The organism is Microvirga makkahensis, assembly GCF_009830105.1.
GTDB lineage: Bacteria > Pseudomonadota > Alphaproteobacteria > Rhizobiales > Beijerinckiaceae > Microvirga > Microvirga makkahensis.
In genome coordinates, this window is the sequence record NZ_WURB01000019.1 from 1 (window position 1) to 55,202 (window position 55,202).

Sequence of the window (55,202 nt, forward strand, 5' to 3'; positions counted from 1 at the left end):
GCCATAGCCCCCGTCCAGCGTGTCGTTGCCGGCCTCGCCATAGAGCCTGTCATGGCCCAAGCCCCCAGCGAGCGTGTCGTTGCCGGATCTGCCGTAAAGCCGGTCGCTGCCGGAGTTTCCGTAGAGCTTGTCGTGGCCCGCGTTGCCGGAGATCGTGTTGGCCAGCGAGTTGCCCTTCAGGGTCATTGAGGAGCTGCCGGCGGCGTCAAGCCGCTCCACGCAAGCGGCGAGCGTGTGGCTGGCCGTGGTGAAGACCCGGTCCGCCGTGCCGCCCGAGGATGTCTCCACCACCCGATCGCCCGCGGTGTTCACGTAATAGGTGTCGTTCCCCGTGCCGCCGGACATCCGGTCCGCTCCCGCGCCGCCCCACAGGATGTCGTTGCCGCCCCCGCCGTTGAGCGTGTCGTTGTGATAGCCGCCGTCGAGCCTGTCGGCGGCTGCGGTGCCGTTCCAGACGAGCCCCGTCGTGTGAGCGGGGCTCGAATAATGCTCGGTGATCGTCTGGTTGGCGGGCTTGTGCTGGGTCGTGTAATCCGTCCACGAGACGTTCGCTCCGCCCTCCTCGACGGGAGCCATCGGGTTCGCGAAGGAGTAGTAGCTCCAGAGGAAGGACCCGGCGAGCCAGCGGCCGCCGTAATTCTCCATCACCCTGTAAAGGGCCGTGTAGCAATCGACCTGCTCCTGCAGATCGACCGTGCCGCCGCTGCCGAAAACGCCGGGGTCCCTGTTCGCGCCGTCCATGCTGCGGAAGCCGACCTCGGTGAAGATCACCTTCTTGCCGTATCGCTCGGACAGCGCCTTGTAGTAATCGACGATGGACTTGCCTTCGAGCAGCGTGTCCCGGATCCAGGGGTTGAAATGCGGCCGCGTCCAGGCATCCACCATCTGGTCGATGGTCGGATTGTCTACCGTCGAGAGCGGGTAATAGGCGTCGACGCCGATGTAGTCGACCTTGTCCCAGAACCCGACGTCCTTCACCGTCCAGTACGTCGCCGCGTAGGTGACCTTGCCCGCGTACACGGATCGCACGGCGGCGATGATCTCCACCCATTTCTCCGTATAGGTCTTGCCGTCGCTGCAGACCTTGGTGGGATCGATCATGCTGTCCATTTCGGTGCCGACGCAGATCATCGGCGCGCCGGCCTCCTGCGCGACCCTGGCATATTCGACCATCATGGCCTTGTAGCTGTCGAACCAGGCCTTCGCGTCGGTGGGGGCGAGTTCGGCGCGCCACACGCGGTTCTCGGTTTCGAGATGGGGCTTGAGCACGACGTTCAGGCCCAGGGCCTTCGCCTGGAGAATGGTCTGCTTGACCTGCTCGAACGTGTCGCTCTCGTTGTCCCAAGGGTTGTCCGGGTCGCCGAGCCTCAATCCCACCGAGTTGCTGAATTTGTCAGTCTGGAAGAAGTTCGGGACGAGCGTGACGGTGCCGGCTCCCGTCGCCGCGATCTGGCCCATCGCCGCCTGGCCGCCGGGAGAAAGGGCCTGGCCTCCCCAATAGGACGGCTGGGTGATGCTCTCCCATTCGAAGATCTTACCTGTGCTCATGCGCGCGTCCCCCGATCCTGCCTTAGGGTGACAGCTGCGACGCAGCTTATCGACCGATAACCGGTATTTTATATCGTATCGATTAAGGGTTGTCGTTAGGCCGAACGGCCTAGTGGTCGAGCGTTGCCACTGAAGCGGCTTTCCGCCCGCCCATTGTCATCCCCGGGCTCGTCCCGGGGATCCCGATCATGTGAAGCGCGGCGCTGGTCCCGGCGGGATGGCCGGCCTGTCCCGGCCACGACACGGCATCCTCTCACCATGCGGACCCGGAGGGCCGCGCCAGCCTTCCCGGCGGATCCCTCATGCGGGACCGGAGGGTCAGATCTGGCGCACCGCTCCCTTGGCGGCGCTGGTGGCGAGCATGGCATAGGCTTTCAGCGCCGCGGACACTTTGCGCTTGCGGGGGGCGGCGGGCTTCCAGCCCTGGGCCTCCTGCTCAACGCGGCGGCGCTCCAGTTCCGCCTCGCCCACGGCGAGATGGATGCGGCGGTTGGGGATGTCGATCTCGATCCTGTCGCCGTCCCGCACGAGCCCGATGGTGCCGCCTTCCGCGGCTTCCGGCGAGACGTGTCCGATGGAGAGGCCCGAGGTGCCGCCCGAGAAGCGCCCGTCGGTGATGAGGGCGCAGGCTTTGCCGAGGCCCTTCGACTTCAGATAGCTCGTGGGATAGAGCATCTCCTGCATGCCGGGGCCGCCGCGCGGCCCCTCGTAGCGGATGACGACCACGTCGCCGGCCTTGACCTTGCCGTTGAGGATGCCGCTCACGGCATCGTCCTGGCTTTCGAAGACGATGGCGGGGCCGGAGAAGACCAGGATGCTCTCGTCCACACCCGCCGTCTTCACGATGCAGCCGTCGAGGGCGAGGTTGCCGGAGAGCACGGCGAGGCCGCCGTCCTTGGAGAAGGCGTGATCCGCATCGCGGATCACGCCGTCGGCGCGGTCCGTGTCCAGGCTGTCGTAGCGGCTCTCCTGGCTGAAGGCGACCTGCGTCGGCACGCCGCCGGGGGCGGCGCGGTAGAAGTCGTGCACGGTATGGCTGTTGGTGCGGCGCACGTCCCAGCGGTCGAGGGCGGCCTTCAGGCTCTCGGCATGGACCGTCGGCACGGAGGTGTCGAGCAGGCCCGCCCGGTCGAGCTCGCCGAGGATCGCCATGATGCCGCCGGCGCGGTGGACGTCCTCCATGTGCACGTTGGCCACCGCGGGCGCGACCTTGCAGAGCACCGGCACCCGACGCGACAGGCGGTCGATGTCGGCCATGGTGAAGGGCACTTCCGCCTCATAGGCGGCCGCAAGCAGGTGCAGCACCGTGTTGCTCGACCCGCCCATGGCGATGTCGAGGGTCATGGCGTTCTCGAAGGCCGTGAACGAAGCGATGGAGCGCGGCAGCACGCTCTCATCGTCCTGCTCGTAATAGCGGCGGGCGAGGTCGACGATCAGGTGGCCCGCTTCCACGAAGAGGCGGCGGCGGTCGGCATGGGTCGCCAGGGTCGAGCCGTTGCCCGGCAGCGAGAGGCCGAGCGCCTCGGTGAGGCAGTTCATGGAATTGGCTGTGAACATACCCGAGCACGAGCCGCAGGTCGGGCAGGCGGAGCGCTCGATCGCCTGGATGTCCTCGTCGGCCACGCTGTCGTCGGCGGCGGCCACCATGGCGTCCACGAGGTCGAGCTTCCTGGTCACGCCATGCAGCTGGACCTTGCCGGCTTCCATCGGGCCGCCGGAGACGAAGACCACGGGAATGTTCAGGCGCAAGGACGCCATCAGCATGCCGGGGGTGATCTTGTCGCAGTTGGAGATGCAGACCATGGCGTCGGCGCAATGGGCGTTGACCATGTATTCCACGGAATCGGCGATCAGCTCCCGCGAGGGCAGGGAGTAGAGCATGCCGTCGTGGCCCATGGCGATGCCGTCGTCCACCGCGATGGTGTTGAATTCCTTGGCGACGCCGCCCGCCTTTTCGATCTCCCGCGCGACGAGCTGGCCCAGGTCCTTCAGATGGACATGGCCCGGCACGAACTGGGTGAAGGAGTTCACCACGGCGATGATCGGCTTGCCGAAGTCGGAATCCTTCATGCCCGTGGCCCGCCAGAGGCCGCGGGCGCCCGCCATGTTGCGGCCGTGGGTGGTGGTGCGAGAGCGATAGGCTGGCATGGGGTGTACTCTGGTTCTCTCAATCCGTAGACCTGTCTTGTTCGGCCGAAATGGCGTCATATGCAAGCGCTTTTGCTGCCGCCTTTAGGCGCAGAACGCATGCCGGACCGGCGTTCCGGGCCCGGAACGCGTCCCCCCGCGCTCCGAATGCGCCGGTTCCAAGCTGAACCGCTCCGCCCGGACTGCGTTGTTCCTGTCAACGCCATCAGGATACGGCAGGATGACGCCATGGTGCCGAAGACCGACTGGGATGCCCCCGCACATCTGCAGTACGAGCCGATCATCGAAGCCAGGGGAAGCGCGCATCGCGACCCGAGCGACGTGACCGAGTTCAAGAACCTGCGCGAGGCGGTGCACTGGGCCATGAACAACGAGGCTCCGGCCGGCATGCATGCCGTGATCCGCACCTCCTCGGGGGCCGTGCTCGGCCCCGCCATGCTGGAGGAGATCTGGCTGAGCCTGCAGGGGCCCTGAGAAGGGTCTCAGATCCAGCCCAGGCTGAGCGCCCCGACAGCGAGATAGCGGCCCGTCTTGGCGAGGGTCACGAGCAGGACGAAGACGGGCAGCGGCTCGCGCAGCACGCCGGCCACGATGGTGAGCGGGTCGCCGATGACCGGCGTCCAGCTGAGCAGCAGGGTCCAGCGCCCATAGCGATGATACCATTCCTGCGCGCGGGCCATCTGCTCGCGCTTGACCGGGAACCAGCGCCGGTCTTCGAAGCGGCTGAAGGAGCGGCCCAGGAACCAGTTCACGATCGAGCCGAGAACATTGCCCACGCTCGCGATGAGGATGAGCAGCCACCATGGGTAATGCTCTGCCACCAGCATGCCGAAGAGCACGGCCTCCGACTGGAACGGAAAGATCGTGGCGGACAGAAACGCAGCGGCGAAGAGAGCGCCGTATTCGACGAGATGCGGCATGTGCGGTTCGGAGAAGCCGTTGCGGGTTCCCGGCCTTACCACGCCTGGCCGGGATGCCCAAACCTGGGTTCGAGCCGCGTGGGCGCACTTGTTGCGGCCATCCACGGCTGGGGAGACACGGCGGCTCGAAGACGAGGAGGGGACGAGGAGGGGAACCGGGGAAAGGGACGCGACGAGCGGCCAGGATCCCCGCCCGCTTGCGCGGGATGGCGGAAGTGCACTACCAACGGCCGCTCGCCTGCCTTTTGACAGGAAAACCTCTCGGGAGCACGCCTCTTGGAACAGTTCGACGTGGTGGTGATCGGCGCCGGCGCCGCCGGGATGATGTGCGCGGCCGAGGCTGGGAAGCGCGGGCGCTCCGTGCTGATCCTCGATCATGCCGCCAAGCCCGGCGAGAAGATCCGCATCTCGGGGGGAGGCCGCTGCAACTTCACGAACCTTCATGCGTCGCCCGCCAACTACATCTCGCAGAATCCGGGCTTCTGCATCTCGGCCCTTCGCCGCTACACTCAAGCCGACTTCACCGCCCTCGTGGAGCGCTACGGCATCGCCTATCACGAGAAGACGCTCGGCCAGCTGTTCTGCGACGGCTCCTCCCGGCAGATCGTGGATCTGCTCCTCGACGAGATGAAGCAGGCGGGCGTCGCGCTCCGCCTGCGGACATCCGTCACGCAGGTGGAGCGGAGGGGCGACGGCTTTTTCCTCACCCTCACGGACGGGACCGCGCAGTGCCGCTCCCTGGTCGTCGCGACGGGCGGCAAGTCCATTCCGAAGATGGGCGCCACCAGCTTCGGCTACGATCTCGCGCGCCAGTTCGGGCTGAACGTGGTCGAGACCCGCCCCGCCCTCGTTCCGCTCACGCTGGAGCCGACGATGCTCGAGCGGCTGGCGCCGCTCGCTGGCGTTTCCGTCGAGGCCGTGGTCGCGTGCGGGAAGACCAAGTTCGCTGAGGCGATGCTGTTCACCCATCGCGGCCTGAGCGGCCCGGCCATCCTGCAGATCTCGTCCTATTGGCGCGAGGGCGCGGAGATCGCGGTGTCCATGCTGCCGGGCGTGAACCTGTTCGAGGAGCTGCGCGCCGCCCGTGCCGCGAACGGCAGGCAGGCCCTGCAGACGGCGCTTTCCGCCTTCCTTCCGAAGCGCCTCGCGCAGCTGATCGCCGAGACGCAGAGGGGCCCCGCGAACCTCGCCGATTGCTCCGACAAGGTGCTGCGGCGCATCGACGAGGCGGTGAACCATTGGCGCTTCAAGCCGGCGGGCTCGGAAGGCTACCGCACCGCCGAGGTGACGCTGGGGGGCGTCGACACGCGCGAACTCGATTCCAGGACCATGGAGGCGAAATCCGTTCCCGGGCTCTACCTGATCGGCGAGGTGGTGGACGTGACCGGCTGGCTCGGCGGCTACAATTTTCAGTGGGCCTGGTCGTCGGGCTGGTGCGCGGGGCAGGCGGCCTGAGAGGCCGAGATCTTCCCCGTCATCGCCGGCCCCGTTCCGGCGATCCCGTCCGGATCGGCATCGGCATAGGTTCCGCTCGCGTCGGGGACGGCCGCAATGCCCTGCCGGAACAGGAGGCGCTCGGCCAGGGTGAAGGCGGTCCCGTCGGGGCGACGGCCGCCGTCACCCCGGCGGCCGCGCCCGAAAGCGGCGCCGTGGCCTTTCGAAGATCAGGCCACCGCCGCGTCCATCGTCCGCAGGCGTCGGACGAGTTCGTCCACCTCTTCCTGCGTCTGATAGAGGCCGAACCCGATCCGCAGGCGGTGGCCGCGCACGTCCGTGATCACGTGATGCCGTTTGAGATCGGCGTAGAGGCTTTGGGCTTCGGGGGTCTCGAAGGTGAGAAAGTTGCCGCGCCGCATCTCGTCCGGCGGCAGGACGAGGCGGGCCTCGGCGAGCAGGGGAATCTCCGCCACGTGGTGGAGGAAATGCTGCTGCAGCGCCACCGCATGCGCGTGGACGATGGCGGGCGTGATGCCCTCGCTTGCGAGCCAGCGCATCACCGCGTTGAAGCGGTAGAGGCCCGACGGATCGAAGGTCGCGCCCATGAAGCGCCAGCCGTCATTGCTGTAGCCGACCTGTCCCTGCCGCGCGCTCGAGAGATCGCCGAAGGCCGCGTACCAGCCGGTGTCGCGCGGGCGCAAGCCCCATCCCGGCGGGCAGTGCATGAAGCAGGCGCCTTCGCCCGCCATGGCGTATTTGTAGCCGCCCGCGACGTAGAAGGCGCGCTCGGCGACGGTGCTCAGGTCCGTCCCCCGCGCCATGAAGCCGTGATAACCGTCGATCACAGCCATGGCGCGCTCGCCCGCGGCGTCCACGAGCCGCCGCGCATCCGCGGCGAAGCCCGAGTTGAAGAAGACCTGGCTCACGAAGACGAGGTCGAATGCGTCGCCCGCGGCGGCGCAGAAGCGATCCTCGAAGCTCGCGAAGGGCTCCACCGGCACGCGGGTGACGATGGCGGCCCCGTCCTCTTCCAGGCGCGCGATCTGCCGGCTGAAGGAGTGGAATTCGCCGTCCGACGTCAGGAGGCGGAGCGGCTTGTCCGCAGGCAGGCAGGAGAGGAGGCGCCTGAGGAATTCGTGCGTGTTGGGCGCGACCGCGATCGTGCCCGGATCCGGCAGGGCGAGATGGCCCGCCACATGCGCGCGGAATTCCTCGAAGACGGGTCCGAGCACATGCTCCCATTTGTCGTCGACGAGGAGCGCGGCGTCGTCCCAGGCCTTGAGATGCGCCTCGCGGGTCACGTCCGGCCAGGGATGGTGGCTGTGCGCCGCGAAATGCAGCCGCTCCGGCGCGGCGTTGAGAAAGCGGGAGAAGTGGGAGCGCAGATCCAGCATGCGACGCCTCGCCGGTCAGAGCTTGCCGCGCACGGACCAGAGCTCCGGGAAGAAATACCGCTCCAGCGCCTTGCGCAGATAGGCGACGCCCGTGCTGCCGCCGGTACCGCGGCGCATGCCGATGATGCGCTCCACCGTTTTCATGTGGCGGAAGCGCCATTGCTGGAAGGAATCCTCCAGATCGACCAGCTCCTCGGCGAGCTCGTAGAGATCGAAATGCTCGCCCGAATGGCGGTAGATGTCCTCCCACGCCGCCTCTACGTCCGCGTGCGCGGCATAGGGCTGCGTCACGTCCCGGTTCAGCACCTCGTCGGGCACGCCGTAGCCGCGACGCGCCAGCAGGCGCAGCGCCTCGTCATAGAGGCTCGGCGCCCGATAGGCGGCGTCGAGCTGCGCCGCGATGTCGTCGCGATGCCGGTGCGGCGCCATCTTTCCCTCGTCCTTGGCCCCGAGCTTGAACTCCACGAGGCGGTACTGCCAGGACTGGAAGCCGGAGGAGCGGCCGAGCGCCGGCCTGAAGCTGAGATAATCGGACGGCGTCATGGTGGAGAGCACCGTCCAGGCCTGGATCAGCTGCTCCTGGATCCGGTTGATCCGCGCCGTGCATTTGAAGGCGGGCTGCAGCTCGTCGGCGCGCAGATGCGCGAGCGCCGTGTCGAGCTCCCGGTTCAGGAGCTTGAGCCACAGCTCCATCACCTGATGGATGGTGATGAAGAGGAGCTCGTCATGCTCCGCCGTCAGAGGTTTCTGGGAAGACAGAAGGGTGTCGAGCTGGAGATAATCCCCATAGCTCATGCTGTCCGTGAAATCGGTGTGAACTCCCTCTGTCCCGGCCGCCACGTCGTCCTCCCTTCGGCAATCCTGTTTTGCGTTCCTGATAGTCGCAGGATCAGGCAAGGGAAATAGGGCCGCGCAGAACGATGTCGCGGGGGCACAGGAATTTGCGTCCCGGCGATCCGCATCCACGGGAACCGCCGGTGGGAACACGTGGATCCCCGGCCCGAGGCCGGGGATGACAGGGAGAGGCGCGCGAAAAACCGGGTCCACATTTGCGCGCGATGCGCTAGGTTGCGGGCCGATTTGTCCCTCAATGGAGTTCTCCGCGCATGTCCGACACGCTTCCCGACCGCCTGTCCACCAACCCGAACAGCCCCTATTACAACGAGGAGATTCTGGCCAAGGGCGTGGGCATCCGCTTCAACGGCGCCGAGAAGACCAACGTGGACGAGTATTGCGTCAGCGAAGGCTGGGTCCGCGTGGTCGCCGGCAACGCCAAGGACCGCTTCGGGAACCCCATGACGATCAAGCTCAAGGGCAAGGTCGAGCCCTATCTCCAGAACGAGGCCTGATCCCGCCGCCCGGTCCGGGCGGCCCGTCCTCAAGGATTGTTGCCGCCGGAGCCCGGCCGGGGAGGGGCCTTGCCGACCCGTGCCGGGTCGGTGCCCTGAGGCGCATCCTCCGCGGGCTTCGCCTCGTCGGGCGCGATCAGCTCGTGGCTGACCGGCTCGCGCGGCGGCTTTCCGTCGTGCGGAGGGGCGCCCGTCACCAGGGTGCCGCCCATGTAGGAGGGTGGATCGCTGGCGGGGAAGGAATATTCCGAGCCTGCATCGACGAGGTCGTCTTCCGATTTCTTGGCTGTCACGAGCTGTCCTCGTTGTCGTGTGTCTCACGAGGCAATGAAGACGGGGCCCGGATGTTCGGAGGCCGCGTCAAAAAATCCGGAGAGGATCCGGCGGCAACGCCCGAAACTCTCCGGAATCCCGATCCCAGCGCATCGTGCGGAAACCGGGCGCACATTTCCGCACGCAACGATGCTCTAAGGAGAGGCCCTGCGGGGGCCGACGAGGCCGAACATGGCGCCCTGCGGATCGCTCGCGACGATGATATGAATCCCGCCAGGAACCTCGGCAGGCCCGTGGCAGACGGCGCCGCCGTTGGCGGATACGGCCCGCGCGGCGGCATCGATATCCTCCACGCCGAAATAGAAGGTCCAAGCCGGGGGAGGGGCGTTCTCCATCCGGTTCATCATCGCCCCGATGGCCTGGCCGCGATGCACGATGAACTGGTAATCGCCCATGGCGCCCATCGGCATCGCGTCGCCTTTCTGCCAGCCGAACAGCCCTGCGTAGAAGGCGAGCGCCGCTCCCTGATCGCTGGTGGAAAGCTCGTTCCAATGGCAATGGCCGGGCCTGGTCTGTTCAAAGGCCGTGCTCGTGGCGTCGATTGCGCCGCGCATCACGTAGAACACCACCCCCTGCGGGTCGGCCAGCATCGCGAACCGGCCGACGCCCGGGATGTCGGTTGGCGGCGTGTGCTGGACGCCGCCGGCGCGCACGATGTCGGCGACGATCGTGTCCACGTCGCGAACGGCGATGTAACCTAGCCAGCACGGGCGCATGCCCGCAGCCTCCGCGCCCGCCGGGAGGGACATGAAGCCGGCCACATCCGTCCCGTCGATTCCGAAGATCCTGTAGCCGTTGTCCGATCCCTCCGCTGGCCGGTCCTTCCAGCCGAGAACGGCACCGTAGAACCGGGCCGACGCGGCGGCATCCTTGGTCAAGAGCTCATACCAGATGAAGTCGCCATGCTGATTGGCCATGCGGCACCCCTTTCAGACGTCCAGGATCGGGGCGAAGCCGCCGAAGATCATCCGCTTGCCGTCGAAGGGCATCTCGTCGCCCATGGCCTTCATGCGCGGATCGGTCATGATCTTCTCGTTGGCGGCGTCGCGCACCTCCTTCGACGGATATTCGATCCAGCTGAACACCACGACCTCGTCGTCCTTGGCCTTCACGGCCAGGCGGAAATCGGTGAGCTTGCCGTTCGGCACGTCGTCGCCCCAGCATTCGACCATGCGGGTCGCGCCGAATTCCTTGAACAGCGGCGCGGCGGCCGCGGCGTGCTTGCGATAGACGTCCTTCTTGTCGGCCGGTACGGCGAGAACAAACCCATCCACATATGTCATCAGGTATCTCCCGGGTTCTCTCTGTTGTTGACATTTAGGTTGATATCAACATAATCGGATCATGTCAAACGACCGCGATGCTTCCTTCGATACAACCCTTTTCGTGCGGGATACCTGTCTCTGCCTCCATGCGCAGCGTGCCGCACGAACGCTCTCGCGGCTCTTCGACGAGGCGTTTCAGCCCCTTGGGCTCACCTCCGGACAATTCTCCCTGCTCAACGCCCTCAACCGTCCCAAGCCGCCCGCCATCGGGGCGGTCGCGCGATTACTGGCCATGGACCGGACGACGCTCACCGCAGCCCTGAAGCCGCTGGAGCGCGACGGCCTCGTGGCAATGAGCGTGGATCCGGACGACCGCCGCAGCCGCCTTCTGCACCTCACCGAGAAGGGACGGACCGCCCTGGCCTCGGCGGTGCCGGTCTGGCGCGACCTTCATGAGGCTGTCGAGGCGCATCTGTCCGGGCTCGAGCCGGACGATCTGCGCGGCGCGTTGAACAGCCTCGCCCGATCCAGGCCGGCCAAGGAAGGCCCCTAGAGCATCGGACACGAAAAGCGAACCTGCATTTCGGGGTCCCTCCAATGCCCCCTCTCTCGCGTGAGAGCATTTCCAGCCGCAGGACGCCGGCTTAGCGCCCGTGCGGCCATGACGGGAGGACGAATGTGATCGCCACCCGGCACGCCCCATGCCCCGACGACTGGACGCCGGATCGTTCCGCCCAAGATTCAGGACAAGCTTGCCGCCGAGGCGGCTCGTCCTCGAGAAAGGCTCGTCCCGCATGGCCTCACGCAGGACTCATAGACGGATCTCCGCCGCCGCCGCGGCCTGTCTGGCGGGCTCGCAGGCTCTGGCCCATGACTGGTATCCGGCCTGGTGCTGCAGCGATCGCGATTGCCGCGCGCTGATGGCCGCCGGGGGCGAAACCGTCAACGAGACGGCGGACGGGTATCGCCTCTGGGACGGCCGTCTGATCGGCCGGGAGAACGCCAGGCCGTCACCCGACCGGCACTTCCACCTATGCGAGGAGCCGACCACCCGGGCGATCATCTGCTTCTTCGCCCCGCGGGGGGAGTCATGAGAGCGGCCCGCCACATGGTGGTGCTGGGAGCGGCGCTTTTCGCCGTCTGGGCCGGGCCCTCACGGTCCGAGCCGCCCGCGAATCCCAATCGGGAAACCGCCGACCCGCCAGGCCTGCCCGCCATCGGCAAGTGGATGCTCACGGCGCAGGGCGTGCCGTCGGACTGGCTGGGGGAAATCTACCAGGGCAAGGTGCTGCGAGAGCCCATCAACGTGATCCTCATCGACGAGGCCGCCGCCAGCGGGCAGGATGCGGTCGCGCGGCTGCTCGCGGCGGCTGCGCGGGCGGGCTATCCCGTCCGCTTCGGGCATTCCACCGGCTATCAGGCGGTGATCGGCGGGGAACTCTACGCGCAGCTCCCGAAGGGCTGGGACGATGCCCTGTCCGACGAGGTGTTCGAGCTGAGCAACAATCACGGCCGGGTCTTCGGCCCCTACAGGATGGAGCGGTCTTACCTGTTCACGGGAGCCTTCAGCCGCGAGCGGGTCGACCCGTTCCGCTGGCCGGGGCACCGCTACGGGTCCTTCAATCAGGCGCGGGACGATTTCGCCGCGAGACTGGATCGCGGCACCGCCTACAAGGCGGCAGGCTTCGTCCAACTCGACAACAGCCTTTCCGACGATCCGGCGGTGACGACCGGAGACCACGACGGCAGGGCGGTCGTCCTGCGCGCGGGCCGATAGAGGGATGGCCGTTCCTCCCGTCAGGGCCGGCTTCGCCAGCCGAATTCGTTTCGAAATTGTCGTCCTGCCCGGCCTCGCGCCGGGCGTCCACGCCATGTTGGCGCTGCGGTTCCTGAAGACGCGGATGGCCGCATCAAGTGCGGCCATGACGCGGCGATCCCCGCCCTCAATCCCTCTACGCAACGGGCGGGCGCGCACTGCGCTTTCACGATGCGGACGCTCGGATCGCGGTTCCGGCGAGGAAGCCCGCGAAGGCCTTCGGGTCCACGTTGCCGCCGCTGATGATGATTCCGACGCGCTTGCCCTGGCAGGCCACGACGCCATGAAGGGCCGCCGCCGCCGCGAGGCAGCCGGTGGGTTCCACCACGATCTTCATGCGCTCGGCGAAGAAGCGCATGGTGTCCACCAGCATGTCGTCGCTCACCGTCACCATGTCGCTCACGAGAGCGCGGATGATCGGGAAGGTTTTCTGGCCGATATACGTGGTCTGTGCGCCGTCCGCGATGGTGACGGGCACGGGGATGCGCACGATGCTTCCTGAGCGGAAGGATTGCTGCGCGTCATTGCCGGCTTCGGGCTCCACCCCGTAGATCCGGCAGGCGGGGGAGAGCGCCTGGGCGGACAGCGCCGAGCCCGCCAGCAGCCCGCCTCCGCCGACGCAGACGAGCAGCATGTCGAGAGGGCCTACCTCCTCGATCAGCTCCTTCACGGCGGTGCCCTGGCCCGCGATCACGTCCTCGTGGTCGTAGGGCGGGATGAGCGTGAGGCCGCGCTCCGCGGAGAGCCTGCGGCAGATCTCCTCCCGGTCCTCCGTGTAGCGGTCGTACAGCACCACCTCGCCGCCATAGCCCTGGGTCGCGGCCATCTTCATGGCGGGCGCGTCCTTCGGCATGATGATCACGGCAGGCACGTTCTGAAGCCGGCCGGCATAAGCGATGGCCTGGGCATGATTGCCCGAGGAGAAGGTCACCACGCCGCGCCTCCGGGCGTCCTCCGTGAGCCGCGCAATGGCGTTGTAGGCTCCGCGGAACTTGAAGGCGCCGCTCCGCTGCAGGTTCTCCGCCTTGAAGAACAGCCTGGCGCCGGTGCGCTCGTCCGCTGTGCGGGAGGTGAACACCGGCGTGCGATGCGCGACGTCCGCGATGCGCCACGCCGCCGTGATCACGTCGTCGTAGGTGGGGAGAGTCGGGGAGGAGTGAGACGGGATCTGCGCGCTCATGGTCCGATCGCTGCTGAGGGAAGCAGGCTCCTCTTATCAATCCCGGAGGGTGCTTGTCACGCGCCGCGTCGGCTCAGTCTGCGTGAAACGGCGGCGGCCGGGGCTCCTGCTCGGAACGCACGTCCTCCTGCGCCGTTTCCCGCTGAGGCAATCTGGAGAGGAGGCTCCCATGGACCTGTGGCGGATGATCTTGTCGGAACACGCGAATATCGAAGAGCTCTGCCAGGAGGTGCTGGAGGCCTCGCCTCACGGCCCCAACAGCCGCGCCGAACTCTTTGCCGATCTGCAGGACGAACTGGAGCGCCATATCTCGGCCAAGCAGAACGTTCTCTATCCCGCCCTCGCCGAGGACGGGCGCACGGAAACCTATCTTCACGAACTCGACGACGAGCACAGGGACATCCGCCGCAGGCTCGACGCGCTCTCCGCCCAGCCGGACAAGAACACGCGCCAGTGGGCCCTCGACTTCAAGGAGCTCGTCGGCGTGATCCGCCATGCCTTCAGCCTGGAGGAGAACGGCGTCATGGTCGCGGCCCACGGGGTCATCTCCCGGCAGGAGGCGGAGACGCTGCGGCGCGCCTATGAGCGCGAGAAGATCGCTTCCTACGAGGCGTCCCGCTGGCACATGCCGCGGGCGATGATGCCGAGCCGCTACGGCATGCCGACGGGCATGACCTTCGGCATCCTGGCGGGGGCCCTCGCCATCGGCGGCGCGGCCCTGGCCTGGAGCATGTCGAAGACGGGGCAGACGCGGGCGAACCGCCCCCTGCGCCCCGCGCCGCGCCGGCCGCAGCCGCCGTTCCCCCTCGACAGCGGCGTGATCGACCGCTCCCTGAACCGCCGCGGCATGGAAGGCCGCGCCTCCTCCGGCCCTGTCGGGGTCTCGCGGGGCATGGGGGCATCCTCGGGGGCATCCTCGGGGATGGGCTCCTCTCAGGGAATGGGTTCGTCCCGGGGGACGGGGCAAGGGATGGGAGCCTCCCGTCCGATGGGGGCGTCCGCCTCTGCGGCCGGGAGAGCGGACCGGTCCCTGTCCGGCGACGCGGCGGCGACCGGCCCCGGCGCCGGTGCGGACGAGCATCGGTTCTCCTCGGCCAATCCGCCCCATGCGCCGTCCGGCCTCTCGACGCCCCTGCAGCCCGGCGGCACGGTGCCCGGCGGCAGCCCGGCCTCTTCGGTCGGCTCGGTGGGAACCGGCGGCGGCCAGACCGGGAACCGCGATATGGGCTCGCCGAAGACGGGCGGGTCATAAAGTCCGGGTCGCAGGATCGGGGCCTGCCGCGCTCGGCGGTGCGATGCCGAGGCAGCCGCTCCCGCGACCGGCTCGGGCGCCTTTCCCGGGAGGACGGTCAGGGCTCGCGGTCGCCGGCGGCGACGAACCTCCTCCAAAGGTTCCGCGCCCCACAATCCCGCTTCCGGAAGGGAGACGCCCATTGGCCGATGCCGCAAAGGCCGGAAGGCTCCTTCGCACGATGCGCTCAGGCCTCCTTCAGGTCCGTGCCCCAGCGGCGGTGCAGGAAGCGCTCCCAGGGCGAGAACAGCACGCGGTCGACGAAAAGGCCGATCGCCACGATCACGATCATGATGCCGATCACCTGCTCCATGGCGTTCAGCTCGCGCCCGTAATGGAGCAGGTGGCCGAGGCCGAAGCCGGTGAGGATCGTGACATAGATCTCCGCCGCCATCAGCGAGCGCCAGGCGAAGGCCCAGCCCTGCTTCATGCCGCTGACCAGGAAGGGCAGCGAGGCGGGCAGGATCACCCGCGTCCATGTGTGGAACCCCTCCGATCCCATGGTGCGCGCGGCGCGGGCATAGATCGGCGGAATGTTGCGCGCCCCGTGATCGGTGGCGATGATCACGGACCACACCGTGCCCATGATCACCACGAAGAGCATCGCGCCCTCCGTCTGCCCGAACCACACGAGCGCGAGCGGCACCCAGCACACGCTCGGCAGCGTCTGGAAGCCCAGCGCCAGCGCGCCGAGAGTGTCCTTGAGGAATTGCGACGTGCTGGTGAGGAGCCCGAGGGGCAGGCCGATGAGCACGCCGGCGGCGTAGCCGACGAGCAGGCGCTTGAGCGTCACCCAGGTGGATTCGATGAGCGTGCCGTCGAGGAGCGCCCCCCGGATGTATTCCGCGACGAGGACGGGCGAGGGCAGCAGCACCGCGGACCAGCGCCCGCTGCGGACCGCGAGCTCCCACGCGCCGGCGAGGCTCGCGAAGAAGAGAAAGGCAAGCGCCGCGCGCTTCATTCGGATGCCGCTCCGTTCGTGGTGCCCTTCAGCGCCGCCGCGATCCTGGAGGCATAGGAGGCGAGCTCCGGGCTGTTGATGTCGCGCGGGCGGGGCAGGGGAATGCCGAACACCTGCGCGATGCGTCCCGGCGAGGGCGACATGAGCACGATGCGGTCGCCCAGGCACACCGCCTCGCGCACGTTGTGCGTGACGAAGACGATGGTCTTGCGGCTCTCCCCCCAGATGCGCTGGATGTCGTCGTAGAGCTGATCGCGGGTCATAGCGTCGAGCGCGCCGAAAGGCTCGTCCATCAGCAGCACGTGCGGGTCGGGCGCGAGCGCCCGCGCGAGCGCCACGCGTTGCTTCATGCCGCCCGACAATTCGTGAATCGGCGCGTGCTTGAACGTCCCGAGGCCCACGAGATCCAGATACTCGTCCGCGATGCGGCGGCGTTCCCTGTTGGTGAGATCGGGCTTGAGCTTGAGGCCGAACATCACGTTGCCGAAGGCGTCGAGCCATGGGAACAGCGCCGATTCCTGGAACATCACGAGACGGTCCTGCCCCGGTCCCTCGACGGGCCTGCCGTCGGCGAGGACGCGCCCCCGGTCGGGCCTGGTGAGGCCCGCGACGATGTTCAGCAGGGTGGATTTTCCGCAGCCGCTGGGGCCGAGCAGGCAGACGAACTCGCCCTCGGCCACGCTCAGCGAAACATTGTCGAGCGCCTGCACCATGTTTCGCTGTGAGGTGAACCGTTTCGACACGCCCTCGATCACGAGTTTTGCGGGACGTATCCCGGACGAGGTGTGAGGAGCCGTCTCCATCAAGGCGCCTCGATCAGGCGGTCGAGCGCGGGCGTGCCGCGCAGGAAGCCGACGGCCTGCGCGCTCGCCGCGAAGGACTGGAACGCGGAGAGCGTCACGTCGGCCGTGATGTTCATGCGCGCCCAGGTGCGCGCGACGAGGCCGGGCTCCATGGCGAGCCGGAAGGACGCCTGCAGTTCCTCGCGGGCGAGGCGCTGCGCTTCGTCGGGGTTCTGCCTGATCCATTCGGTGAGCTCGCGATGCGCCGCAACGAAACGCCTGGCGAGATCGCGGTTCTGCGCGAGAAAATCCGCTCTCGAGACGAGAACGGTGGTGATCGCATCGCGCTCCTCCACCAGCACCTTGCCGCCGGCCTCGGCTTCGAGCCGCGAGACCCAGGGCTCCACGGTCCAGACCGCGTCGAGCTGCCTAGTCTTGAACAGCGAAAGCTGGTCGGGATTGCCGGTGGGCACGACCTGGGCGTCGCCGCCCGTCTGGGTGATGCGCAGGCCGCCCGCCGCCAGCCAGGCGCGGGCCGCCACGTCCTGCGTGTTGCCGAATTGCGGCGTCGCAATGCGTCTGCCCTTGAAGTCGGCGGGTTTGGTGAGCGTGGAATCCCCCTGCACCACGAGGGCGGAGCCGCCGTTCACGGCGCCCGCGATCACGCGAACCTCGCTCCCGCGGGAGCGCGCATAGGCGTTCAGCGCCGGGTTCGGGCCCACATAGGCGAGGTCGAGCGACCTCGCGAAGATCGCCTCCATGGCGCTCGGGCCCGCGTTGTAGGCATACCATTGGATCCTGACGCCGGGCCCGAGCCTCCCGGCGAACCATTGGCTGCCCTGACGCTCCATGGCGCGGGCGACGAGCGCCTGCACATGGGTGATGTTGGGAAAATGCCCGATCCGGAGAGCCGTCCGGTCCTGCGCGAGAGCGGGGGATGGCGCCGCCGGCAGCGACACGGCGAGTCCGAGACACAACAGCCATCCGCACCGCATCGCACCGGCCCTCCGCTGACCTGGGAAGGCTAGCGCATCGCGTGAAAAAGTAGACCTGGTTTTTCACCGCCGTGGCCTTTCGGGGCGCAAGGAACGACGCGCCAGCAGGAGAGGGGGGCGCCGGAAGGACCCGTCATCCCCGGCTCAGCTCCACGTCATTCCCGGGCCTGTCCCGGGGATTCCCGTCTTCTTTGCCACTGCGCTTCCAAAGACATGGATGGCCGCATCAAGTGCGGCCATCACGGGGGAGGGCACCGAGAGACTGAAGGATGGAGGGGATGGCGCCTCCCGCGTCATCGCCAGCCCCAAGGAGATCTCATGGCGCACAATGAAGATCCGGTGCTTCAGCTTCAAAGATGAACGTATTTCAATGCTATAACCTGAGTTTTCATTGCCACTGATCTGCCATATCGCAGGAATACTCAATGCTTGCTTCTGTTGCACAAGGGTTGAAACAGCGTGCGGGTGTCAACATGCGTATAGGCAATCTCTCCCAAGCGCCCATCCGGTCGCGCAATACGTTCGCATTTCAAATGATGCGGGTTTTCATCGTGGTGACCATTGCCGCGTCGGGCGCGATGGCTCTCTCCCTCTCGGTAGAGGATCGAAGCGCTTCGCCTGATCTCGCCGCCGCCGAAAAGCCGCACGAGGGCACGGTTGCGGGCGCGGAGCAGGCGCTCGAGCCGTCCGCTCAGGATACCTCGATGCAGGTTGCGGCGGCGGATCCGCTCATCGCCCCTCCCATGGATGGCGGCATTCCGTCGGCGGCCGCCCCGGAGGCGTCCGAGCCGGAGCCGTCCGAGCCGGAGCCGGTTCAGGCAGCCGCTCCCGCTCCGGCCGATCCGGGCAGCGAACCCGCCGCTGCGGCGACGGCGGACGCCGATGCGCCAGTGCCCGAGACGCAGCAGGCCGACGCCTCCGCATCGCCGCCTCCCGTCGACACGGAGATGACTGGCACCGTGACCGTTGCGAGCACATCGGGTGACCCCGAGACGGCGAGCGACCTCGTCGATCTCAACACCGCGTCCTTCGAGCAGCTCAACACCCTGCGCAATGCCGGTCCCATCGGCCGCGCCATCATCAGGCATCGTCCCTATGCCTCGGTGGAGGATCTCGTGAAGCGCAAGGTCCTCCGGCGCTCGGTCTACGAGCGGATCAAGGATCAGGTGACGGTGCGCTGAACGTTTCCGTCCCGGCCTCTCCGGACCCTTCCTCCGCCATGGCCGCACCTGCTGCGGCCATCCACGCCGCGGAGGCGCGGCGTGTCCGAAGCCGGAGATCGTTGCCCCAGAATATGGGCAGCGGCTCCGGCATGACGTGATGGCGATGCTTGCGGGATTGGCAGCAGGCGGGTGTCTGGCAGAAGCTGCAGCAGGTCCCGGGCGATCGGTTGGGCCGCCGCAATGCCATCGACTTCAGCCGGGCGTCTCTGGACAGTGCGGCTGTCGCGGCCAAAACGGGGGCGCCGCGACCGGCCCGAATCCGACCGACCGCGGCAAGGCAGGTTCGAAGCGCCATGTCCTCACGGACGCGAACGGTATCCCGCTCGCACCGAGGCTGACCGGCGCCCACGTGCATGACAGCGGCATGCTGGAGCCTCCCGTCGATGCAGTTCCCCCCATCCGGCAGAGTTGGGGACTCCCCGCGCAAGCGCCCTGGCAAGCTGCATGCGGACAAGGCTTGTGATCACCGCCGTTGCCGGTATGCCCTGACCCGAAGGCACATCCGGCCGCGCATTGCCCGGCGAGGGGTCGAAAGCAGTGGAAGGCCGGGACGTTATCGCTGGGTCGTGGAGCGGAGGCTTGCCTGGTATGGGCAGTTCCGCCGCCTGGTCATCCGCGACGAGCGCAGGGCCGGTATCCACATCGCCTTCCCGACGCTCGCCTCAGCCCTCATTACCTGGCGCTTCGTCCAGCGATGGCTGTGTTAGGCGGTCTCAGTACTCCCATACCATGTTGGGTCCGTGCTTCGGTTGCCATCGGGGCTGTCAACCGTGCAGGAGAGAACGACCTGTCGGCATCAGTCGCGACACCTCGTTTGGTCTCCAAATACGCTGTTCCATCTCAGGACGTGCCTTCCTGGTCCACTCGTCCGATTGAGCAAGGGCGACCAGATGGTTTTCATAAGCTGGCAGACTGGAGAAGCTCGAGAACCACGCGAACACGGTCTCCCCCTCGCGAACCGGGAGCCGTGGAAAGGTGTTCGGACTTCTCTCGGTGACGAATGCGGCCAGAACTGTTGCCGAGGCCTGTTGCAGCAGCGGCTGGAGTGATTCCTCGAAGAACTTTGCAAAAGCTTCATCGGTCTGCGGTGCGAGATAGCAGATAGTTGCCACGATCAGACCCGGCTGCCCATGTGCGGCTCCCGGCTGAGGACGCTTCTCCGTCGGAGCCGCGAACCCAGTTTGGGCGGCGACGGGGCGCAGGAGCAGCACGTTGTCGGAGTTGATCATCGTGCCATTTGCAACGTCCCTGTGCGCCACCCAGACGGGACCCGTGTAGAACGTCTGCAGAGCTGCGGCACGCGACGGCATGTCCGCGAAGCCCCGCAGCCAGACGAAGTCATCGGGCGCGTCCAGGTCACGGAATTGCCCGATAACGCGCATGCCGACCGCTTCCTGCGTCTCAACGAACTCACGGTCGAAGAGATCGATCAGAGTCTCTCGTTTCCCTGGATGAAGGCGATAGCGCCGCAGCTCGACAACTGACGTTCTGGTGTCACTCGCCTCCCGCCAATTTCCGTCGTCAGTCCCGGCGCAGTCAGTCAGAACAGTCATGAGCATCTCCAAAACAGGACATTCGTCCTGTTTGCATTACGGGACACTTGTCCTGTTTTGTCAACCTGCTACCCTAGTCCGCAGATGGAGGCAGTATGGCGAGACAAGCGCCCCCGAGGCATCGACGAAGCAACGATCCCGAAGGCGTCCGACGCCGCGTCATCGATGCGGCCTATGCAGCCTTCTCAACACAAGGATACCACTCGACCTCGGTCCATGACTTAAAGCGCGAGGCGGGAGCGACGGGCGGTGCCCTCGCGCACCATTTTGCCACCAAGAAAGACCTTGGGCTTGCCGTCATCCGTGATCGGGTGGCCGCGGCCGTTGAGGAGACGTGGATCCGGCCCGTGCTGGCCGCGTCCACTGCTGCGGAGGGTATTCAGGCTGCCTTCGCCAGCATCATCGCGGACCTTGAGGGCCGGGGCGCAGTCTCCGGTTGCCCGTTGAACAACCTTGCTATCGAGCTCGCGCGTCATGATGACGATTTCCGTGTGTTGATCGATGCGGTCTTCGTCCGATGGCGAGAGGCAATCGCAGGCAAGCTCAAGGCTGACTTGAGCGCCGGAGCAGCAATCGATCTAGATCCCGAAGCCTTTGCAGTCCTGGTTGTCGCATCCTACTCAGGAGCGATGGCCATGTCGAAAGCCAAACAGGACACAGAACCACTCAGGGTCTGTGCCGAGCAGCTTGCCGAAGTGATGCGACGGCGCATTCCGGCCGCCGGTCGATAATACCTCCACAGCGGTTCTGTTACGCGCTCTAAATCCCCGCCCCGTCCTCGAACCACCATTCCTGAACCTCCCAGCCGTAACCTTCCTCCTCCATGATGCGGTCGAGATGGGCCTGAAGCGCGTCGCGCAGCTCGGTCAGGGAGCGGCCCTCCGGCCTGTCCTCGGCGAGGGTGGTGTCGCCGGGCGGGGAGGGCGGCAGGATGGGCGGGAGGATGTGCTTGTCCATCTCGCCCAGGGTCCGGGTGAGGCGGGCCAGGGGCTGGAGGGAGCGTCCGGCGCGCTCGATGGGCTGGGTCTCCAGAACGGCGGCGTGGCGCTCCGCGAGGGTCCAGAGGCGGTCGACGATCCGCCCGCGCCGGTCGGCCGCCCGCGGGGGCGCGGATCGGAGACGGCGCGAAGGCTTCGGGTCGGGGCGCCCGATGGCGGGCGGCGGGGCGGATCCGGCCGGGCGCTGCCAGCCGCCCTCCGCCGCATACCGCGAGACGGTGGAGGCCGAGACGCCAAGCTTCTGGCCGATGCGCTTGAAGGAGTGCGTGGTGCATTCCACCCAGTCCCGCATCAGGGCGATCTGTTGGGGGGAAAGCTTCTCCCGGATGCACGAGGCGGCGGGGCCGTCGGAGCCGGACGGGGCGGGGGAGGAGGGCGGCGACGTCATGGCCATGGCTCTTCATTCGTCAGGAACAAATCGTGAACAATGTAGCATGGGACATGGGGTGGTCAAGGTCGATGGCGCCAGATCCGCTCCTGCCGGTCCGAGGCAGGGTGCAGCCTGGGGATGAAGGCGAGCGATCGGGTTTGGAATCCCATCCGGTCGTTCCGCTCCACCCTCGATCCTTCCACGAGGGGGAGGAAGGTCGCGCCCCCTCGCCGGCGCTCCCGGAGCGCCGGCGCGCATCCTGGAATGACGATCTTCCGCTTGCCGCTGCGGGAGGGCGGCCTCGCGCCCTGCAACGCCCCCGAAGACCCGTTCCAGGGCGTTGCAGGATGTTGCAGGGCGCGTTGCAGGAGAGGGGTCTGGAACGTTTCATCAGCGTTCCAGGAGGAATCGATGACATTTCATCATTTGTATTGATGATCCGTTCGGCGTAATCGGAGCGTCTCGCGATTTGCCGGAATGCCCCCATGACCCAGGCCAGTGTCACCATGTCCGCGCCGGATGCCAGGCGCCTCGACGCAAGCACCTTCGGGCTTTACGCCGCCACCGTCCTCCTGTGGGGCGTGAGCTGGATCGGGATCCACGCGCAGCTCGGGGTCGTCGCGCCGGAGATGTCGGTGCTGTGGCGCTTCCTGCTCGCCGCTTTGCTCATGTGGGGCTGGGTCGTCGCCACGGGCCATCAGGTGCGCTTCGCGCCCGCCGATCACCTGCGCTTCGCGGCGGTGGGATGCTGCCTGTTCTCGTTCAACTTCATCTCGTTCTATTACGGCGGCCTGAACGTGCCGTCGGGGCTCCTGTCCGTGGTGTTCTCCCTCGCTTCGGTGTTCAACCTGGTGTTGGGCTTCGTCATCTTCCGGCAGAGGGTGGAGCCGCGCGTGGCGCTCGGCGGCCTGATCGGCGTCGCGGGCATCGGGCTCCTGTTCTGGCCGGAGATCACGGGGGCTGGCTTCAACGCGGACGCGCTCAAGGGCCTCGGCCTGTGCGTGATGGGCACCCTGTTCTTCTGCTCGGGCAACATGATCTCGACCGTCGTGCAGCGCCGGGGCGTGCCGCTGCTCTCCGCCACCGCCTGGGGCATGACCTATGGCTGCGTGGTTCTGCTCGTGCTGAACCTGGTGCGCGGCAACGCCTTCGTCATCGAGCCGACGGCGAAGTATATCGGCTCGCTGCTCTACCTCTCGGTCGGCGCGTCGGTGCTGGCCTTCATGGCCTATCTCACCCTGCTGCGCCGCCTCGGAGCCGCGCGGGCGGGGTATTCGACCGTGCTGTTCCCCATCATCGCGCTCGCCGTGTCCACCCTGGTCGAAGGCTACCAGTGGACGGCGCTCGCCGTGATCGGCGTCGCGTTCGCGCTCGTCGGCAACGTGCTGGTGCTGCGCAGGCCCGCCGCGAAGTAGCGCCTATTCCGCGGCGACCGGATAGACCGGGCGCGTCGAGCCCAGGTTGTCGAGCGACTGCTTGATGTGGATGCCCAGCGCATCCGCGAGGGAGTTCTCCTCCCCGCGCGCGCGGATCAGCCCGATCTTGCACGAGGGCAGGGCGGGGAAGCCGTCGGAGGGGCCGAGAATCCGCATGCCCGGGCGCACCGCGCTTTCCGGCAGGACCGACACCGCAAGGCCCGACAGGACCGCCGCGCCGACCGCCGTGGAATGCCAGCTCACATAGGCGATGCGGAAGGGCCGGTCGGCGCTCTCCAGCGCCTCCGTGGCGTAGTGGCGCCAGTCGCAGTTCGGACGGCCGAGCGCCAGCGGGATCGGCTTCTCCTCGTGCACGCCGTGGCGGCCCGACGTGACCCACAGAAGCTGCTCGATGCGCACGATCTCGGACGGGCCGCGCCGGTCCACATGGGTGATGATCGCCAGATCCAAATCGCCGTGCTGCACCCGCTCGATCAGGTTGTGCGTGGGCTCGCACATCACCGTCACCTCGGCCTTCGGGTTCGAGCGCGAGAACCGCGCCAGGATCTCCGGCAGATAGCGGTCGGCGTAGTCGTCTGGGAGGCCGAGGCGCACGCGGCCCGTGAGCTCGTGCTCGCTGAAGGAGGCCATGCATTCCGCGTTCAGGCGCACGATCCGGCGCGCGTAATCGAGCAGCCGCTCGCCCTCGTCTGTGAGCTTGGACAGGCGCCCGTCGCGCTCGAAGATCGGGCGTCCCACCCGGTCCTCCAGGCGCTTCATCTGCATGGACACCGCGCTCTGTGTCTTGTGCACGATCTCCGCCGCGCGGGTGAACGACCCCGTGTCGGCGATCGCCACGAAGGTCCGGAGCTGGTCGATATCGAGCAAATGCATGGCCGTGCCTCATCATCAATTATGCTGATGATACATATCTAAAACAATCGTTTCAAGTGATGAAACGCCCCATGCTATACATCCCTCCTTGATGTGAATTCTACTTTACTATCAAAGCGTTAGCTTTTGCTTGCCCTAAGGGCGCGTTCCATAATGGTACCTGGAACATTCCTGAAACAGCTTGGAACGTTCCAGGGCGCTCCAGAGGGATCTTGAAGGCCACACACGAGCGAAAGGAGACTCGTCATGACCCGGTCTGTAGCGCCCGCCACTGCCTTTCCGGTAGCCCGCATCCTGACTTGGTTCGCACGTTCGCTCGTCTCCCTCGTGAAGGCTTTCAAAGACCGCCGGGAGGTCAGGAATTTGGAGGAGTTCGACGAGCGCATGCTCAGGGATATCGGCCTCACGCGCGGAGATGTGGAAAGCGCTCTGATGGAGCCCATTCATCACCGTCCCTCATGGGTGCTGGTTCGATGTGCGGAGCGGCCCATCCCTATGCGCGGCCCCGCCGCCGTCCGCAATCCACGACCGGTGGTTCCGTTCGCGAGTCGGAGTTAGGACTTCTTCGCGCCTGTTCTCCAGGCCTCGTCGAGAATCGACTGGAGGGACGTGAGATACTCCATCTGCATCTCGCGTCCCTTTTCCATCATCTCTCCCCAGGAGGATGAAGGCGAGGACTCGGGTTCCTGGGGCTTCTCGGGAGTGGGCGCTTGCAGGAAGCTCGTCATCATCTCCTGAAATGGATGAGGGGCTGGCGTCTTCTCAGCCTCCGACCCTTTCAGCCATCCGGACCAAAGTTCGGCCCATGGATTTCCTGTTCGCGCCCTGGACTTCTCATCCGGGCCGGATGACGTGAAGGTCTGGAGGGCGTGCGAGTGCGCCGTCATCCACTGGGACAATCCGCCTGCGAGAAGGCCGGCGTAAAGCGGCAGGATCTGCTGCATGGTCTCGACGCCGATCCCAGCGAAGTCGGCGGCCTGGTGCGCCACGCGGCGGCTTGCCTCGTCCGAGCCGAAAAGCTGGTCGAGCAGGCGCCTGCCCTCCTGCTGGGCCTGCGAGGAGAAGGTGCGCCCGGCCATCTGCCAGAACTGCTGGTAGCCGCCGCCCATCAGCGATTGCACAAAGCGGTTGGGATCCTGGGTCATGGCATGCTGCAGGCCCATGACGAAGGCCGGCATGAGAGCGGCCATGGCTCGCTGCCGCTGCTCGCCTGAGAGCTGGAACTGACGCGCCAATGCCTCGAAGCCAGCTTGGGTCTGGGCCTGTCGCATTAGGTCGAACCAGTTGAACATGACAGGCTCCTCGAAAGCTCGGTACCGGGCTTGCCCCTTTATGGGATCGGGACAGCTTGCCTCTCCAGACGCCGGATTGTCCAGAACGCAGTGATGATGGCTGCGATTCCGAAAACGATCGATCCGGCGCCGATGCCGAGCAGGGCTCCTTTCGGGCCGCCGACCTGCGCTCCAAAATAGGCAAAGGGGATCATGCCGAGAGTTGCCCGTCCCCAGTTGAAGAGGGTCGATAGCAGGGGATAGCCGAGATTGTTGAAGGAGGCATTGGCGACGAAGACGAGGCTGACGAAGAACCAGATGAACCCGCTCAGCTGACAGAAGAATTTCACCAGCTCGGCGGTCAGTGGCGGCGCATTGAACGCGATGACGACAAGATCCTGCAGCAGGAACAGCAGGAGCCACACTCCCAGTACATAAGCGATCATGAAGGTGAGAGAATCTTTCAACGTCTGCTTCATGCGGTCGTAGCGCCTCGCGCCCCAGTTCTGCCCCAGGACCGGGCCGATGGCCCCCGCCAGCGCGAAGACGCCAGCGAAGGAAACCGGAACGACTCGGTCGATGATGGCGGAGGCCGCAATGGCCTGATCGCCGAACTGAGCCATGATGCTGGTGAAGAAGGCATTTGCGGCAGGGGCGGCGAGATTGGTGAGGATGGCCGGGATGGCGATGGCGAAGAACGGCCTCGCATCGCGGACCACCGATTGCAGGGCGGGCCTCGCAAGCAGCCGATGGGCTCGGGTGACATAGACATAGCCGACATAGAAATAGACCACGCGCGCGAGGCTGATGGTGAGCGCGGCACCGTCGGCCTTCAGATCCAGGACGAAGATCGTGATGGGGTCGAGGAGAACCGTGACGATGGCGACCGAGAGGGTCGCGTACATGCTGCGCTTGGCGTCGCCCGCAGCCCGCAGCACGGTGGAGAATGCCATCCCGACTGACATCAAGGCATTCGTCGGCAGGGCGATCCAGAGGAAGCTCCGTGCCACGTCGTAGGCCGAGCCGCTCGCGCCCATCGCTCCGAGAATCTGAGGCAGGAACGGGAGCGTTAACAGGCTGACGACCGCACCGATCGCAGCCATGAGAAGGGTGCCGGAGGTCGCGAGGCGTCGTGCATCGTCGGACTGGCGTGCGCCGAGAGCGCGCGACACGAGCGCTCCGATGGGGATCATCAGGCCAACATTGATGGACACCGTGAAGAACATTACGACGGTCGCCAAACCGACGCCCGCCGTCATGCTCGGATCGTCGAGCCATGAAATGTAGAGCAACGAGACGAGATCCACAATGAAGATGGCGATCAGGCCGGCCGCGCCCGTTCCCGTCATCACGAGGACGTGGCGCATGGTCGAGCCCTGCACGAAGACAGGCGTATGGGCGCGCTCCTCCGCCGTGCGCTCTGCAGGGGTGGCGTCCATCAGAGGGCTCCCTCGCCGAGAATGTCACGTGTTTCAGGACTCAAGGCTTTGGCCTTCCCCGTCGGGGAGGTGAGTGGCTCAGGCGTGATCCTGGCTCCCACGACCAGCTCGGTACCATAACTGGCGCCGATTTCCTTCTGCAGGAACAGGCGTGCGATATCGCGCTTGCGTACGTCGAGCGCCGCGCCGGCGGCGGTTTCCGCTTCGACGCCGAGCTCTTCGAGTGCCGAGCGGCCGAAGACGATGGCGGACTCGAACGTTTCGCGAATCTGGTAATCGATTCCGATCTTCAACAGCCTGACGGCATGAATGCGGTCGAAGGCGCGCACGAAGCTGCGGGCATTCGGAAAATTCCCGTGAATGATCTCGGCGATCCTCTCGGTCGTTTCGGGGTTATCCGTGCAGACGCAGATCATCTCCGCCTTTTCGGCGCCAGCTGCCCGCAGCACATCGAGGCGTGTTCCATCCCCGTAATAGATCTTGAGGCCGAAACGGGCGGCATCGCGCACGCGCTCCACGTTGCTGTCTATGACCGTGGCGTCGATGTTCTGCGACAGCAGCACCTGGTTGACGATCTGCCCGAAGCGTCCGAAGCCGATCACGAGCACCCTGCTCGAAAGCTCGCCTTCCTGCCCCATCAGATCAACCATGCCCGAGGCCTCGGCTCTTTCTGGGCGGGAGAGCAGGGCCCTTTCGACGAGGGTCGAGAAAACCGGGCCGAGCAGCATCGTGATGGCTGCAAGCGCCGTCACGGTTTGCGCATCGCCCTGAGACATCAATCCGGCGCCGGTGGCGACGGGCAGGAGGACGAAAGCGAACTCGCCGGCGGTGCAGAGAAGCGTTCCGGAGCGCAGCCCTTCGCGCCACGTGGCCCCGAACAGCCGCGAGAGAACGGTGATCAGGATGGTTTTTCCGGCGATCACCAGCGGTGCAGCGAGGGCCAGCAACGTCCATTGCCGCTGGACAAGGGCGAGGTCGATGGACATGCCCACACTCATGAAGAACAGGCCGAGCAGCATGCCGCGAAAGGGTTCGATGTCGGCCTCGAGTTGGTGGCGGAAGTTCGATTCGGCCAGCAGCAATCCTGCCAGGAAGGCGCCCATGGCCATGGAGAGGCCGACCTCCTCCATGAGCAGGGCCGCTCCCAGCACCACCAGCAGCGCCGATGCGGTCATAACCTCGCGGGAGCCGGTGCGCGCCAGAATGCGAAAGAACGGGTTCAGGCCATAGCGCCCGACCAGAACCACCGCTGCGATGGCGGCCGCTGCCTCCCCAGCGGCCAGGAGGCGCTCCAGGATCGAGCTTTCCGCGGTGGCTATGCCGGAGGACAGCAGCGGCAGAATGGCGAGGATGGGGACGACCGAGAGGTCCTGAAACAGCAGGATCGCGAAGGAGCGTTGTCCGTAAGGCGTTTGGAGGTCATTGCGCTCTTCCAGCATCTGAAGGGCGATGGCAGTTGCTGAGAGCGCCACCGCGATGCCGATGACAACGGAGGCTTTGGGCCCGAAGCCGATGGCTAGTGCTGCTCCGCCGAGGCAGAGAGCTGTAATTGCCATTTGGGCGAAGCCCAGCCCGAAGATGTCCCGCTTCATGGACCAGAGGTGGGAGAGCTTCAGCTCCAGCCCGATGATGAAGAGCAGAAGCACCACGCCGAGTTCCGCCACGGTCGCGACGGTCCCCGGGTCTCCCACGAGGCTCAGGCCTGACGGACCGATCGCGATTCCCGCTGCCAGATAGCCGAGCACGGCGCTCAGGCCGAAGAAGCGGAAGATGGGCACGGCAATGACCGCCGCCCCGCAGAAGGTCAGGATGGGAGGCAGAAAACTGACATGGGAGGCTGGGTTGGCCATCGGTGATCGGATCCGGTGAGCGGTCATCCCATTTTAGGGAAGCTTGCCCTTTCTAGGGTGTCTCAGCGGGAAGGGCGAGCCCTTCTTGAGAATGTCTCAGCCGCGAATTACCGTCGCTCCCGCTTGACAGGAGGGGCCTCGTCTCGCCACATCGCGGGATCATGACGAAGCCAGCCCTCGACATTCTGCTTTGCGCCCCGCGCGGCTTCTGCGCCGGAGTCGTCCGCGCCATCGACGCCGTCGAAAAGGCGCTGACGATCCATGGAGCGCCGGTCTACGTGCGCCACGAGATCGTGCACAACAAATACGTGGTGGAGAACCTGAAGCGGAAGGGAGCAGTCTTCGTGCGGGAACTCGACGAGATCCCCGACACCGAGGCTCCCGTCATCTTTTCGGCCCATGGGGTCCCGAAATCGGTGCCGGAAGCCGCACAGGCTCGCAACCTCTTCGCCGTCGACGCTACCTGCCCGCTGGTGACCAAGGTCCACCGGGAGGCGCAGGTCCATCACAAGCGGGGGCGGCACATCATCCTTATCGGCCATGCGGGCCATCCGGAAGTGGTCGGCACCATGGGACAGCTGCCGAAAGGCGCGGCAACCCTCGTCGAGACCGTGGGCGACATCGCTCGGCTGCAGCCCGAGGACCCGGACAACCTAGCTTTCGTGACCCAGACGACCCTGTCCGTCGACGATACCCAGGACATGGTGGACGCCCTGAGGGAGCGCTTCCCCTCCATCGTCGGGCCGCACAAGGAGGACATCTGCTACGCCACCACCAACCGCCAAGGAGCGGTCAAGCGCGTCGCGCCCCGAGTCGACGCGATGATCGTGGTGGGCTCGCCCAATTCCTCCAACTCTCAGCGCCTGCGCGAAGTAGCCGAGCGGGAGGGATGCCCGCTCGTGCGCCTCATCCTGCGGGCGGAGGATATCGATTGGTCGCTGTTCGGGAACATCCGCAGCCTCGGCATCACCGCCGGCGCGTCCGCGCCGGAAATCCTAGTGGAAGAGATCATCGATGCCTTTGCAGAACGCTACGAGGTTTCGGTAGAAAGCGTGTCGACGGCGGACGAGAGCGTGTTCTTTCCTCTGCCGCGCGAATTGCGTGAGCAGGCGGCGGAGTAAAAGGTGGCAGTCTACACGGAAGTCAGCGACGAGGAGCTCGCAAGCTTTCTCGATACCTACGATATCGGCGCGGTCCTCTCCTACAAGGGGATCGCCGAGGGCGTGGAGAACACGAATTATTTCCTCCACACTACTGAAGGCTCCTACATCCTGACCCTGTACGAGAAGCGGGTGAAGGAGGCCGACCTTCCGTTCTTCCTCGGGCTCATGCAGCACCTAGCGAACAAGGGCCTGAACTGTCCGCTGCCGGTCAACAACCGTCAGGGGCAGGCCCTCGGCCGGATTGCGGGGCGGCCCGCCGTGATCATCACCTTCCTGGAAGGCGTCGCCGTCCGCCGCCCCACCGCCAGGCATTGCGAGGCCCTGGGTGGGGCTCTGGCCAGACTCCACCTGGCCGGACAGGATTTCGCCATGAGCCGGCCGAATGCCCTGTCGCTCGACGGCTGGGCTCCTCTCTTCGCGCAGGCTGAGGCGCAGGCCGATACCGTTGCCGGCGGACTGGCCGACAGGACCCGGCGCGAGCTCGCCTATCTACAGGAGGTATGGCCGACTAGTCTGCCCACCGGCACCATTCACGCCGATCTCTTCACCGACAACGTGTTCTTCATCGGCACCGAAGTCTCGGGGCTGATCGATTTCTACTTCGCCTGCACCGATGCTTTCGCCTACGACGTGGCCATTTGCCTGAACGCCTGGTGTTTCGAGCAGGACGGCTCGTTCAACCTCACGAAGGGACAGGCCATACTGGCGGGCTATCAGGCCGTCCGGCGGCTCTCCGGAGAGGAGGTCGAGGCCCTGCCGGTCCTCTGCCGCGGCTCGGCCATGCGCTTCATGCTGACCCGCCTCGTGGACTGGCTCAACGTGCCGCCCGGTGCGCTCGTGAAGCCGAAAGACCCGCTGGAATACGACCGCAAGCTCCATTTCCACCGGCATGTGAAGCACGCCCGAGAATATGGGCTCGAGGCATGAGAAATCCTGAGCGCGTCCTGATCTATACTGACGGCGCCTGCTCGGGAAATCCTGGGCCGGGCGGCTGGGCGGCAATCCTGTTCTTCAAGGGCAGCGAGAAGGAGATTTCCGGCGGAGAGGATCATACTACCAACAACCGCATGGAAATCACGGCTGCGATTGAAGGGCTCAACGCCCTTAAGCGACCCTGCGCCGTGGATCTCTTCACGGATTCCCAGTATGTGCGCCAGGGCATCACCCAATGGATGCACAACTGGAAGCGCCGCGGCTGGCGCACCGCCGACAACAAGCCGGTGAAGAACGAGGATCTGTGGCGCGCCCTCGACGAGGCTGCATCCCGCCACGACGTAGCCTGGCACTGGGTCAAGGGCCACGCGGACGATCCCACCAACATCCGCGTCGACGAGCTTGCGGTCGCCGCCATGCAGCCTTTTAAAAAGAGGCACGCAAGATAAAGGCCCCTGCGCGCATTCAGGCGGCAAGGACCTTCCCGTTCGGCGGCTGAGGAGATCAGAGGTCCTTCAGGATGTTCTCCGCGCCCGATACCTGAGCCTTGGACGGCGTATCTTCCACGTTGATGGCCTTCACCACACCGTCGTCCACCACCATGGAATAGCGCTGGGAGCGAATGCCGAGGCCGAAGCCAGTGCCGTCCATAGTCAGTTTGATGGCCTTGGCGAAGTCGCCGTTGCCGTCGGACAAGAACTCGATACCGTCGGCGCCTGCGGATTTGGCCCATGCGTCCATGACGAACACATCGTTGACGGCGGTGACCAGGATGGCATCGGCGCCTTTGCCCTTGATCTCCTCGGCGCGCTGCACGTAACCGGGCAGGTGGTTGCGATGGCAGGTGGGAGTAAAGGCTCCCGGAACCGCCACGAGCACCACCTTTCGTCCCTTGAAGAGATCGTCCGTCGTCTTGGCGATCGGTCCGTCCGGGGTCATGACACGAAAGGTCACCTGGGGGAGGCGTTCTCCGACCTGAATGGCCATGCACTTTGCTCCAAGCTGTTGATTGAGGATCGTCCCTACTAGCGCGGCTGTTCGCCGCCGTCGAGGCTCACCTGCGTCTCGATGGCCTCATCCCCAGCGACGAGTGTGAGGGTGAGGGGAGCGGGGCCTGACGCATCCTTGGGTTTCTCCTCGACGGTCACGGTGAAGCGACCGGCGCCCTCTTCGGGTGATGTCGAGACGTACCAGTTCTCCGGACCTTCGGCGAAAAGGACGGGCTTCGTCCCGATTGGGGTCCGAACGGAGACAGACAGAGCGAGGGGCTCTCCGGCCTTCGGTTGCACGGACAGCACCGCCAGTGGGCCTTGTGCGCCCAGGGCCTGCTTGCGCGGGACCTTGGCCATGGCCTGCTCGATCTCGATGCGGTCGGGGCCGGAGTCGGTGAGGGCCAGGGACAGGTCCGCGTGAGCCGGAATGCAGATGTCCTTGCAGACACCGTAATCCACAGTGAGCGCGAGCTTGACCGGCCTGTCCGCGACTTTGGACTCCACCAGAAGCGGCAGGATCACCTTCTGGCTGTAGACATAGGCGATCCCGGCCGCATCCTCATAACGTTTGGGAGCGGGCCACCGGACTTCGACATCTGCCACATTCTCCGAAGCCGACCAGTCGAAGCTCGGCGGCAGGCCGGATTCGCCGGGATTGCGCCAATAGGTCTTGAAGCCCGGATCAAGGGTGATTTCAATTCCGGCGAGCCACCGCTCGCCCTGCCTGCCTCCGGACAAGAGCCGCACCTGCGAATGGAATCCCTGCGCCGATGTCACGGGAGGGGGGGACTGTCCAAATCCGGGGAAAGAGGACAGAATCATAAAAACGATAGCTGCGGCGATGCGGAATGTGGTTGTCATGGAACTGACGCCTCCCTGAGGCGCTTCCTTTATGCGTTTTCTATTCGGGTCTGCCATCCACGATCCCGTGATCGGGTTGCAGGCCCAGCAAGGCAGAATCGAGACATGAGCTTTCAGCAAGATCCCTATGGCGCCGGCTCCCCCTATCTCGACGGGCAATTGCTGGTGGCAATGCCTGGCATGATGGACGAGCGCTTCGCTCGCGCAGTGATCTATGTCTGCGCCCATTCGTCGGAGGGGGCGATGGGGATCATTCTGAACCGTCCTGCCGCAAACGTGAACATGTCCGACCTTCTGGTCCAGCTTGAGATCGTCCCCGAGCTTGAGCGTATCCATCTCCCGGAAAAGGTGGGGCGCATGCAGGTTCTCATGGGTGGTCCGGTCGAGACGAGCCGCGGCTTCGTGCTGCATTCACCGGATTTTCACATTGCCCAATCGACGCTGCCCATCGACGACGGTGTATGCCTGACAGCCACCATCGACATCCTCCGGGCCATCGCCCAGGGTCGGGGTCCTCAGAACGCGGTCCTCGCCCTCGGCTATGCGGGCTGGGGCGCTGGCCAGCTTGAGCTCGAGCTTCAGGCCAACGGCTGGCTTAACTGCCCCGCCGATGCCGAGCTGATCTTCAGCGCGCCCGCCGATATCCGCTACGAGATGGCCCTGCGCCGGATCGGCATCGAGCCCGCCATGCTGTCGATGCAGGCAGGCCACGCCTAAGCATCGGACGTTGAAGTGAATTGCGCATTTGGGAGCGAACCGACGCTCCCTCTCTTGGCTGGCGCATCGTTCAATAGGTCTCTCCGGGTCCGCACGATGCACTGATCAAGCGGCTTCCGTCGTCGCCGCGCCTACGAGCTGGCGGGCCTGCGTGACCGACATCGGCTCTCCGAAGACAGGGCCTTGCGCATATTCACAGCCGAGCTGGTAGAGCTCGATGGCTTCCGACTCGCTCTCCGCACCTTCCGCGATGATCTCCATGCCGAGCTCGTGTGCCATCTTGATGATGGAGCGCAGGATGACCGGATTGCCCGACGCCATCTGCCGCACGAACGACTCGTCGATCTTGATCGTGTCAAACGGGAAGCGGAGCAGATAGGAGAGGGCGGAGTAGCCCGTGCCGAAATCGTCGAGAGAGAGACCGGCGCCGAGATCCTTCAGGCGGTCCAGCATCTGTGCCGAATATTCCGGGTTCTCCATCACGAGACTTTCCGTCATCTCGATCTTGAGTGAACCGGGCAGAACGCGTGTGCGGGCAATCACGGTTTTCACTTCCTGCAAAAGGTCGTGGCGCAGGAGGTGGTGGCTCGACATGTTGACACTGGCGAAGATCGGAGGCTCCACCTCCAGGGCGCCCTGCCAGATGGCGAGTTCGCGCGCGGTCTGCTCCAGCAGGAACACGCTCAGCTTGACGATGAGGCCCGTCTCCTCGGCGATGGAGATGAAGTCGTTGGGAGAGATGCGGCCGAGGCGCGGGTGATCCCAGCGCAGCATGGATTCGAAGCCCGCGATGGTCCGGTCCTCGATCCGCACGATGGGCTTGAACAGAACCTTCATCTCATTGCGCTCGAGCGCATGGCGCAGATCGCTTTCCATCGTAAAGTGATCGCTGCGATCCGAACGCATCGTGGGACGGAACACCTCGATGCGGTCGCCGCCATGCCGCCGGGCATGGGCCATGGCGATCTCGGCGTTGCGCAGCACCTCCTCGCGGCGCGCGGCGATCTGGGGATCATGCAGGGCGATGCCGATGGAGGCGGTGAGGAAGATCTCGCGGTCGGCATAGGTGACCGGGGTGGTCACGACGCGCCGGACCATGTCGGCGAAAGCAATGATGCGGTCCGTCTCGCGTTCGGAGAGCAGGATGATCGCGAACTCGTCTCCCGAGATGCGCGCCAGCGTGTCCTGTGGCTTGAGGAGGCGGCTGAGGCGGCGCGACAGCGTGAGCAGGATCGAGTCGCCGGCGCCATAGCCGGACTGATCGTTCGTATCCTTGAACTTGTCGATATCGATCACGAGCACGGTCGGACGCAAAGTGTCGTCCTGACTCGCAAAAGTGAGAGCGGCTTCGAGGCGATCGTAGAAGAGCTGGCGGTTCGGCAGGCTCGTCAGGTTGTCGTGAACGGCGTCGTGCAGCAGGCGCTCTTCGGCATTCTTGCTGCTCGTGACATCGGACAGGGTGCCGATGATGCGAATGACCTCGCCGTCGGAGCCGATCACCGGGCGGGCTTTCAGGCGGAACCAATGATGCGCATTCGACGAGGAGCGCAGGCGGAAATCCTGCACAAGACGCCCGCGGCGCTGCTCGATCACCGTGTCGAGCGCAAGGCGATAGCGATCCTTGTCAAAGGGATGGATCAGGTCGAGCCAGGCCGAAGCCGGCCCCTCAAGAGCGCCGCGTTTCAGTCCCAGCTGATGCTCGATGTCCGGGCTGACGAAGATGTTGTCAGAAACCACGTCCCAATCGAACACGATGTCGCCGGCTCCGGCGAGGGCAAGCGCACGGCGCTCGGCGTCGTTGACGAAACCGCGTGCGAAGCCGCCCCCGGCGAAGGCATGCTGCATTACCGTGAAGCCGATGAGCATGACGATCAGGACAAGGCCGCCGATGAGCGCAGGCGGCACAAGATCCGAATTCAGCTGACCGAGAATCGTGAAGCTCGCCGCCACCGTCCAGGCAATCAGCAGAAGCCAGGTGGGCACGAGCATGATCGCTCGGTCATAGCCATGCGTCGCCAGATGGATGACGAGGACGAAGCCAATGCCGGCCACGGCGGCAATGGACATGCGGGCTACGCCGGACGCCACTGAAGCATCGACGACGGCAAGCAGCAGGAGACCGCCGAGGAATGCCAGCCAGAAGGCCGTCACGTGGCTGTAGCGTACGTGCCAGCGGTTCAGATTGAGATAGGCGAAGAGGAACACGAGCAGGGTCGCCGCGAGCACGGCTTCCGCTCCGGCCCGGTAGATCTGCTCCGTTGCCTCCGAAATCGGAAACACGCGCTGGAAGAAGCCAAAATCGATGCTCGCATAGGCCAGCACCGCCCAGGCCAGAGCTGCGGCTGCCGGGAAGATCAGGGCGCCTTTCACCACGAACACGATGGTGAGAAACAGAGCAAGGAGGCCTGCGATGCCGATGATAATGCCCTTGTAGAGCGTCAGGCCGTTGACGCGTTCCTTGTAGGCGGCGGCGTCCCAGAGATGGATCTGGGGAAGATTGTCGGTGCGCAATTCCGCCACGAAAGTGACGGTCGTGCCCGGGTCGAGGGTAATGAGGAACACGTCCGCATCGGGACTGTCGTCCCGCTCAGGACGTATGCCCTGACTGGCCGTGACGGCGGCGATGCGCGAGGATCCGAGATCGGGCCAGAGAACACCGGAGCCATTCAGCCGGAAATGCGGAGCCACAAGCAGACGATCCACCTGCTCATCGGTGTCGTTGGTCAGCGCGAAGACGATCCAGTCGGGGCGGGTGCCGGCCTCACGCGCCTTCACGGCGATGCGGCGCACGATGCCGTCGCGGCCCGGTGCCGTGGAAATGCGGATCTCGTCTCCATCCGATTTGTAGCGCTCGATGGCGGGGGTGAGGTCGATCGCCTTCATCTTGGGATCGACGCGTACGGACTCCACCGCCCAGCCGGTTGCCGGCCAAGTGAGCCCCATAACAGCCGCCAGAAGAAAGGCTATGGCGAAAGATACGATCCGCAATGCTTCGGTTCTTTCGTCCGGTCCAAAGGTGAAAGACGAATTGGTACCGGTCAGGGAGCTTGAGGGCAAGTCAAAGCCCCAGGGAGCCCCCACTTGTCCGCACGACTCGCTATTTATCGTTAACCACGCGCATGAAGTCAGTTTGCGGCGGGATTGAGGAGAAAAAGTTCATGCCCTAGCGGCAGGGCGCGGATCGAACTAGCCGTGCAGACCTGCCTCGATCGTCTCGAGAGAGGGCAGGCCCTTGATCGGCCCGATGGCGGCTACGGTCGGGTTCCCCTGCAGAAGGCGCTGCCCGGCCTCGCGCACATGACCCTCGTCGAGAGCGTCCACCTTCCTGACGATCTCGTCGCTTCCCACGATCCGTCCCCAAGAGAGGAGCTGGCGCGCCATCCTCTCGATCCGCCCGCCGGGCGTCTCGAGCGCCGTCAGCAAGGCCACCTTCATCTGCGCCTTGGCGCGGACCATCTCGATCTCGCTGATATCCTGCGTGGCCTGGCGCATGCAGGCGAGTGTGACCTTGGTGAACTCGCTCACATCTGCACCTGACGTGCCGGCACCGATGCCGAAGAGGCCGCAATCGGAGAAGGGCCAGTGGAAGGCATCGACCGAATAGGCGAGGCCTCGGCTTTCACGCACCTCATGCCAGAGGCGCGATGTCAGTCCGCCGCCGAAGATATGAGCGAAGAGATGGGTCGCGTAATATCCGGGATCCTTGAACGAAAGGCCCGGAAGACCGAGCACGATGCTGGCCTGTTCGAGCTTGCGGGGAAGGCGTCGCTCGCCACCCGTGTAGTGTCCCGCCTCGGGCGGGCGGGCCTCGGCGGTCGGCATCGCGCCGAAGAGCCGCTCCGCGGCATCGACGATCTGCGCGTGGTCCACGTTGCCCGCGGCGGCGAGCACCATCTTCGAAGGGATGTATTCGCGTGCGAGAAAGGTACGGATGGTGTCGGCGTCGAAGCTCCGGATGGTGTCGGGCGTGCCGAGGATGGGACGCCCCACGGGCTGGCCGGCAAAGGCCGTTTCCATGAAGGCGTCGTAGATCAGGTCGTCGGGAGTATCCTCCACGGCGGCGTATTCCTGCAGGATCACGCCTTTCTCGCGGGCGAGCTCCGCTTCGTCGAAAACAGAATTGATGAGGATGTCGCCGAGCACGTCGAGGGCGACGTCCACGTTCTCGCCCAGCACCCGCGCCGTGTAGCTCGTGTACTCGACGCTCGTCGCGGCGTTGATGTCGCCGCCGACATTCTCGATGTCCTCGGCAATCTGGCGCGCTGAGCGGCGCGCCGTGCCCTTGAAGGCCATGTGCTCGATAAGATGCGACAGCCCGTGCTCGTGAGCCTGTTCATGCCGAGATCCGGTGCCGACCCACACGCCGAGGGTGGCGGTGGCGATTTCTGGCATTTGCTCGGTCGCGACCGTCAGGCCATTGGACAATTTCGTGATGTCGACCCGCTTCTCGCGGATGAAGTGCTGGTTCATGCAGCCACGCCTTTGACGGCCCGGGCACGCTCGCGGATGAAGCGCTCCACCGATGCCTGATCATTTGGGAGAACCGTGAAGCTCTCCTTGCGCTCCATCAGATCACCCATGTGCGGCGGAAGTGCGGGACGGATGCCCGTTGCACGCTCGACCGCGTCGGGGAACTTAGCCGGATGGGCGGTGGAGAGGGCTACAACGGGCACCTCGGGCCTGTCCTTCAGAAGGCCGCGTCCCGCACGGGTGCCGACGGCGCTGTGCGGATCGAGCACATAGCCGCTCGCGCGGTAGGTCCGCGCCATCTCGTCGGCGACATTCGCCTCGTTCACGGCCTCTGCCGAGAACTCCTCGCGAATACGGGCGAGGGGGGCTGCCTCGATCATGAAGGAGCGCGATTGATTGAGGCTTGCCATCAAACGGCGGATCGCTTCGCCGTCGCGGCCATAGGCTTCGAACAGCAGGCGCTCGAAATTCGAGGAGATCTGGATGTCCATCGACGGCGAGGTCGTGGGCTCCACGCCCCTGATCTCGTAGGAACCGGCGTGCAGAGTGCGCGCCAGGATATCGTTGGCGTTGGTGCCGATCATCAGGCGGTCGATGGGCAGGCCCATGCGCTTGGCGACCCAGCCCGCGAGAATGTCACCGAAATTGCCAGTGGGCACCGAGAACGAAACCGGACGGTACGGGCTACCCAGAGACACGGCAGCGGTGAAATAGTAAACCGCCTGCGCTGCCACCCGTGCCCAGTTGATGGAGTTCACGCCCGAGAGCTGCAGCTCGTCGCGGAAGCGGGCATGATTGAACATGGCCTTCACCATGTTCTGGCAGTCGTCGAATGTGCCCTCGACAGCCAGGGCATGCACGTTGGGCGAGGCCACCGTCGTCATCTGGCGACGCTGGACGTCCGACACGCGTCCATGGGGGTAGAGGATGAAGATATCGACCTGGTCGAGCCCCTTGAACGCCTCGACGGCAGCGCTGCCCGTATCGCCTGAGGTCGCGCCGACGATGGTGGCGCGGGCACCGCGGGTTTTCAGCACGTGGTCCATGAGACGGCCAAGCAACTGCATCGCCACGTCCTTGAACGCGAGAGTGGGGCCGTGGAAGAGTTCGAGCACGAAGAGGTTGTCGCCGAGCTGGGTCAGGGGGCAGACGGCCTCATGGCGAAACGAGGCATAGGCCTCGTCGATCATGCGATGAAGGTCGGTCGCCGGGATGTCGCCGTCCACCAGCGGGCCGAGCACGGCCTTGGCGACGTCCGCATAGGATGTCCCGGCAAAGCCCTTGATCGTGTCCGCTGTCAGGCTCGGCCATGCTTGAGGCATGTAGAGCCCGCCGTCCCTGGCGAGGCCGGTCAGAAGCGCATCGGAAAAGCCAAGCGCGGGAGCCTCCCCGCGGGTCGAGACATGGAGCACGGTCAATCTCCTGGAAATGCGGCAGGACAATAGGTGGCGTGGGAGGCTGCGGCAAGCCGGTTCTGGCGCGGCATCATCCCTTGACGCGCCTCCAGGCAAAGGCCCCGAAGACGCCGATAAGGGTGAGGGCGAGGCCGTACCAGGTGAGCGCGTATTGCAGGTGGTTGTTGGGCAGGATGAGCTGGGTCTGCCCGCCGCGCGGCCAGCCCCCGGGGTTGGGTGTCGCATCCGCGTCGATCAGGAACGGGGCGACCCGCTCGAGCCCGCGGACTTCGGCTAAGGCCTGCGGGTCGCGGGTGAACCATGTGTTCCGCGCAGGGTCGTTTTCCGGCGTGAACGGATTGCGCGCCTCGGGCGCCCGCACTAGGCCGGTGACCGTCACCTCGCCTGCGGGCTGGCCCTGGGGGCGGCCGGCGGGGTCCTTCAGTTCGATCGGCACGATGCCGCGGTTGACCATCACGATCGCTCCCGTGGGAAGCCTGAGGGGCGTGATGATGTAGTAGCCCTGCAAGGGGGCTCCCTGCCGTGTCCCGGGAGCCAGGCCATAGACCGGCGTCTCCAGGTCGTGCAGGAAGGTGCCGGTCACCCGCACCTTCCGGAACTCGTCCTGATCCGCGCGCCAGCCGGACCACTCGGCTTCGGGCAGGATGGAGCCCGGTTCCCCGTAGGCGCGGGTTTCGATCTGCTGGATCAGGCTTTCCTTCCAGGCCTTGCGCTGAAGCTGCCAACTGCCGAGACCGATCAGGATTGCGAAGGCGACAAGAGCGGTAAGACCGGGCACCAGGAGAGAGCGGGTCCTATGTGGGCTGGCGGCGGGCACTACCGGAAGCGTCCTTCTTCTGCCTTATGGAGATATTGGCTCGCCACCAACATGCCTTTGGTGGGGCGAATCGGTGGAATGCAGGTCAGCAGCAGGAACGGCAGAGTCGTGAGCAGGTGCACCCAGAAGGGAGGCTCGAAGGTGAGCTCAACCCACACGCCGAAGGCCGCTGCAGGGATGCCCATGATGATCATCACGAAGAAGGCCGGACCATCGGCCGGGTCGGCGAAGGAGTAATCAAGGCCGCAGACGTCGCAACGCGGAGCGAGCGTAAGAAAGCCATTGAACAGGCGTCCCTTGCCGCATTGGGGGCATCGGCATTTGAGGCCGGCGAGGATAGGGGACGACGTCTTCTGGACCTGAGCCACCATGATTCTCCGTAAAAGAGCCTTCTGTCAGATGGGCAGAGGAGGCCAAAAAGCGAAGGGCGGCTCGAAAGCCGCCCTGCCAAGGTTTCTCCGTGAGCGGCTTAGTGGCCGGCTGCGGTTCCGCCGAAGCCCCACACGTAGATGGCGGCGAAGAGGAAGAGCCAGACCACGTCCACGAAGTGCCAGTACCAGGCGGCGAATTCGAAGCCGAGGTGCTGCTGGGGCGTGAAGTCGCCGCGATAGGCGCGCAGCAGGCAGACGGCGAGGAAGATCGTGCCGATGATCACGTGCGCGCCGTGGAAGCCTGTCGCCATGAAGAAGGTGGCGCCATAGATGTTGCCGCTGAAGCCGAAGGCGGCGTGGCTGTATTCGTAGGCCTGCACGAAGCTGAACACGATGCCCAGGATGACCGTGAGCCAAAGGCCAGCCTTGAGGCCCTGACGGTCATTGTGCAGGAGCGCGTGATGCGCCCAGGTGACCGTGGTGCCGGAGGTAAGCAGGATTAGGGTATTGAGCAGGGGCAGGTGCCAGGGATCGAAGGTCTCGATACCCTTCGGGGGCCACACGCCGCCGAGCGCCTCGACCCGCGAATAGAGCTGCGGGTCGCCGGCATAGAGGGCGGCATCGAAATAGGCCCAGAACCACGCCGCGAAGAACATCACCTCGGAGGCGATGAACATGATCATGCCGTAGCGGTGATGCAGCTGGACCACGCGGGTATGGGATCCCGTATTGGCCTCGCGCACCACGTCGCTCCACCAGCTGAGCATGGTGTAGAGCACGCCGATGATGCCCGCGCCGAAGATGTAGACGCCCAGGTGCATGCCGCCGATGGTGATGTCCTTCCACCAGGTCACGAACCCGGAAGCCATAAGGAAGGCGCTGACCGAGCCGATGAGCGGCCACGGGCTCGGTTCAAGAATGTGATAGTCATGGTTCTTGGCGTGGGCCTCGGCCATTTTCTGTCGTCTCCGTGCCTCGAATGTGACGTCGCTTTAAGACGTTTCTGTCCAGCTTGTCACGTCCCTTATTGAGCGATGGGTGTGGTTGATGACGTCGCCTCCGCCACCGGCTTGCCCGCCTTCGAGGGGAAGTAGGTGTAGGAAAGCGTGATGGAGGAAAGATCCTTCACGTCGGAATCCTGCGCCAGGCGCGGATCGACATAGAACACGACCGCCGATTCCAGGGTTTCCCCCGGCTGCAGGGTCTGCTCGGTGAAGCAGAAGCATTCGAGCTTCGAAAAATAGGTGCCCGCGAGATCCGGCTGCACATTGTAGGTTGCGATGCCGGTCGCGGGTTTGTCGCCGGTATTGGTGACCTTGTAGTAGACGGTGGTGGTTTCCCCGAGCTTGACCGTGACTTCCGGCTTCTCGGGCGAAAAGCTCCAGCTCAGGCCGGGGGCGACGTTGGAGTCGAAGCGTACGGAGATCGAGCGCTCCAAGACCTCCGACGCATTGCTGTCGCGCACGATCGGCGTGCCGTCGAAGCCGGTTACCCGGCAGAAAAGGTCGTAGAGAGGCACCGAGGCATAGGCGAGCCCGATCATGCCCACGGCAACGCCCAGGCAGACGAAGGCCGTGCGGTGCATCCTGCGTTGGTTCGGAGTGCTTTCTGCCATGCTCATCTCACAGCGGGCGGTTCAGGATCTGAGGACCCAGCTTCGCAATCGTGATCGCGAACAGCAGGACGCACAGGATTCCCAGCGTCAGGCCCAGGGCGATGGACCGGCGCCTGCGGCGCTGCTGCTCCTCGGGAGTGAGACGGTAGGAAGAGTTCTGATCCGCCATGCTCTCACCCCATGACCGGATGGAAGAAGCCGAAGCCATGCTCGGCGAGGAGCGTGGCGAACAGCAGGAAAAGGTAAAGGATCGAGAAGCCGAAGAGTTGCTGGGCTACGCGCATGGCAGGCTCGCCCTGGCGCAGGCGATAGACCTGAATCGCGAGCGCCAGCATACCGAGCCCGCCGACGAGCGAGATGATCGCATAGGCGAGGCCGCCGAACCCCATGAGGACCGGCACCATGCCGAGCGGTGCGAGCAGCACAGTGTAGGCGAGGATCTGGAAGCGGGTCGAATCCGCCCCGGCAACGTTCGGCATCATGGGAATGCCCGCGCGCTCGTAGTCGCTCGACTTCACCAGAGCCAGCGCCCAGAAATGGGGCGGCGTCCACATGAAGATGATGGCGAAGAGAACGATGCTGTCCCACGCCACGTGGCCGGTCACGGCGGCCTGCGCCACGACAGGAGGGAGGGCGCCGGCCGCGCCGCCGATCACGATGTTCTGCGGCGTCGAGCGCTTCAGCCACATGGAGTAGATTACGACGTAGAAGAAGATGGTGAAGGCCAGGAGGCCCGCCGCCAGCCAGTTGCTGGCAAGTCCCAGGATCAGCACCGAACCTGCCGCTAGGGTGAGCCCGAACGCCAGGGCCTCTCCGGGCTGGATCTTGCCGGCAGGGATCGGGCGCTTGCGCGTGCGCGTCATGACCGCGTCGATGTCCGCGTCCCACCACATGTTCAGGCAGCCCGATGCGCCGCCGCCGACGGCGATCATCAGAAGGGCTACGAGAGCCAGCACGGGATTCACGTCGGGATGGCTGATCACCATTCCGACGAGGGCCGTGAAGACCACGAGAAACATTACCCGCGGCTTCAGGAGGGCGAAGAAGTCAGACACGTCACCCTGAGAGAGCCTCGCATGATCGAGGTTCTGGGTCCGGGATTCGGTCAAACTGTTCGACAGGGTGTTCATATCCAATGATCTTCCGAAACGCTGAAGAACGAGGCGCGAGCGCCTCTCGGTGTCAGCTCCTCGCCGGAGGGCTTGAACGGCGCTCAAGCCCTCTGGGGAGGAGCGGGCGGCGATTGCCGCCCGGCTCGCTTCGTCAGTGGCCCGTATCGACGATGCGGGGCAGGGTCTCGAACTGGTGGAACGGAGGCGGCGAGGACAGGGTCCATTCCAGCGTCGTCGCACCTTCCCCCCATGGATTGTCGGCGGCCTTTTCCTTGCGGACAAATGCGTAGATTACGCCGCCGATGAAGACGAACAGGCCGAGGAAGAAGATGTAGGAGCCGATCGAGGACACGAGGTTCCAGCCGGCAAACGCGTCCGGATAATCCGCATAGCGGCGCGGCATGCCGGACAGGCCGAGGAAGTGCATCGGGAAGAACAGCACGTTGGCGCCGATGAAGGCGATCCAGAAGTGCAGCTTGCCGATCCACTCGGGCATCACGTAGCCGGTGATCTTCGGGAACCAGTAGTAGATGCCCGCGAAGATCACGAACACGGCGCCGAGCGACAGCACGTAATGGAAGTGGGCCACCACGTAGTAGGTGTCATGCATGTAGCGGTCGACGGGAGCGTTCGCCAGCACTACGCCGGTGACGCCACCTACCGTGAACAGGAACACGAAGCCCACCGCCCACTGCATAGCCGCCGTGAAGCGGATGGAGCCGCCCCACATGGTGGCGATCCACGAGAAGATCTTCACGCCCGTGGGCACTGCGATCACCATGGTGGCGAAGACGAAATAGGCCTGGGTCTGCAGCGAGAGGCCCACCGTGTACATGTGGTGCGCCCACACCACGAAGCCGACCACGCCGATCGCCACCATGGCATAGGCCATGCCGAGATAGCCGAAGATCGGCTTCTTCGAGAAGGTCGAGATAATGTGCGAGACGATGCCGAAGGCCGGCAGGATCATGATGTACACTTCGGGGTGGCCGAAGAACCAGAACAGGTGCTGATAGAGCACCGGGTCGCCGCCGCCCGCCGGATCGAAGAAGGTGGTGCCGAAGTTGCGGTCGGTGAGCAGCATCGTGATCGCGCCCGCGAGAACCGGCAGCGACAGGAGCAGCAGGAACGCGGTCACCAGCATGGACCAGGCAAACAGCGGCATCTTGTGCAGCGTCATGCCCGGAGCGCGCATGTTGAGGATCGTGGTGATGAAGTTGATCGCGCCCAGAATCGAGGCCGCGCCGGCCAGGTGCAGGGCCAGAATGCCGAAGTCGAGCGCGGGGCCGGGATGGCCCGTGGTCGAGAGCGGGGGATACACGGTCCAACCGCCGCCGAAGCCGAGGGACCCCGGAGCGCCCTCCACGAAGAGCGACAGGAGCATGAGACCGAAGGCCGAGACGGTGAGCCAGAACGAGATGTTGTTCATCCGCGGGAAGGCCATGTCGGGGGCGCCGATCATGATCGGGATGAACCAGTTGCCGAACCCGCCGATGAGGGTGGGCATCACCATGAAGAACACCATGATGAGGCCGTGGCCGGTCACGAAGACGTTGTAGACCTGCGGATTGGAGAAGTACTGAAGCCCCGGATCCTGCAGCTCCAGGCGCATGGCGACAGACAGGATGCCGCCGATGATGCCAGCCGTGAAGCCGAAGATGAGATAAAGCGTGCCGATATCCTTGTGGTTCGTGGAGTAGAACCAGCGGCGCCAGAACGTCGGATGATCGTGGTGATCCGCGTGAGCGGCATCAACTGCATGTGCCATGATGCGACCTCTATGGTCCTTGCTTTTCTAAATTACTGAGCGTTCGCGAACTTGAGCGGAGCCGAGCCTTCCGCGGAAGCATAACGCTGCTTCGCCTCGTTCAGCCAAGCGGCATATTGCTGCTCGCTCACGACGCGGATTTCGATCGGCATGTAGGGATGGCCGTTGCCGCAGAGCTCCGAGCACTGGCCATAATAGACGCCTTCCTTCTCGGCCTTGAACCAGGTCTCGTTCAGGCGGCCGGGAACGGCGTCGATCTTCACCGCGAAGGACGGGAGGGCGAAGGCGTGGATCACGTCCGCGGCGGTGACCTGCAGGCGGACGACCTTGCCGACCGGCACGACCATGGCGTTGTCCACGCCGAGGAGACGCGGCTGATCGGGCTTCAGGTCAGCGGTTTCCGTGACCATGTTCGAGTCGAACTTGAAGCCGCCCTGATCGGCCGGATACTCGTAGCCCCAGTACCAGGAATAGCCGGTGACCTTCACGACCACGTCGGCCGGCGGCGGAACCAGCTGCTGGCGGAGGAGGCGGAAGGAGGGGATTGCAATCGCCACGAGGATCAGCACCGGAACGATCGTCCAGGCCACCTCAAGGAGAGTGTTGTGGGTGGTCTTCGAGGGAACCGGGTTCTTTCGCTCGTTGAAGCGGGCGATGATCACCAGGAGCAGCGCCAGCACGAAGAGGCAGATCGCGGTGATCAGCCAGAGCAGGTAGGTGTGGAAGTTGGACACGCTCTGTCCCAACTCGGTCACCATCTCCTGCATGCCGGTTTCCCAGGGAGAGGGGCGGCCTGCGGCAGCCCATGCCTCACTTATGCCCAACACAAGTGCGACCGCTGCCGTGGAGAGGGCGGTCACCGATCGACGTCCATTCTCGATCCGCATCGGCGTTCCAAAGCTCCTAATGATGTAGTGGCCGGGGGCCACGAAAGCATAAAGGCGACGCTCCGGACGTGCGAATAGCGGCGCCCGGCCTGCGCCATCACCTTTGATCCATGCCAAAGATCACAGGACGCGCCGAAGCGCAACGGTTCTGAGGTCGCAATCTGTGCGTCATAACCGCCAAAAGCGATTGTGTCGCGACTTATCCCCCTCTCGCTTGACAGCATGGCCCCTGCCATGGTCCCAACGGGCCGAAGATTGGGTTCGCAGCGGCCGGGCCGCCGCCTTCATGGCAAAGGTTCAACAAGGAGAAACCGATGGGCGTATCGCGATGGATCCGTTACGGGGCGGCAGCTTTGCTCGGCCTGTCGACTTTGGGCGCCGCGGGCGGCGCCCAGGCCCAGGGCATGGTCAAGAACACCTATGGCGACTGGCAGATGCGCTGCGAAACCCCGGCGGGTGCCTCGGCCGAGCAATGTGCCCTCGTCCAGAACGTGGTGGCGGAGGACCGGCCGAACGTCACTCTGGTGATTATCGTGTTGAAAACCGCCGACGGCAAAAGCCGCCTCCTTCGCGTCGTTGCGCCCCTCGGTATTCTCCTGCCGTCGGGGCTGGGGCTTAAGATCGACCAGACGGATATCGGACGCGCTGGGTTCGTGCGCTGTTTGGCCACGGGTTGCGTTGCCGAGGTCGTCATGGAAGAAAATCTTATCAATCAGATGAAGTCCGGGCAGTCCGCCACCTTCATCGTGTTCCAGACGCCGGAGGAGGGCATCGGCATACCCGTGTCGCTGAACGGGTTCGCGACCGGCTTCGATGCACTTCCCTAACCGAAGAACTATATGAAGAGAGCTGGGGGGATTGGATGGTAAAGGGTTTGGATGTGAAGGCCGGCATGGCATTCGCCGTTCTGAGTGTTTCGGCTCTAGCCGGATGCGCACCCCCAAGTGAGGGCGGTGGCATGGGCATCGGCGAGATGCTGCTGACGGGGGGCGCTTCGCTGGCCCCGGTTCAGGCAAAGCCCTTGGATGACGTCTATTGCCCGCCGGTGGCGATCTTCGAGGGCGGATCCGCGATCCGCTCCGGCGATTCTTCGTCTCCGCGCAGCCAGATCGCCATCGGCAATCTCGCCCGCGAATGCATGGGGCAGCCCGACGGCTCCACCCTGGTGAAGGTGGGCGTCGAAGCCCGCGCGCTTCTCGGTGCCGGAGGTTCGGCCGGGCGCTACACCGTTCCGGTGCAGATTGTGGTCAAGGACGGCTCGACCGTCATCGCCACCCGCAGTCGAACGGCCACGGCCGCCATTCCGGCCGGTGGCACCCAAGCCACGGTGACCGTGGTCGAGGACGGCATCGTCGTACCAGCCGCCCGTGCCAATACCTTCGAGATCGAAGTCGGCCTCGGCGGGCGGGGCCGGCGCGGGTAAGTCTGAAGCACCCTGTTCTTCGAAGAATAGGCGCGCCTCTACCGGCCCTTCGGACGAAGAGATCAGCTATGGCAGTGAAACGCTTTAGCGGCCAATTTCGCCGTCCTGACGAAGCAATGCTGCGCGAAAAGGCGGGTTATGATGATCCGCGCGCCCGCTTCTACAAAGCGATGTTGGAGGCCTCGACCTACGACGAATATTATCGCTTGTCTGGTGATGAGCCCGTTTATCCCAGAACGTACAAGGGGCCCGTCACGGCGCATATGGAAATCCGTTACGCGCGAAGCGTGCGGGGCTGGATCGCGGATCACTAGCGCATCGCACGAAAGTGGCCTCGGTTTTTTCACTCGCGCGACCCGACGGGTCGTTTCAAGCGATGCGCTCTTCGAAGAGTGGAGCATCGGATTTCCACAACAGTGCAAATCCACTTTTCACGTCCGAGGCTCTAGCGGACGGTGGAACCCGCCCTTTGATACAAGGGCGTCGCAAGCACCTTGTCGATCCGGCGCCCGTCCAGGTCGACCACCTCGAAACGCCATCCCATCACGTCCACCTGCTCGCCCGTGCCGGGCAGGTGCTCCAACTCGCTGATCACGAGGCCTCCGACCGTGTGGTAGCTGCGGCTCTCCGGCAGGGTGATGCCCAGGACATCCGCCATTTCGTCCACCGGCATGGACCCGGCGAGCAGCCAGGAGCCGTCCTCGCGGCGCACGGCGTCGGGTTCCGGCGTCTCACCGGCCGAGCGGAAGGCGCCGACGATCGCTTCCAGGGCGTCCGCCGGAGTCACGATGCCTTCGAAATGTCCGTACTCGTCATGGACGAGCGCCATGGGCACTTCCGAGTCGCGCAGAACCGCGAGCGCGTCCAGCGCATAAAGCGTGTCGGGAATGATGGGCGCGCTTTGAACGTGGGTGCGGATATCCAGCGGCTGGCCCGAGAGCAGCGCGGCCAGAAGGGTCCGTGACTGGATGACGCCGATGATATTGTCGGGCGAGCCCTCGCTTACGGGCAGGCGGGAGTGCGGTGTTTCCATCAGGAAGCTGCAGATCGCCTCCGCGTCGTCGTCGACACCGATCCAGTCCACATCCGTGCGCGGGGTCATGAGGCCGCGCACCGTCCGGTCGCCGAGGCGAAGGACGCCGGAGATCATGCGCCGTTCCTCCTCCTCGATCACGCCCGCGCTTTCGGCCTCGCCGACGATCATCTTGATCTCCTCCTCGGTCACGGTCGTTCCTTCGCCGGAGGACGGTCCGAACAGGCCGAAGATCAGGCGGGTGGAGGCGTTGAGGAGCCACACCGCAGGGGCGGCCGCTTTCGATAGTACCAGCATCAGCGGAGCCATCGCGCAGGCGATGCCCTCGGGATGTCGCAGGGCGAGCTGTTTGGGCACGAGTTCGCCGATGACGATGGAGAGATAGGTGATGAGCCCGATGACGATACCGAACCCGAGGGGTTCGGCCGCGCCCTCCGGCATGCCCTCCGCCATCAGGAACTGGGTCAGCCGGTCGCCCAGGGCTGCGCCCGAGAAGGCGCCGGCCAGGATGCCCACCAGGGTAATGCCGATCTGGACCGTCGAGAGGAACCGCCCGGAATCCTCCATGAGGGTCAGAGCGGTGTTGGCCCCCGTGCGACCCTTTTCCGCCATGGCCTTCAGGCGGGGCCTGCGAGCAGAAACGATGGCGAGTTCTGAAAGCGCGAAGACGCCGTTCAGGGCGACGAGAGCAAGAGCAATGACCAGTTCGAGCAACGGTACCAGGAGCTGCCGACCGGATCAGGCCGCGCTTTCCCCTTCTGTGAGTGACGGCCCAACAATGAGGGTTCGGAAGCCTTCCGTCAATTAAGACGGGGGAGAGGTCCGATGCGGCGCCGTGATTTGTTGACAGGATCCTATTTCCTCTTCAGAGCTAAAAAAGCCGATGATCCCCGCGGAAGAGACCGGGCTTTACCCAAGTCCGGCGCCGAAGGCGCAACCGCCCCGGAAACGCTCAGGCCAAAGGACCGCGCGGGAGCTGGCACTCTGGAAAGCGGCGACGCTTGAAACGCGTCGCCCACCGACGGGCGTAACCTGCCGCTTCGAGCGGTCGGGGAAATCTCTCAGGTCTCGGGACAGAGGGGGCGCAAGGCACCGGGCCGCAAGGCTCGGAGAAACGCGCACCTTTGAGGGAATCCGATGGCCGAGCCAGCGCCGCTTCTGCAAACCCCGCTTCATGCCGAGCACGTGACGCTTGGTGCCCGCATGGTGCCCTTCGCGGGCTATGACATGCCGGTTCAGTATCCCACCGGCATCTTGACGGAACACACCTGGACCCGCGAGCATGCGGGCCTGTTCGACGTCTCCCACATGGGTCAGGCCTTCCTCGTCGCCGAGGACAAGAGCCACGAGACCGTGGCCAGAGCTCTCGAGGCGCTGATCCCTGCCGACGTGTTGAACCTCAAGCCCAACCAGCAGCGCTATTCGCAGCTTCTCGCCGATGACGGCGGAATTCTCGACGACCTCATGGTCACCCGCGTCGGCGCGCCGGGCCACGAGGGCCGGCTCTATCTCGTGGTGAACGCCTCCATGAAGGAGGCGGATTATGCCCATATCCAGGCACGCCTGCCGGATGGCGTCTCGCTCGACCGCAAGGACGATCTCGCCCTCATGGCGCTGCAGGGTCCTTCGGCCGAAGCCGTTCTCGGGAAACTCGCGCCCGAGACCGCCGGTCTTCCCTTCATGATGTCCACGGACGTGCGGATCGGCGATAGCCAGTGCCACGTGTCCCGCTCGGGCTACACGGGCGAGGACGGTTACGAGATTTCCTGCCGTGCGGAGGACGCGGCGAAGCTCTGGAACAGGCTCCTTGCCGATCCGGAGGTGAAGCCCATCGGCCTCGGCGCGCGCGATTCGCTCCGTCTCGAGGCGGGGCTGTGCCTCTATGGCCACGACATCGACACCACGACCTCGCCCATCGAGGCGGGCCTGATCTGGTCGATCCAGAAGCGCCGCCGCGAGGAAGGGGGCTTCCCGGGGGCCGGGCGCATCCAGCGCGAGATCAAGGAAGGCCCCGCTCGCGTCCGGGTCGGCATCAGGCCGGAAGGCCGCGCTCCGGCCCGCGAGGGCGCCATCATCACCACGCCCGAGGGGCGCGAGGTCGGCATCGTGACCTCCGGCGGCTTCGGTCCCACCGTCAACGGCCCCGTGGCCATGGGCTATGTGTCGAAGGACCTGTCCGCCCTCGGCACCGATCTTCATCTCGTCGTTCGCGGCAAGCCGCTGCCCGCCAAGGTCGCGGCCATGCCGTTCGCACCGCATCGTTACAAGCGCTAATTCCAGAGGGAGCAGGAAGCATGACCACGCGCTACACCAAGGACCACGAATACATCCGCGTCGAGGGCGACGCCGGCATCGTCGGCATTTCCGACTACGCGCAGAGCCAGCTCGGCGACGTCGTCTTCGTGGAGCTGCCGAGCGTCGGAAAGACTCTCTCGAAGGGCGACGAAGCCGCCGTCGTCGAGAGCGTGAAGGCCGCGAGCGAAGTCTATGCTCCGGTTTCCGGCGAGGTCGTCGAAGTCAACAGCGAGCTTGAGGCCTCGCCCGGCACGGTCAACGAGGATCCCGCCGGTCGGGGCTGGTTCATGAAGATCCGTCTCGCGAACGCGAGCGAGCTCGACGGACTCATGACCGAAGAGCAGTACCAGGAATTCGTGAAGTCGATCTCTTAAAGGAGATACATCTCATGCCGCACGAATACACGGCCAATGTGCGCTGGACCCGCGGGGAGGGCGAGGCCTTTTCCGACAATCGCTACAGCCGCGGCCATCGTTGGTCGTTCGACGGCGGCATCGAACTCGTGGCATCGGCATCGCCTTCCGTGGTGCCGCTGCCTCTGTCCCGCGAAGACGCGGTCGATCCCGAAGAGGCCTTCGTGGCGGCCGTGTCGAGCTGCCACATGCTCACCTTTCTCGGGATCGCCGCGAAGAAGCGCTTCGTCGTGGACCGCTACGAGGACAGGGCGCTGGGCGTGATGACGCCGAACGAGAAGGGCAAGCTCTTCATCTCCAAGGTCACGCTGGATCCCGTCATCGAATTCTCGGGCGAGAAAATTCCGACTCCCGAACAGATCGCCGACATGCATCACCTCGCCCACAAGGAATGCTTCATCGCCAACTCCGTGCTCACGGAGATCGTGGTGGCGGGCATCCCCTCGCACAAACCCAAGGTTTAGCCGATGCGTTATTTGCCTCTCTCCGATACCGACCGCAGCGAGATGCTCGCGCGCATCGGTGTCAAAACGGTGGACGAATTGTTCGCCGACGTGCCGAAGAGCCTGCTGCTCAAGGAGCCGGTCGATCTTCCCCGCCGCAAGGGCGAGCTGGAGGTCGAGCGCATCCTCTCGCGCATGGCGGCCAGGAACATCTCGGCTTCGTCCGTGCCGTTTTTCATCGGCGCGGGCGCATACAAGCACCACGTCCCCGCGACGGTGGATCACCTGATCCAGCGCTCTGAGTTCCTGACGAGCTACACGCCCTATCAGCCGGAGATCGCCCAGGGCACGCTGCAATACCTGTTCGAGTTCCAGACGCAGGTCGCCGCGCTCACCGGCATGGATGTGGCGAACGCCTCGATGTATGACGGCTCGACCGGCACGGGCGAGGCGGTGCTGATGGCGCATCGCGTGACGAAGCGGCGCAAGGCCGTGCTCTCCGGTGGCCTGCATCCGCATTACGCGGAGGTGGTGCGCACGCTTTCGGACATGGCGAGCGACAGCGTCGTCACCATGCAGCCGGATGTCTCCGGCAGCGAGGACATTCTCTCCCAGATCGACGACACGACATCCTGCGTCGTCGTGCAGTCGCCGGACGTGTTCGGTAACGTGCGTGACCTGAAGCCCATCGCCGAGAAGGCGCACAAGCACGGCGCGCTGCTGATCGCCGTGTTCACGGAGGCGGTTTCGCTCGGCCTCGTCGCGTCGCCCGGCAGCCAGGGCGCGGACATCGTGGTGGGCGAGGGCCAGTCCATCGGCAACGCGCTGAATTTCGGCGGTCCCTATGTCGGCCTCTTCGCCACGCAATCCAAGTTCATCCGCCAGATGCCGGGCCGCCTCTGCGGCGAGACGGTGGATGCGGACGGCAACCGCGGCTTCGTGCTCACGCTCTCGACCCGCGAGCAGCATATCCGCCGCGACAAGGCGACGTCGAATATCTGCACCAATTCAGGCCTTTGCGCGTTGGCCTTCACCATTCACATGACCCTGCTCGGCGAGACGGGCCTGAAGCGCCTCGCTCGCGTCAATCATGCGAACGCGATCAAGCTCGCCGATCAGCTGGCTGGCGTGAAGGGCGTCGAGGTCCTCAACAGGACGTTCTTCAACGAGTTCACCGTGAAGCTCGCAAAGCCCGCGGCGGAAGTGGTCGAGCGCCTCGCCGAGAAGGGCGTGCTCGCGGGCGTGCCCGTATCGCGCCTGCTGCCGGGGGCCGGTCTCGACGACCTGCTGCTCGTGGCCTCTACCGAGATGAACACCGATGATGACCGCGCGGCCCTCGTCGCCGCCTTGAAGGAGGTTCTGTAATGTTGAACCGCCAGGGACGTCCCTCCGCACCTCAGGCTCACGGCGTATCCGATCCGGCCGCCGGCATGGGCGATCAGGCAGCCCGCCTGCAGGGCGATGCCAACCGCATCACCGACTCCACTGCGGGCAGCCATCCGACCTTCACCGGCAACAAGGCGCTGGCGCAGATCGAGCCGCTGCTCTTCGAGATCGGCCGCTATGACACGACCGGCGTCGACATCGACGAGCCGGAGGATTTCGAGCCGCGCCTCGGCGGTCTGGAGCGCAAGGAGCCCATCGGCCTCCCGGGCCTCTCCGAGCCCGAGACCATGCGCCATTACGTGCGTCTGTCCCAGATGAACTACGGCATCGATACGGGCCTCTTCCCGCTCGGCTCCTGCACGATGAAGCACAATGCCCGTCTGAACGAGCGCATGGCCCGCCTGCCGGGCTTCTCGGACGTGCATCCGCTGCAGCCGGTCTCCACCGTGCAGGGCGCGCTGGAACTCATGAACGAGCTCGGCCGCTATCTCGTCACGCTCACCAACATGACGGCCGTGGCGCTCTCGCCGAAGGCGGGCGCGCATGGCGAATTGTGCGGCATGATGGCGATCAAGGCCGCCATCGAGGCGCGCGGCGAGGGCAAGACCCGCAACGTGGTGCTGGTGCCCGATTCGGCGCACGGCACCAATCCGGCCACCGCCGCCCTCATCGGCTTCGTGGTTAAGCCGGTCCCGGCCCGCGAGGACGGCTGGGTGCATGTGGAGGACGTGAAGGAACGTCTCGGGCCCGACGTCGCCGCGATCATGCTCACCAATCCGAATACCTGCGGATTGTTCGAGCCCCAGGTCGCGGAGATCGCCAAGGCCATCCATGATGCGGGCGCCTATTTCTACTGCGACGGCGCGAACTTCAACGCCATCGTCGGCAAGGCCAAGCCCGGCGATCTTGGCGTCGATGCCATGCACATCAACCTGCACAAGACCTTCTCGACGCCTCACGGCGGCGGTGGTCCGGGCTCTGGCCCGGTGGTGCTCTCCGAGCGGCTTGCGCCTTACGCGCCCGTGCCGTTCGTGCGCGCCGGCAAGGACGGTTTCGAGCTGGTGGAGCAGGCCTCCGACGCGGAGGAGAAGCCTTTCGGACGCATGACCGCATTCCACGGCCAGATGGGCATGTACGTGCGCGCCTTGTCCTACATGCTCTCGCATGGTTCGGACGGCATGAAGCAGGCATCGGAAGATGCGGTACTCAACGCCAACTACATCCGCGCAGGCCTCTCCGACCTGATGTCGCTGCCCTTCGGCGACAAGCCGTGCATGCACGAGGTGCTGTTCGACGATGCCTGGCTGAAGGATACGGGGGTGACCACCCTCGACGTGGCGAAGGCCATGATCGATGAGGGCTACCACCCGATGACCATGTATTTCCCGCTGGTGGTGCATGGGGCGATGCTGATCGAGCCGACCGAATCCGAGTCGAAATCCTCCCTCGATCTCTTCATCGCGACCCTTCGCGATCTCGCGATGGCTGCGAAGAACGGCGACAGGGAACGCTTCACCGGCGCGCCCTACCACGCCCCGCGCCGCCGCCTCGACGAGACCAGGGCCGCCCGCAACCCGGTCCTCAAGTGGACCCCGCCTGCGCCGGTGGCGGAGGCCGCGGAGTAGAGGCTCTTTCAGCGACGGAATGCCCGGTCGGAGGCCGGGCATTTTGTTGGCTCGAATCGCCATCCCGGGGCTGCGCAGCAGAACCCGGGACAGCCACCTCGTCATGGCCGGGCTTGATCTGGCCGTGTCCACGACTTGAGCAGCACTGTGCGTCAGAGGCGTGGATCCCCGGCGCAAGGCCGGGAATGACGATGGAGGACGGCTGTCGGTTTGTGCGAGACTCCGGTGCGGCTATGCGAATGCCCGCACCGTTGCGGATAGGTCTGCCATCCGCGCAATCACGACCGACGCGCCCGCCTGCCGCAGCTTCTCGGCATGATCGGGCCCGCAATGCCCGCCGCCTGTGAACCCGATGACGCGCATTCCTGCGGACAGCGCGCCCTGAACGCCTGCGGGCGAGTCCTCGATGACGAGGCAGTTTCGGGGGGATGTCCCCATCTGCTCGGCCGCGAAGAGGAACAGATCCGGGGCAGGCTTTCCGCGTGCGACCTGCGTGGCGCTGAAGACGTTCTCGAAGAGGTTGGCCAGGTCCGTCACGCGTAAGGAAAGGGCGATCCGTTCCGGGGCCGAGGACGAAGCGACGCAGCGCGGATGGGGCAGGGAGCGGATGGCCTCGCTCACGCCTGCGATCGGCTTCAGGTCCGTCTCGAATTTCGTGAAGAGGGCGCCGTTGATTCGCTCGGCGAAATCGGCAGGCAGTGCACAGCCATGGTCTGCTTCGATGCGGGCAATCATGTCCCTCATGCTCTTGCCGACGAATTGGCGCGCGATGTCCTGCGGCGTGTAGGGCAGGCCGAGAGCGGTGAGAATCTCGGCGTCGACCTGGCAGGCGAGAGGCTCGGAATCGACCAGGACACCGTCGCAGTCGAAGATCAGCAGCATTGGATTCTCCAGCAAAAAGGCCGCCTTTTGGGGGCGGCCTTTGTGTATCGGCGTCGACGGCGAGAGGCCTATTGCAGCTTCGTGCGCACGTCGTTCAGGCCCTGAGTCACCAGAGACGTGGCGGTGCTCCCGGTGATCTCCTGGCGCAG

The 55,202-nt window shown here is 65.3% G+C and carries 57 protein-coding genes, 1 pseudogene and 1 riboswitch (1 of these 59 running past the window's edge); of the genes and pseudogenes, 24 read left to right on the plus strand and 34 right to left on the minus strand.

The genetic code is table 11. From position 1 onward, the window contains the following. Positions 1–1,548: glycoside hydrolase family 113 (locus tag GR328_RS19610; protein WP_425487053.1), on the minus strand; the 1,548-nt coding region annotated here is incomplete at its 3' end. A gap of 318 nt (positions 1,549–1,866) precedes the next feature. Next, complete coding sequence (gene ilvD, locus GR328_RS19615; RefSeq protein ID WP_160886799.1) at positions 1,867–3,696, minus strand: dihydroxy-acid dehydratase; 1,830 nt, start codon at positions 3,694–3,696, stop codon at positions 1,867–1,869. A 228-nt stretch (positions 3,697–3,924) separates the two neighbouring features. Here ilvD and GR328_RS19620 point away from each other — a divergent pair, with 228 nt between their 5' ends. Further along, positions 3,925–4,170, plus strand: coding sequence for a hypothetical protein (locus GR328_RS19620; protein ID WP_160886801.1), 246 nt, complete (start codon positions 3,925–3,927; stop codon positions 4,168–4,170). An 8-nt stretch (positions 4,171–4,178) separates the two neighbouring features. Here GR328_RS19620 and GR328_RS19625 read toward each other — a convergent pair whose 3' ends face one another. Next, the gene (locus GR328_RS19625; protein WP_160886803.1) at positions 4,179–4,616 is read right to left on the minus strand and encodes a YqaA family protein; all 438 of its coding nucleotides are present in this window, start codon (positions 4,614–4,616) and stop codon (positions 4,179–4,181) included. Positions 4,617–4,892: 276 nt separating this feature from the next. Between GR328_RS19625 and GR328_RS19630 the strand changes: the two genes are divergently transcribed. Next, positions 4,893–6,071, plus strand: coding sequence for a BaiN/RdsA family NAD(P)/FAD-dependent oxidoreductase (locus GR328_RS19630; protein WP_160886805.1), 1,179 nt, complete (start codon positions 4,893–4,895; stop codon positions 6,069–6,071). A 209-nt stretch (positions 6,072–6,280) separates the two neighbouring features. On the opposite strand, the gene GR328_RS19635 is transcribed toward GR328_RS19630, so the two are convergent. Then, positions 6,281–7,447: an aminotransferase class V-fold PLP-dependent enzyme gene (locus GR328_RS19635; protein WP_160886807.1), complete on the minus strand. Its 1,167-nt coding sequence runs from the start codon at positions 7,445–7,447 to the stop codon at positions 6,281–6,283. Between the two features lie 15 nt (positions 7,448–7,462). Beyond that, a complete protein-coding gene (kynA, locus tag GR328_RS19640) occupies positions 7,463–8,287 on the minus strand; it encodes a tryptophan 2,3-dioxygenase (protein WP_343039433.1) in 825 nt (274 codons plus the stop codon). A 266-nt stretch (positions 8,288–8,553) separates the two neighbouring features. Here kynA and GR328_RS19645 point away from each other — a divergent pair, with 266 nt between their 5' ends. Further along, complete coding sequence (locus GR328_RS19645) at positions 8,554–8,796, plus strand: DUF3297 family protein (protein WP_160886809.1); 243 nt, start codon at positions 8,554–8,556, stop codon at positions 8,794–8,796. 29 nt (positions 8,797–8,825) lie between these two features. Here the strand turns inward: GR328_RS19645 and GR328_RS19650 are convergent, their stop codons facing one another. The 3 genes from GR328_RS19650 to GR328_RS19660 all read right to left on the minus strand — a co-directional run bounded on the left by GR328_RS19650 (position 8,826) and on the right by GR328_RS19660 (position 10,412). Then, positions 8,826–9,089: a hypothetical protein gene (locus GR328_RS19650; RefSeq protein ID WP_160886811.1), complete on the minus strand. Its 264-nt coding sequence runs from the start codon at positions 9,087–9,089 to the stop codon at positions 8,826–8,828. 174 nt (positions 9,090–9,263) lie between these two features. Then, positions 9,264–10,046, minus strand: coding sequence for a VOC family protein (locus tag GR328_RS19655; protein WP_160886813.1), 783 nt, complete (start codon positions 10,044–10,046; stop codon positions 9,264–9,266). A 12-nt stretch (positions 10,047–10,058) separates the two neighbouring features. Then, positions 10,059–10,412: a DUF1428 domain-containing protein gene (locus tag GR328_RS19660; RefSeq protein WP_160886815.1), complete on the minus strand. Its 354-nt coding sequence runs from the start codon at positions 10,410–10,412 to the stop codon at positions 10,059–10,061. 61 nt (positions 10,413–10,473) lie between these two features. Between GR328_RS19660 and GR328_RS19665 the strand changes: the two genes are divergently transcribed. The 3 genes from GR328_RS19665 to GR328_RS19675 all read left to right on the plus strand — a co-directional run bounded on the left by GR328_RS19665 (position 10,474) and on the right by GR328_RS19675 (position 12,171). After that, positions 10,474–10,947 (plus strand): MarR family winged helix-turn-helix transcriptional regulator, encoded by a 474-nt coding sequence (locus tag GR328_RS19665; protein ID WP_160886817.1) that lies wholly within the window; start codon positions 10,474–10,476, stop codon positions 10,945–10,947. 241 nt (positions 10,948–11,188) lie between these two features. Next, entirely contained in the window at positions 11,189–11,488 is a 300-nt protein-coding gene (locus GR328_RS19670) for a hypothetical protein (protein WP_160886819.1), read from the plus strand. Beyond that, complete coding sequence (locus GR328_RS19675; protein WP_160886821.1) at positions 11,485–12,171, plus strand: hypothetical protein; 687 nt, start codon at positions 11,485–11,487, stop codon at positions 12,169–12,171. Before GR328_RS19670 ends, GR328_RS19675 begins: the two co-directional genes overlap by 4 nt. A 205-nt stretch (positions 12,172–12,376) precedes the next feature. Here GR328_RS19675 and GR328_RS19680 read toward each other — a convergent pair whose 3' ends face one another. Continuing rightward, positions 12,377–13,390: a threo-3-hydroxy-L-aspartate ammonia-lyase gene (locus GR328_RS19680; RefSeq protein ID WP_160886823.1), complete on the minus strand. Its 1,014-nt coding sequence runs from the start codon at positions 13,388–13,390 to the stop codon at positions 12,377–12,379. A gap of 169 nt (positions 13,391–13,559) precedes the next feature. On the opposite strand from GR328_RS19680, the gene GR328_RS19685 reads away from it, so the two are divergent. After that, a complete protein-coding gene (locus GR328_RS19685) occupies positions 13,560–14,642 on the plus strand; it encodes a hemerythrin domain-containing protein (RefSeq protein ID WP_160886825.1) in 1,083 nt (360 codons plus the stop codon). Positions 14,643–14,868: 226 nt separating this feature from the next. Here GR328_RS19685 and GR328_RS19690 read toward each other — a convergent pair whose 3' ends face one another. From GR328_RS19690 to GR328_RS19700, 3 genes are read right to left on the minus strand one after another with little or no spacing between them, the layout of a single operon-like run. Further along, the gene (locus GR328_RS19690; RefSeq protein WP_160886827.1) at positions 14,869–15,642 is read right to left on the minus strand and encodes an ABC transporter permease; all 774 of its coding nucleotides are present in this window, start codon (positions 15,640–15,642) and stop codon (positions 14,869–14,871) included. After that, positions 15,639–16,445: an ABC transporter ATP-binding protein gene (locus tag GR328_RS19695; RefSeq protein WP_160886829.1), complete on the minus strand. Its 807-nt coding sequence runs from the start codon at positions 16,443–16,445 to the stop codon at positions 15,639–15,641. Before GR328_RS19695 ends, GR328_RS19690 begins: the two co-directional genes overlap by 4 nt. After that, positions 16,445–17,401, minus strand: coding sequence for an ABC transporter substrate-binding protein (locus GR328_RS19700; protein ID WP_246215989.1), 957 nt, complete (start codon positions 17,399–17,401; stop codon positions 16,445–16,447). Before GR328_RS19700 ends, GR328_RS19695 begins: the two co-directional genes overlap by 1 nt. Before the next feature lie 443 nt (positions 17,402–17,844). Here GR328_RS19700 and GR328_RS27590 point away from each other — a divergent pair, with 443 nt between their 5' ends. Both GR328_RS27590 and GR328_RS19710 read left to right on the plus strand, forming a co-directional pair. After that, positions 17,845–18,600 carry a ComEA family DNA-binding protein gene (locus GR328_RS27590; protein WP_246215990.1) on the plus strand — a complete coding sequence of 252 codons (756 nt, stop codon included), beginning with the start codon at positions 17,845–17,847 and terminating at the stop codon, positions 18,598–18,600. 38 nt (positions 18,601–18,638) lie between these two features. Continuing rightward, a pseudogene (locus tag GR328_RS19710) lies at positions 18,639–19,349 on the plus strand (IS5 family transposase). A gap of 57 nt (positions 19,350–19,406) precedes the next feature. On the opposite strand, the gene GR328_RS19715 reads toward GR328_RS19710, so the two are convergent. Then, positions 19,407–20,195: an NIPSNAP family protein gene (locus GR328_RS19715; RefSeq protein ID WP_160886833.1), complete on the minus strand. Its 789-nt coding sequence runs from the start codon at positions 20,193–20,195 to the stop codon at positions 19,407–19,409. 95 nt (positions 20,196–20,290) lie between these two features. Here GR328_RS19715 and GR328_RS19720 point away from each other — a divergent pair, with 95 nt between their 5' ends. Next, the gene (locus GR328_RS19720) at positions 20,291–20,926 is read left to right on the plus strand and encodes a TetR/AcrR family transcriptional regulator (protein WP_160886834.1); all 636 of its coding nucleotides are present in this window, start codon (positions 20,291–20,293) and stop codon (positions 20,924–20,926) included. A 28-nt stretch (positions 20,927–20,954) separates the two neighbouring features. On the opposite strand, the gene GR328_RS19725 is transcribed toward GR328_RS19720, so the two are convergent. Beyond that, complete coding sequence (locus tag GR328_RS19725; RefSeq protein ID WP_160886836.1) at positions 20,955–21,581, minus strand: hypothetical protein; 627 nt, start codon at positions 21,579–21,581, stop codon at positions 20,955–20,957. A gap of 467 nt (positions 21,582–22,048) precedes the next feature. On the opposite strand from GR328_RS19725, the gene GR328_RS19730 reads away from it, so the two are divergent. Then, positions 22,049–22,978, plus strand: a complete 930-nt coding sequence (locus GR328_RS19730; protein ID WP_160886838.1) for a DMT family transporter — start codon at positions 22,049–22,051, stop codon at positions 22,976–22,978. Between the two features lie 3 nt (positions 22,979–22,981). Here GR328_RS19730 and GR328_RS19735 read toward each other — a convergent pair whose 3' ends face one another. Further along, a complete protein-coding gene (locus GR328_RS19735; protein ID WP_160886840.1) occupies positions 22,982–23,872 on the minus strand; it encodes a LysR substrate-binding domain-containing protein in 891 nt (296 codons plus the stop codon). 246 nt (positions 23,873–24,118) lie between these two features. Between GR328_RS19735 and GR328_RS19740 the strand changes: the two genes are divergently transcribed. Continuing rightward, positions 24,119–24,430 carry a DUF1127 domain-containing protein gene (locus GR328_RS19740; RefSeq protein WP_160886842.1) on the plus strand — a complete coding sequence of 104 codons (312 nt, stop codon included), beginning with the start codon at positions 24,119–24,121 and terminating at the stop codon, positions 24,428–24,430. Here GR328_RS19740 and GR328_RS19745 read toward each other — a convergent pair. Genes GR328_RS19745 through GR328_RS19755 form a run of 3 tightly spaced genes read right to left on the minus strand, consistent with a single transcriptional unit; the run spans position 24,427 to position 28,432 of the window. Continuing rightward, entirely contained in the window at positions 24,427–25,164 is a 738-nt protein-coding gene (locus GR328_RS19745) for a DUF937 domain-containing protein (protein WP_160886844.1), read from the minus strand. The genes GR328_RS19740 and GR328_RS19745 overlap by 4 nt on opposite strands. A 38-nt stretch (positions 25,165–25,202) precedes the next feature. Continuing rightward, positions 25,203–26,582, minus strand: coding sequence for an MATE family efflux transporter (locus GR328_RS19750; protein ID WP_160886846.1), 1,380 nt, complete (start codon positions 26,580–26,582; stop codon positions 25,203–25,205). Then, on the minus strand, positions 26,582–28,432 hold the full coding sequence (locus tag GR328_RS19755; RefSeq protein WP_160886848.1) for a monovalent cation:proton antiporter-2 (CPA2) family protein: 1,851 nt from the start codon (positions 28,430–28,432) through the stop codon (positions 26,582–26,584). Before GR328_RS19755 ends, GR328_RS19750 begins: the two co-directional genes overlap by 1 nt. 161 nt (positions 28,433–28,593) lie before the next feature. Here GR328_RS19755 and ispH point away from each other — a divergent pair, with 161 nt between their 5' ends. From ispH to rnhA, 3 genes are read left to right on the plus strand one after another with little or no spacing between them, the layout of a single operon-like run. After that, complete coding sequence (gene ispH / locus GR328_RS19760; RefSeq protein ID WP_160886850.1) at positions 28,594–29,553, plus strand: 4-hydroxy-3-methylbut-2-enyl diphosphate reductase; 960 nt, start codon at positions 28,594–28,596, stop codon at positions 29,551–29,553. 3 nt (positions 29,554–29,556) lie between these two features. Further along, entirely contained in the window at positions 29,557–30,522 is a 966-nt protein-coding gene (locus GR328_RS19765) for a homoserine kinase (protein ID WP_160886851.1), read from the plus strand. Continuing rightward, complete coding sequence (gene rnhA, locus GR328_RS19770) at positions 30,519–30,977, plus strand: ribonuclease HI (protein ID WP_160886853.1); 459 nt, start codon at positions 30,519–30,521, stop codon at positions 30,975–30,977. Before GR328_RS19765 ends, rnhA begins: the two co-directional genes overlap by 4 nt. 55 nt (positions 30,978–31,032) lie before the next feature. Here rnhA and GR328_RS19775 read toward each other — a convergent pair whose 3' ends face one another. Both GR328_RS19775 and GR328_RS19780 read right to left on the minus strand, forming a co-directional pair. Continuing rightward, the gene (locus GR328_RS19775) at positions 31,033–31,515 is read right to left on the minus strand and encodes a peroxiredoxin (protein ID WP_160886855.1); all 483 of its coding nucleotides are present in this window, start codon (positions 31,513–31,515) and stop codon (positions 31,033–31,035) included. Between the two features lie 38 nt (positions 31,516–31,553). Continuing rightward, complete coding sequence (locus GR328_RS19780; protein WP_160886857.1) at positions 31,554–32,258, minus strand: protein-disulfide reductase DsbD domain-containing protein; 705 nt, start codon at positions 32,256–32,258, stop codon at positions 31,554–31,556. 228 nt (positions 32,259–32,486) lie between these two features. Here GR328_RS19780 and GR328_RS19785 point away from each other — a divergent pair, with 228 nt between their 5' ends. Next, the gene (locus GR328_RS19785) at positions 32,487–33,098 is read left to right on the plus strand and encodes a YqgE/AlgH family protein (RefSeq protein ID WP_160886859.1); all 612 of its coding nucleotides are present in this window, start codon (positions 32,487–32,489) and stop codon (positions 33,096–33,098) included. Between the two features lie 105 nt (positions 33,099–33,203). Here the strand turns inward: GR328_RS19785 and GR328_RS19790 are convergent, their stop codons facing one another. From GR328_RS19790 to coxB, 11 genes are all read right to left on the minus strand, one after another. Continuing rightward, positions 33,204–36,041: an EAL domain-containing protein gene (locus GR328_RS19790; RefSeq protein ID WP_160886953.1), complete on the minus strand. Its 2,838-nt coding sequence runs from the start codon at positions 36,039–36,041 to the stop codon at positions 33,204–33,206. A 243-nt stretch (positions 36,042–36,284) separates the two neighbouring features. Continuing rightward, a complete protein-coding gene (locus GR328_RS19795; protein WP_160886861.1) occupies positions 36,285–37,568 on the minus strand; it encodes a M16 family metallopeptidase in 1,284 nt (427 codons plus the stop codon). Beyond that, positions 37,565–38,980, minus strand: a complete 1,416-nt coding sequence (gene thrC / locus GR328_RS19800; protein WP_160886878.1) for a threonine synthase — start codon at positions 38,978–38,980, stop codon at positions 37,565–37,567. Before thrC ends, GR328_RS19795 begins: the two co-directional genes overlap by 4 nt. Before the next feature lie 73 nt (positions 38,981–39,053). Continuing rightward, positions 39,054–39,761, minus strand: a complete 708-nt coding sequence (locus GR328_RS19805) for an SURF1 family protein (RefSeq protein WP_343039434.1) — start codon at positions 39,759–39,761, stop codon at positions 39,054–39,056. 38 nt (positions 39,762–39,799) lie between these two features. Beyond that, positions 39,800–40,171 carry a DUF983 domain-containing protein gene (locus GR328_RS19810; protein WP_160886882.1) on the minus strand — a complete coding sequence of 124 codons (372 nt, stop codon included), beginning with the start codon at positions 40,169–40,171 and terminating at the stop codon, positions 39,800–39,802. A gap of 98 nt (positions 40,172–40,269) precedes the next feature. Beyond that, positions 40,270–41,127 carry a cytochrome c oxidase subunit 3 gene (locus tag GR328_RS19815; RefSeq protein WP_160886884.1) on the minus strand — a complete coding sequence of 286 codons (858 nt, stop codon included), beginning with the start codon at positions 41,125–41,127 and terminating at the stop codon, positions 40,270–40,272. 68 nt (positions 41,128–41,195) lie between these two features. Further along, positions 41,196–41,792 carry a cytochrome c oxidase assembly protein gene (locus GR328_RS19820; protein ID WP_425487054.1) on the minus strand — a complete coding sequence of 199 codons (597 nt, stop codon included), beginning with the start codon at positions 41,790–41,792 and terminating at the stop codon, positions 41,196–41,198. A 1-nt stretch (position 41,793) separates the two neighbouring features. Then, complete coding sequence (locus tag GR328_RS26710) at positions 41,794–41,955, minus strand: hypothetical protein (protein ID WP_170304142.1); 162 nt, start codon at positions 41,953–41,955, stop codon at positions 41,794–41,796. Between the two features lie 4 nt (positions 41,956–41,959). Then, positions 41,960–42,916: a heme o synthase gene (locus GR328_RS19825; protein WP_160886888.1), complete on the minus strand. Its 957-nt coding sequence runs from the start codon at positions 42,914–42,916 to the stop codon at positions 41,960–41,962. Positions 42,917–43,049: 133 nt separating this feature from the next. Then, positions 43,050–44,666: a cytochrome c oxidase subunit I gene (gene ctaD, locus GR328_RS19830; protein WP_160886890.1), complete on the minus strand. Its 1,617-nt coding sequence runs from the start codon at positions 44,664–44,666 to the stop codon at positions 43,050–43,052. A 32-nt stretch (positions 44,667–44,698) separates the two neighbouring features. Further along, on the minus strand, positions 44,699–45,553 hold the full coding sequence (coxB, locus tag GR328_RS19835; protein ID WP_160886892.1) for a cytochrome c oxidase subunit II: 855 nt from the start codon (positions 45,551–45,553) through the stop codon (positions 44,699–44,701). A gap of 314 nt (positions 45,554–45,867) precedes the next feature. On the opposite strand from coxB, the gene GR328_RS19840 reads away from it, so the two are divergent. The 3 genes from GR328_RS19840 to GR328_RS19850 all read left to right on the plus strand — a co-directional run bounded on the left by GR328_RS19840 (position 45,868) and on the right by GR328_RS19850 (position 47,290). Next, complete coding sequence (locus tag GR328_RS19840; protein ID WP_160886894.1) at positions 45,868–46,380, plus strand: invasion associated locus B family protein; 513 nt, start codon at positions 45,868–45,870, stop codon at positions 46,378–46,380. Between the two features lie 35 nt (positions 46,381–46,415). Further along, positions 46,416–46,976, plus strand: coding sequence for a hypothetical protein (locus tag GR328_RS19845; RefSeq protein ID WP_160886896.1), 561 nt, complete (start codon positions 46,416–46,418; stop codon positions 46,974–46,976). 68 nt (positions 46,977–47,044) lie between these two features. Then, entirely contained in the window at positions 47,045–47,290 is a 246-nt protein-coding gene (locus GR328_RS19850; protein ID WP_160886898.1) for a hypothetical protein, read from the plus strand. A 131-nt stretch (positions 47,291–47,421) separates the two neighbouring features. On the opposite strand, the gene GR328_RS19855 is transcribed toward GR328_RS19850, so the two are convergent. Beyond that, positions 47,422–48,723 carry a hemolysin family protein gene (locus tag GR328_RS19855; RefSeq protein ID WP_160886900.1) on the minus strand — a complete coding sequence of 434 codons (1,302 nt, stop codon included), beginning with the start codon at positions 48,721–48,723 and terminating at the stop codon, positions 47,422–47,424. A 169-nt stretch (positions 48,724–48,892) separates the two neighbouring features. Continuing rightward, a riboswitch (glycine riboswitch) is annotated at positions 48,893–48,987 on the plus strand. A gap of 159 nt (positions 48,988–49,146) precedes the next feature. On the opposite strand from GR328_RS19855, the gene gcvT reads away from it, so the two are divergent. The 5 genes from gcvT to gcvPB are packed head-to-tail and all read left to right on the plus strand — an operon-like array spanning position 49,147 to position 54,171. After that, positions 49,147–50,283 carry a glycine cleavage system aminomethyltransferase GcvT gene (gcvT, locus tag GR328_RS19860; RefSeq protein ID WP_160886902.1) on the plus strand — a complete coding sequence of 379 codons (1,137 nt, stop codon included), beginning with the start codon at positions 49,147–49,149 and terminating at the stop codon, positions 50,281–50,283. Between the two features lie 20 nt (positions 50,284–50,303). Then, on the plus strand, positions 50,304–50,678 hold the full coding sequence (gcvH, locus tag GR328_RS19865) for a glycine cleavage system protein GcvH (protein ID WP_160886904.1): 375 nt from the start codon (positions 50,304–50,306) through the stop codon (positions 50,676–50,678). A gap of 14 nt (positions 50,679–50,692) precedes the next feature. Further along, on the plus strand, positions 50,693–51,181 hold the full coding sequence (locus GR328_RS19870) for an OsmC family protein (RefSeq protein ID WP_160886906.1): 489 nt from the start codon (positions 50,693–50,695) through the stop codon (positions 51,179–51,181). A gap of 3 nt (positions 51,182–51,184) precedes the next feature. Then, the gene (gcvPA, locus tag GR328_RS19875; RefSeq protein ID WP_160886908.1) at positions 51,185–52,525 is read left to right on the plus strand and encodes an aminomethyl-transferring glycine dehydrogenase subunit GcvPA; all 1,341 of its coding nucleotides are present in this window, start codon (positions 51,185–51,187) and stop codon (positions 52,523–52,525) included. Continuing rightward, positions 52,525–54,171: an aminomethyl-transferring glycine dehydrogenase subunit GcvPB gene (gcvPB, locus tag GR328_RS19880; protein WP_246215991.1), complete on the plus strand. Its 1,647-nt coding sequence runs from the start codon at positions 52,525–52,527 to the stop codon at positions 54,169–54,171. Before gcvPA ends, gcvPB begins: the two co-directional genes overlap by 1 nt. 231 nt (positions 54,172–54,402) lie before the next feature. On the opposite strand, the gene GR328_RS19885 is transcribed toward gcvPB, so the two are convergent. Together GR328_RS19885 and GR328_RS19890 are read right to left on the minus strand one after the other, a co-directional pair. Then, positions 54,403–55,053 carry an HAD family hydrolase gene (locus GR328_RS19885; protein WP_160886910.1) on the minus strand — a complete coding sequence of 217 codons (651 nt, stop codon included), beginning with the start codon at positions 55,051–55,053 and terminating at the stop codon, positions 54,403–54,405. Positions 55,054–55,121: 68 nt separating this feature from the next. After that, a protein-coding gene (locus GR328_RS19890; protein WP_205790157.1) for a F0F1 ATP synthase subunit B family protein crosses the window boundary here: on the minus strand, positions 55,122–55,202 show its end. It continues 402 nt past the right edge of the window; only the last 81 of its 483 coding nucleotides appear in the window; the start codon falls outside the window, past its right edge — the gene reads right to left on this strand; the stop codon is at positions 55,122–55,124.

Coding starts and splice junctions, on each gene's coding strand:
- GR328_RS19775 (WP_160886855.1), bottom strand. CDS start 31,515: ATGGCCATTCAGGTCGGAGAACGCCTCCCCCAGGTGACCTTTCGTGTC.
- ilvD (WP_160886799.1), bottom strand. CDS start 3,696: ATGCCAGCCTATCGCTCTCGCACCACCACCCACGGCCGCAACATGGCG.
- GR328_RS19750 (WP_160886846.1), bottom strand. CDS start 26,582: ATGGACGCCACCCCTGCAGAGCGCACGGCGGAGGAGCGCGCCCATACG.
- GR328_RS19625 (WP_160886803.1), bottom strand. CDS start 4,616: ATGCCGCATCTCGTCGAATACGGCGCTCTCTTCGCCGCTGCGTTTCTG.
- GR328_RS19725 (WP_160886836.1), bottom strand. CDS start 21,581: ATGACGTCGCCGCCCTCCTCCCCCGCCCCGTCCGGCTCCGACGGCCCC.
- GR328_RS26710 (WP_170304142.1), bottom strand. CDS start 41,955: ATGGCGGATCAGAACTCTTCCTACCGTCTCACTCCCGAGGAGCAGCAG.
- GR328_RS19790 (WP_160886953.1), bottom strand. CDS start 36,041: ATGGGGCTCACTTGGCCGGCAACCGGCTGGGCGGTGGAGTCCGTACGC.
- GR328_RS19745 (WP_160886844.1), bottom strand. CDS start 25,164: ATGTTCAACTGGTTCGACCTAATGCGACAGGCCCAGACCCAAGCTGGC.
- GR328_RS19685 (WP_160886825.1), top strand. CDS start 13,560: ATGGACCTGTGGCGGATGATCTTGTCGGAACACGCGAATATCGAAGAG.
- GR328_RS19815 (WP_160886884.1), bottom strand. CDS start 41,127: ATGGCCGAGGCCCACGCCAAGAACCATGACTATCACATTCTTGAACCG.
- GR328_RS19885 (WP_160886910.1), bottom strand. CDS start 55,053: ATGCTGCTGATCTTCGACTGCGACGGTGTCCTGGTCGATTCCGAGCCT.
- GR328_RS19840 (WP_160886894.1), top strand. CDS start 45,868: ATGGGCGTATCGCGATGGATCCGTTACGGGGCGGCAGCTTTGCTCGGC.
- GR328_RS19720 (WP_160886834.1), top strand. CDS start 20,291: ATGGCGAGACAAGCGCCCCCGAGGCATCGACGAAGCAACGATCCCGAA.
- GR328_RS19755 (WP_160886848.1), bottom strand. CDS start 28,432: ATGGCCAACCCAGCCTCCCATGTCAGTTTTCTGCCTCCCATCCTGACC.
- rnhA (WP_160886853.1), top strand. CDS start 30,519: ATGAGAAATCCTGAGCGCGTCCTGATCTATACTGACGGCGCCTGCTCG.
- GR328_RS19810 (WP_160886882.1), bottom strand. CDS start 40,171: ATGGTGGCTCAGGTCCAGAAGACGTCGTCCCCTATCCTCGCCGGCCTC.
- GR328_RS19690 (WP_160886827.1), bottom strand. CDS start 15,642: ATGAAGCGCGCGGCGCTTGCCTTTCTCTTCTTCGCGAGCCTCGCCGGC.
- GR328_RS19680 (WP_160886823.1), bottom strand. CDS start 13,390: ATGAGCGCGCAGATCCCGTCTCACTCCTCCCCGACTCTCCCCACCTAC.
- GR328_RS27590 (WP_246215990.1), top strand. CDS start 17,845: ATGCTTGCTTCTGTTGCACAAGGGTTGAAACAGCGTGCGGGTGTCAAC.
- gcvH (WP_160886904.1), top strand. CDS start 50,304: ATGACCACGCGCTACACCAAGGACCACGAATACATCCGCGTCGAGGGC.
- GR328_RS19645 (WP_160886809.1), top strand. CDS start 8,554: ATGTCCGACACGCTTCCCGACCGCCTGTCCACCAACCCGAACAGCCCC.
- ispH (WP_160886850.1), top strand. CDS start 28,594: ATGACGAAGCCAGCCCTCGACATTCTGCTTTGCGCCCCGCGCGGCTTC.
- GR328_RS19740 (WP_160886842.1), top strand. CDS start 24,119: ATGACCCGGTCTGTAGCGCCCGCCACTGCCTTTCCGGTAGCCCGCATC.
- GR328_RS19695 (WP_160886829.1), bottom strand. CDS start 16,445: ATGGAGACGGCTCCTCACACCTCGTCCGGGATACGTCCCGCAAAACTC.
- gcvT (WP_160886902.1), top strand. CDS start 49,147: ATGGCCGAGCCAGCGCCGCTTCTGCAAACCCCGCTTCATGCCGAGCAC.
- GR328_RS19655 (WP_160886813.1), bottom strand. CDS start 10,046: ATGGCCAATCAGCATGGCGACTTCATCTGGTATGAGCTCTTGACCAAG.
- gcvPB (WP_246215991.1), top strand. CDS start 52,525: ATGTTGAACCGCCAGGGACGTCCCTCCGCACCTCAGGCTCACGGCGTA.
- GR328_RS19820 (WP_425487054.1), bottom strand. CDS start 41,792: ATGAGCATGGCAGAAAGCACTCCGAACCAACGCAGGATGCACCGCACG.
- GR328_RS19730 (WP_160886838.1), top strand. CDS start 22,049: ATGACCCAGGCCAGTGTCACCATGTCCGCGCCGGATGCCAGGCGCCTC.
- GR328_RS19785 (WP_160886859.1), top strand. CDS start 32,487: ATGAGCTTTCAGCAAGATCCCTATGGCGCCGGCTCCCCCTATCTCGAC.
- gcvPA (WP_160886908.1), top strand. CDS start 51,185: ATGCGTTATTTGCCTCTCTCCGATACCGACCGCAGCGAGATGCTCGCG.
- GR328_RS19660 (WP_160886815.1), bottom strand. CDS start 10,412: ATGACATATGTGGATGGGTTTGTTCTCGCCGTACCGGCCGACAAGAAG.
- GR328_RS19635 (WP_160886807.1), bottom strand. CDS start 7,447: ATGCTGGATCTGCGCTCCCACTTCTCCCGCTTTCTCAACGCCGCGCCG.
- GR328_RS19870 (WP_160886906.1), top strand. CDS start 50,693: ATGCCGCACGAATACACGGCCAATGTGCGCTGGACCCGCGGGGAGGGC.
- GR328_RS19665 (WP_160886817.1), top strand. CDS start 10,474: ATGTCAAACGACCGCGATGCTTCCTTCGATACAACCCTTTTCGTGCGG.
- GR328_RS19850 (WP_160886898.1), top strand. CDS start 47,045: ATGGCAGTGAAACGCTTTAGCGGCCAATTTCGCCGTCCTGACGAAGCA.
- GR328_RS19825 (WP_160886888.1), bottom strand. CDS start 42,916: ATGAACACCCTGTCGAACAGTTTGACCGAATCCCGGACCCAGAACCTC.
- GR328_RS19795 (WP_160886861.1), bottom strand. CDS start 37,568: ATGAACCAGCACTTCATCCGCGAGAAGCGGGTCGACATCACGAAATTG.
- GR328_RS19715 (WP_160886833.1), bottom strand. CDS start 20,195: ATGACTGTTCTGACTGACTGCGCCGGGACTGACGACGGAAATTGGCGG.
- GR328_RS19845 (WP_160886896.1), top strand. CDS start 46,416: ATGGTAAAGGGTTTGGATGTGAAGGCCGGCATGGCATTCGCCGTTCTG.
- GR328_RS19675 (WP_160886821.1), top strand. CDS start 11,485: ATGAGAGCGGCCCGCCACATGGTGGTGCTGGGAGCGGCGCTTTTCGCC.
- GR328_RS19620 (WP_160886801.1), top strand. CDS start 3,925: ATGGTGCCGAAGACCGACTGGGATGCCCCCGCACATCTGCAGTACGAG.
- GR328_RS19735 (WP_160886840.1), bottom strand. CDS start 23,872: ATGCATTTGCTCGATATCGACCAGCTCCGGACCTTCGTGGCGATCGCC.
- ctaD (WP_160886890.1), bottom strand. CDS start 44,666: ATGGCACATGCAGTTGATGCCGCTCACGCGGATCACCACGATCATCCG.
- GR328_RS19670 (WP_160886819.1), top strand. CDS start 11,189: ATGGCCTCACGCAGGACTCATAGACGGATCTCCGCCGCCGCCGCGGCC.
- coxB (WP_160886892.1), bottom strand. CDS start 45,553: ATGCGGATCGAGAATGGACGTCGATCGGTGACCGCCCTCTCCACGGCA.